The sequence below is a fragment of the Rahnella contaminans genome, from assembly GCF_011065485.1.
GTDB classification, from domain to species: domain Bacteria; phylum Pseudomonadota; class Gammaproteobacteria; order Enterobacterales; family Enterobacteriaceae; genus Rahnella; species Rahnella contaminans.
The window spans coordinates 416,857-474,527 of sequence record NZ_JAADJS010000003.1; the positions used below are offsets into that span (position 1 = coordinate 416,857).

Sequence of the window (57,671 nt, forward strand, 5' to 3'; positions counted from 1 at the left end):
GGCAACAAAGTCACGGCTGAATTTATGATCGACGGTGTCAATCAGGACGTTTTTGCCTTCACAGATCAGATAACTGTTATAGCTGCTGCCCTGATGAGTTTTATATTCGGTGCCGTGAAAATCGCGAACTTCCCAGTCACGTTGCCCAACCCAACTGATGTTATTTTTAACCTGAATAGCCATGATAGTTTCCTGAAAAAGTAATGGATGGTCTTCTTCAGAGAGCAATGACCGTGCCAGTGTTTATCATATTGATTTTAAATATTTAAATAATCTTATGAGTCATTTTGACAATACGCTATTATTGTCAAAATGACTTTAACTGTGTCGGAATGACATTATGAGCTTATCCATTCAGTCCCTGGCGGTTATTGCCATTGAGTTACAAAACGGTTTGTCCGGTGAGGATCGCTTTCAGCATCTGATTGCCAGCGTGCGCCAACTCCTCAAATGTGATGCGTCAGCGCTGTTGCGTTATGAAGAACAGCAGTTCAGGCCGCTGGCGATCGATGGTTTATCGCCGGATGTGCTCGGACGGCGTTTCGCGCTGGCCTCACATCCGCGTCTCGAGGCCATTGCCCGCGCGGGGAATGTGGTGCGTTTTCCGGCGGACAGCCATCTGCCTGATCCGTACGACGGGCTCATCCCCGGTCATGACGATCTGAAAGTTCACGCCTGCATCGGTTTACCGTTGTTTGCCGATCAGGCGCTGATTGGCGCGCTGACGTTTGACAGCCTGAATCCGCAACAATTTGATGCGTTCAGCGATGAGGAGTTGTGGCTCATCGGCGCGCTGGCGTCTTCCGCCCTCAATAATGCGCTGCTGGTGGATGCCCTTGAAAAGCAGGCGTTACCGGCGATGGCCGCGCCGAATGCGCGCAAACAAAACGTCCGCCGTCCGGAGGAGGAAATGATCGGGCTTTCCGACGCCATGCAGCAATTACGTCATGAAATCAGCGTGGTCGCCGGTTCGGATCTCAACGTGCTGATCACCGGTGAAACCGGCGTGGGTAAAGAGCTGGTGGCCAATGCCGTGCATCATCTTTCACCGCGAGCGGGAAAACCGCTGGTGTATCTCAACTGCGCGGCGCTGCCGGAAAGTGTGGCGGAAAGTGAACTGTTCGGTCATGTGAAAGGGGCGTTTACCGGCGCCATCCATAACCGCACGGGCAAATTTGAGATGGCGGATAACGGCACGCTGTTTCTCGATGAAATCGGCGAGTTATCGCTGGTGCTTCAGGCCAAGTTACTGCGCGTGATTCAGTACGGTGACCTGCAACGGGTCGGCGATGACAGCACCAAACGCGTGAATGTCAGGATCCTGGCCGCGACGAACTGCGACCTGAAAAAAGCGGTGGTGGACGGGACTTTCCGCGTCGATCTGTTCCACCGCCTGAGCGTGTTTCCGCTTTTCGTGCCGCCGCTGCGCGAACGAAAGGGTGACATCGTTCTGCTGGCCGGTTTTTTTGTCGAACACATCAAAAACAAGCTGGGGATTTCGCAGCTCAGGCTGCCTGCTGACACGCTTTCGATGCTGGTCAGCTATGGCTGGCCCGGCAATGTACGTGAGATGAAACACGCAATTGAACGTGCGGCAGTGCTGGCGCGGGCGTCGCAAATTCAGGGCGATGTCACGCTACATCGTGCGCTGTTTAACTTTTCAGAGGCCGGAAATCCGGAAGTCATGGCTGCGCCCGAAACCGAAGCCTCGGAGGTAACTTCACTCAATCTGCAACAGGCCACGCAGGATTTTCAGCGGCAACAAATTACCAAAATCTTGCAGGCACATCAGATGAACTGGTCTGCAACGGCGAGAGCGCTGGAAATGGACGGCGGAAATCTTCACCGGCTGGCGAAGCGGTTAGGAATGAAGGCGTAATATCAGAGGGGATTAAGGCGTGGGGCTGGCGAATAATGAGTCAAAATAGTTTGAGGCGCGAAAATAATAAATGCTACGGAAGCGAGAACTGTTGAAACGCGTCCGCTTCTGTAGCATTTTAGGTATAACTTCTTTTAAAAATTTCCCTGGTGTTGGCTAATGTTGCTACCTGACTCTACCGGTCAGGTTTTTTTTTGCTAATTAATTATTATGCGGTGATTATACGGGGGGAGACGCAACCCGATAGTTGTACTAAGGTGTAATCGTGCACTGTACTTTGTGACAGAAAGACCACGAAAATCAAAAGGGAAGCCGCGTCAGCCAGGGGGGAAGAGGAATGCATTCGCGTGTTAGAAATGATGAAAAAATTATCGATACGTTACGTGATTATCTCGAAAGGAAATTACTTCCTTACGGCAATCTGAAATACACCTATCTGGTGATCAATAAAAGAAATCCGGTCGACATCTTTGTCGTCACCAGCTATCCGGATGAATGGGCCGATATCTATAAATCGCATAATTACCAGCATATCGACCCGGTGGTTCTGACCGCGCTTAAACGTGTTTCGCCGTTCGCGTGGGATGAAAATCTTACCGTGCTTTCTGATTTAAAATCATCCAAAATTTTCTCGTTGTCGAAGAAATATAATATCGCGAACGGTTTCACTTTCGTGCTTCATGACCACATGAATAATCTGGGCATGCTGTCACTGATTATGGAAGCGGGCGCGGATAAAGGGCCGGAAAATAGGGTCGCGCAGGATATGGATAAGCTGCAATGCCTGCTGATCAAAACCCACGAGAAGATGCTGATGCTTAACCAGAGCGCGGCGCGTTCATCGCAGATTTCGCCATCGCTGGTGTCGGGCGGGAAACCGATTTTCTCACCGAGAGAAAACGAAGTGCTGCACTGGGCGAGCATGGGGAAAACCTACGATGAGATTTCGCAGATCATCAACATCACGACGCGAACCGTGAAATATCACATGGCTAACGTGGTGAAAAAGCTGGGGGTTATTAACGCCAAGCAGGCAATCCGGCTTGGCGTTGAACTGGAACTCATCAAACCTGTACTGGTGTCACAGGCAAAGACATAGGCCATTCACATAACGCTTCCAGCGAGGCTTCGGACTGATCGCTGATACGTCGGGCAAGGATGCCCTGGTTATGCAAATCAATCGGCAAACGGAGCAGGTAAATAGGCTCATTTTCGCTGACAAAACCTTCTTTGATCACTTCAATTTCCCAGCCGGAACGTTTCGCAATCGTCAGCATCGCCCGGCTGACAATGGTGTATATTCCGGTGTGTCCGTGATGGCGCGCATAATTAATCATCGAAAGAAACAGAACATGGCTGATCGGGAAACGGCTGCCGAGTAATTCTTTTGCGCGGTTCTTATCCACGAAAAATCGGCTCGATTCGATATAATCACCCTCGGGTAATTTCACGTCATCAAATAGCCGGTTAAAAGTATGGGTGATCATATTCGGCAGACGTAAATCAACGAAGCGCACGCTGCACACCAGCTGGTTGTCGTAAATGCCCAGCATGTAGCGCGTATCAGCATTATCAAATTCATCAAATTCCATGTCATTGCTGCACTGAACGGCCCAGTCAAGGCGGTCTTTAAACGTTTTTTTCCTCAGTTTGTAGAGATCATCCGAACGTTTGCCTGTCAGGTCGTTGTAACTCACATCGAAAATTTCCAGCATTTTTTTTCCTGATTTTGAATACGGTCGAAGGGTTATATTTGGCATCTGAATTGATTATTACAATATACAATCGGCAAATAAATCACCGTCTGTAGGGGGAATTTATTTATGAGGGGAGTTTGTGATGTAAAACAAAAAAAAGCCATGCCGCTAAGACATGGCCAGATGCCGATATTTATGCGCTTTCAGTGATAAACAGGTAACAGATTTACGCTGGAAAGAATATGTACAACCGCATTGAGCACACCAAATAGTAATACCAGCATAATCATTTTATTTCCGCCCCATACGCGATACAGCGGGCTGCCAAAGCGCTGACGCGATGCGCGAGCCATCAGTGCCGGAACGATGACTGCCCAGACGGTCGCCGCCAGACCTGCAAAACCGATCGCATAGATAAAGCCATCCGGATAAATCACGCCGCCAACGATGGGCGGGATGAACGTCACGAGTGCGGTTTTAAAGCGTCCGGTTCGGCTGTCATCAAACCCGAACAGATCCGCCAGATAGTCGAACAGGCCGAGCGTCACGCCGAGGAATGAACAGGCGACGGCAAAGTTGGAGAAGACCGTCAGCAGCAGATCTAGTCCTTCGCTGTTGAGGATCTGGCTCAGTGACTGTACCAGCACGTCGATGTTGCCGCCACGGGCCGCAATGCCGATGAACTCCGGGCGCGGTATGTTCCCCATCGTCCCCAGCATCCAGATGATGTAAAGCCCGAGCGCCATCAGCGTGCCCAGCAGCAGGCATTTTTTTATGATCTGCGGATTTTTGCCGTAATACTTCATCAGGCTCGGCACGTTGCCGTGATAACCAAATGATGCGAGGCAGAATGGCAGCGTCGCCAGCACGTAAGGCATATAACTTGGATTAATTTCGACGCTGTTGAGTAAATTCACCGGCTTGATGTGCCACAACAGGCTGCCGAACGTCAGGAAGAACGCGATGATTTTAGCGCCCAGCACAATTGCCGTCATGCGGCTGACCGCGCGGGTACTCAGCCAGACAATAAACGCCACGGCAAGCGCCGTTATCAGCCCGCCGAGACGCGGGGAGAAGTTCACCGACATTTCGCGCATCGTATGCTGGAGCACGGAACCGCTGGCTGAGATATAGGCATACGTCAGGATATACAGCACGAAGGCGATGGTCAGGCCGTTAATCCGGTTCCAGTTTTTGCCCAGCAGATCGCCGGTCACCGTGTTGAAACTCGATCCTACCGGATAATTCAGGTTGGCTTCGAGGATCATCAGGCCGGAATGCAGCATGCAGAACCAGGTAAAAATCAGTGCCGCAACAGACCAGAAAAACCAGGCACCGGACATCACTACCGGCAGGGAAAACATCCCGGCACCAATAATGGTTCCTCCGATAATCATTGCGCCACCCAGCACCGAGCGTTGTGGGGGGGTCACGGAAAGCGTCGCCATAGTGCGGTTCCTCGCGTGGCTTTTATCACGATTCGTTCAAGAATTGCTGTAAAAGAATTGATAGGGGAATTGACCAAAAATCGCAGTTTTATCCTGCCTTGTTAGCCTTACGCGCCGCAATATAGTGCATCTTGTGCCGGATGTACACTGTTGAACTAGTTTGCTGGTACAAAACAGCGCATTGGCGAAGATGCCGGGCAGGGCGTGAATTGAGATGTTTCTAAAATATGAAAATGTTGATTTTTTAGGTTAAAACGCTAACCCCTATATCTGGTGCAGATCACATTTTTCATTATTATTACTTATCAAAAAAGGGAGTAAAAACCTGTGCTTAAATACAGTGTTGACACACTGCTCATAACGAGTAAATTAGAAGTCAGCCCCGCAGAGAAATGAAGTGAAGATTTTATTTCCCGGTGCATTTAAAAAGTTGATAAACTTGTCAGTAATGAGATGCGATAAAGGCCACGAAGTATTTTTGTTTGGGTGATTCAATATCAGGCGATATTTGAATGTCTGTGAGATGATGCTTTAAGGCCACGCGGTAAATCTGTGCAATCGCATTATGTGGACGAAAACGCGATGATGTAACGCCTTGTAATTAAGAGTAATGTTCGCGATTTGGGTACGTAAGTCTGAAATCGAGAATATCGCGAAGAGAGTAAGGCCACGCATCAAAGAGTCTATATCGCGAGGGTGATGTACTCATTTATCCTGACATGAAAAACCAGGCTGAGTGAAATGAACAGGATAACGATGTTATTCCATAATATTATAGGAGGATAGCGTTAACCGGTTTCAAAAATATATCCTGTGAAACGATGTACATCTGTAGAAGTAAGTATCTGTAATTAAGTTGATGAATGTTAAATACTAATTTGATAGTACCTTAAAAGCCCCGGCAATAACTTGCTGGGGCTTTTTCATTCAGGGCACTGTAATATCTCGGATTATTCGTAACACTGGCCTGTCGCCTTATTTCACATTACCGAACTTACCGCTGATAGTGCCTTCCAGAACGGATTCCGCATCCAGATACACCAGAAAACACACCAGCGTTGTCTCTTTTGTGGCCGTTGCAGGCGTCAGTGCGCTGGTTTCGTCGCTGATTGCGTCACCTTTACCCAGCGTGTGACCGCCAATCGTAATTTCGCCGTCCATCACGTATAGCCACTGCGCAAATCCCGGATGCGTGGGGATTTCAATCGTCGTGTCAGTGTCCAGACGGATATCGTAAACGTAAATGGCCTGGCGGATTTCCAGCGGAGACTCAATGCCTTCCGGTGCGCCAATCAGCGTCCATGCGTTTTGTTTCGGGCCGTCCCGACGTTCCATAAACTGCACGCGGGCTTCAAGATTCGCTTTGCGCGGGCGGATAAAAATTTGCAACATCTCAGCCGAAACCAGAGGCGTGGATTCTTCATGCCAGAAACTTTCCCCGGCATTCATCATCATCAGTTTTTTCGGTGAAAGTGGAACGCGGTTGCCGGCAGAATCTTCGTGAACCATCGAACCGCGCCACATATAACTGAGGATTTCGTCGTTATTGTGCTCATGCATTTTCACCAGCGTCCCCTGTTCGAGATTCGCGTGGTCAATAACACTCAGCGGGCCGAAAGCATCGTCACCGCGCTCAGGCAGGATCTGCCCCGGACGCATACGCCGGATCCGGAAAGGGCCGTATTCGAAAGTCGTTTTGGGTTCAGCACGTAATACGTTAAACATGTTTTCTCCGGCAGCTTATTTTAGTCTCAGGCCAGTCTATCAAGGAGGCGAAGAGGGTGTGATCTTTTTGTTAAGAATGCGGATCTCCCTTACGCCGGGCTTACTTCTCAAAGAATATCCTCAGGAAAGCCGAAGGCGTGGCGCTCGCCCGTGCCGTTGAAAATATAGTTGGGCGAGGAAATCACGCTTTGCTTATTGCCTAAATAGAACGCTTTCTTCTCCGGCGTCGCTAAATCAAACCGGTAATATATTTCTGATTTTTAAGCATAACCGACGCGGGTAAAAACGACAGGCTTGCACGAAAAAAGGCCGCATTTCTGCGGCCTTAAAGGGGAAATATTTAAACGTTAGCTCAGTTCCAGTAAGGCATTCAGTTCGGCGATTTGCTGTTGCCACTGGCGTTGTAATTCCGGTTTCTGATGTCTGGGCTTTCGCGCCAGATCTTCTTCCAGTTTACTTTCCAGCTCCAGCAGCGTCGCCAGCCAGTGCTCCTCTTCGGTTTCGGGAACCGCAGATGTAGCCACCTGTGGTTTTTCCGCAGCCAGGGTATTCGCCACCGGAATATCGGCGAGGATCGCGCAGACCGGCGCGAGACTGTGCCATTCCTCCAGCCGTTGCTGATGAATAAGCCAGAAGCGGTTGCAGCTTTGCGCAATCAGCGTCCGGTCATGAGAAACCAGCAATACCGCGCCGCTGAAGTTTTTCAGCGTTTCTGCCAGCTCCTCTTTACCTTCCATGTCCAGATGGTTGGTCGGCTCATCGAGCAGCAACAGCGAGTAATTCGCCAGCATCAGACCGGTAAACAGCAACCGCGAACGCTCGCCGCCGCTCAGCGTGCTGACTTTTTGCTGATGGCGGAGATACGGAAAACCAGCACCGATCAGCGCCATTTTTCGCTGTTCTTCGGTCAGCGGCGCAAAATGTGCCAGCGCATCTGACAGCGAATCCTCATCCTGTAGTTGCCGCAGGCTCTGATCGTAATAGCCCGTACGCACTTTGGGATGAAACATCACGCCCTCAGCGGTGGTTTCCGGCTGACTGTAAGCCTGCCATAGATGGTGCAGCAGCGATGATTTTCCGCAGCCGTTGCGGCCTGCCAGCGCGATACGGTCGCCGCTTTTCACCCGCAGTTCGCCAAGTTCAAACAAGACCGGCGCATCCGCGACGGGCCGGATCTGTAAGGCAGAAAGCGCCAGTACGCGATCCGCCGGTAAGGCTTCTCCGCTCAGCCGCAACTGCCACTGATTGCCCGCGGTGACATCGGTTTGTTCTTCCCTCATCCGGTCGACCTGTTTTTCCATTTTTTTGGCCTTGCGCGCCAGACCTTCGTTGTCGTAAATACTGCCCCAGACGGCCAGCCGTTTGGCGCTTTTAGTGACACGGTCGATCTCCTTTTGCTCGGCTCTGCGTCGTAATGCGTCCGCCGCATCTTTTTCGGCCAGCGCCTGACGCGCCTGCGTACAGGGGAGACGGATAAATTGCAGCGTTTTGTCGCGCAGGATCCAGGTGCAGTTGGTTACGCTGTCCAGCAGGCTGAGGTCGTGGGAAACCAGCACAAAGCTGCCGCCCCAGTTTTGCAGGAACTGTTCAAGCCACAGCAACGTGGGCAGATCGAGATGGTTACTCGGTTCATCGAGCAGCAGTAAATCAGGTTGCCGGACCAGCGCACGTGCCAGCATAAGCCGCGTATGTTGCCCGCCGCTGAGCGTACCTGCGGCCAGACTCCAGGTTTTTTCCCAAAAGCCCAGCGTGGCGAGCAGCACTTCGGCCTGCCAGCTTTCCGGCTGATGAAGGCTGCCGGGTAAATGGTTTTGCACCGCATCAATCAGCGTCGCATCTTGCAATGCGGCCGGAAGATGTTGTTCTACCGTCGCCATAATGCACTGGGTCGCCAGCGTCAGCTGGCCGGATGTCGCCGCCAGTTCGCCGTTGAGGATTTTCAGGAGGGTACTTTTCCCGCAGCCGTTATGACCGATAAGCCCGATGCGGTCGCCTTTTTTCAGGCCGAAAGAAATTTCCGTCAGCAAAGGGCCGAAGGAATTATCGAAGGATAAGGATTGTGCAGATAATAATGTCATGGTGCTTACTCAAGTTTTACAGGCAAAAAAATGCCTCTCGTCAATAAAGCCGACGATAACCGGTAAGCCGGAGGGAAGTTCTCAGATTGTCAGTTAGCTTCGCTCAAGCAGGTTATCGCAGCACGATACCGGTAACGCCTGAGCAGTGACGATCGCTAAGGACGAGTGAAATTAAAAAAACTTCACGGGTCAGCATGGCAATCCTCCTTATGTATTCAGTTAGTGAATGAATGAACGGATTATATTGGGGATTTCCAAATTGTTCCAGTCCCGGAAACCCCGCAAAGCGTTACGGTGTCACCGTATCATTTTCCAGCTTCTGCCGTTTACGCAAGGCCGGGAACCAGGTCATCCATAATCCCACCACGATCAGCGTACCGACGCCGCCAATCGCCGCAGCGGGCACTGCACCGACCCAGGCAGCCAGTAAACCCGACTCAAACTCGCCAAGCTGATTGGAGGTATTGATGAAAATGGAATTCACGGCGCTGACGCGGCCGCGCATATCGTCCGGCGTGTCCAGCTGAACCAGCGCGCCCCGAATGACCATGCTGATCATGTCGAAACCGCCGAGTGCAAAGAGTGCGAGCATGGAAAGCCACAACGACGTTGAGAAGGCGAAAACTAACGTCGCGACGCCAAAACCGGCCACCGCCGTAAACATAGTCATCCCGACATTGCGTTTCAGTGCACGATGGCTCAGCCAGAATCCGACGATTAACCCGCCGACTGCAGGCGCGCCGCGCAGCAAGCCCAAACCCCACGGGCCGGTGTGCAGAATATCGTGAGCGAAAATCGGCAACAGGGCCGTCGCGCCGCCCAGCAGTACGGCAAACAAATCCAGCGAAATCACGCCCAGAACGTCCGGCCGGTTACGGATAAAACTGATGCCTGCAAACAGGGTTTTGAACGTGGCAGGAACACGGCGAGGAGGTGCCTGTTCATAGCGTAAACGACTGACCATCAGGATCGACAGCAGATACAGCACGGCGCAGACCGAATAAGCCACGCCCGCCCCGGCGACATACAAAAAACCGCCCAATGCCGGGCCAACCATCGCCGCCGCCTGGCCGGAAACGCTGTTTGCCGCCATCGCGCGTGCCAGTAAATGCGGCGGAACCAGGGCCGGAAGCATCGATTGCAACGACGGCGCTTCCATCGCTTTGGCGGTCGAAATAATGAAAATCAGCCCGAGCACAATCACTTCATTAACGTGATGCGTGAGCGATAACCCGGCCAGCGCGCCAATCGCCAGCCATTCGACGATTTGCCCGAGCAAGACGACGCGGCGGCGATCAAACTGGTCGGCGACGTGCCCGGCGACCAGCGCCAGTGCGACAGAGGGGAAAAACTGCACCAGCCCGATCAGCCCGAGATCAAACGCCCGGCCGGTGATGGAATAGATTTGCCAGCTCACCACAATGGAAAGCATCTGAAAACCAAAGCTGGACGCGGCGCGCGCTATCCAGAACGCCACAAATGAACGATGTTGTAACAGTGAATCTGAATCCGCTGAGGAAGCAGGAGGCATGATAAATCCCTGAAAAAAACGTTTATACGCCGCGTCTGAGCCTTATTTTGGAATAAGTTAGCCCGGCAATTATTGTGTGTACAAATTATTAACAACCAACCGACCGGCTAGTTTTACCATAAAAGAGAAACATCACAAAAGGTTCAGCAAATCTTCATATAACGGAGTCTGCCGTCATATTGTGAAGAAGGAATGGAGTTCGCGGGGAGGGGATTACGGTTGTGTTTTAGAATTAAAAACGGCCTCGGGTGAGGCCGTCAGCAAGCGCGGAACTGCAAATTTACCAGCGCAGTTTACGGCCGGAATATTCCACAAAGTGATGGCCGCCTTTGCCGCGGAATGCGTCGAACTGATCGGCAATCCCGGTGGCGCTTTCTTCTACGGTCAGCGTGGCATCTTCGCCGCCCATATCCGTTTTCACCCAACCCGGATGGACGGACAACAGCGTCAGTTCCTGTTTCTCAGTCGCTTCCTGCAACCCGCGGGTCAGCATATTCAGCGCGGCTTTACTGGCGGAATACAGCGGATAGGTGGCGACTTCATTCTCATTGAGGCTGGAAAGCTCAGAAGTCATCAGCGCCAGCACGCCGGTGCGGTGGTTGAGCAGCGGAAGGAATTCAGCCGCGGTGCGGACAGGGGAAATGGCATTAGTGAGAAGCAGCTGTAAAATTTCTTCATCGGATGCCTGATGAATGTCCTGATGGTCAGGGCCAAATACGCCCGCATTCACAAAAATCAGATCAAAACGGCTTTCGGAAAGTGCGTCTTTAACCGCTTCCCGCGCTTCGGATTTATTGATGTCCAGTTTGACCCATTCAACCGAAGACGGACTTTTGGCCGGAACGGCAGCCCGCGTTGTCGCCGTGACCTGCCAGCCACGTTTTGCCAGAACGTCCACCACACCTAAACCGATACCGCGTGAAGCGCCGATGATCAATGCTTTTTTAGAGTCAGTCATATTCATCCTTTTATTCAATGCGTAACGTTAATTTATAGTTTTCATTAAACCTGTAAAACCTCATAGCGTGAGTTTCAGTATGGGACAGCCCGCCGCTGGCAACAATGGGCTGGAGTCCGATTTTCCTGACGGGATTTTTTATCGTGAGCTTTCTCGCAAATTTGCGATGAAGCGCGGGATAATAATTTTGTAATCGATTACTTTTCCTAAAACACGTTTTGTAATCGATTACTTTTTGTGAGGCGAAAATGATGTCAGCATTAGAAAGCCATGAAAAAAGTCATATCCGGCACCGTTTTCTGGTGCCGCGTTTATCACTGATGATGTTTTTACAGTTCTTTATCTGGGGAAGCTGGTCGGTGACGCTGGGGCTGGTGATGGCGCATCACAACATGTCACTGCTGATCGGCGATGCTTTCTCGGCAGGGCCGATCGCGTCAATTTTATCGCCGTTTGTGCTCGGGATGCTTGTCGACCGTTTCTTCCCCTCACAAAAAGTGATGGCGGTAATGCATCTGGCGGGCGCGGTGATCTTGTGGTTTGTGCCGCAGGCGCTGATCGCAGAAAACGGTACGTTGCTCATCACGTTGTTGTTCGGTTACACGCTCTGCTACATGCCGACGCTGGCGCTGACCAACAACATCTCTTTCCACAGCCTGAAAAACATCGATAAAAGTTTCCCGGTGGTGCGCGTTTTCGGCACGATTGGCTGGATTGTGGCAGGGATTTTTATCGGCGTGACCGGCGTCTCGGCGAGCGTCAGTATCTTCTCGATCGCCGCGGTGTGCTCCGTGGTGCTCGCGGCTTACAGCCTGACGTTGCCACATACCCCCGCCCCCGCAAAAGGCCTCCCGTTTGCACTGCGCGATCTGTTTTGTGCTGATGCCTTTGCACTGCTGAAAACCCGTCATTTCTTTGTGTTCTCGCTCTGCGCCATGTTGATCTCTGTGCCGCTCGGGACGTACTACGCGTACACCGCGTCGTATCTGGCGGATACCGGTATAGCGGATGTCAGTACCGCAATGTCCTTCGGCCAGATGTCAGAAATCTTCTTCATGCTGGTGATCCCGCTGCTGTTCCGCCGTCTGGGCGTGAAATACATGCTGCTGATTGGCATGCTCGCCTGGTTTGTCCGTTATGCCTTCTTTGCGCTGGGCGTCAGCGAGGAAGGGCGTTTTCTGCTCTATATCGGGATTTTGCTGCACGGCGTCTGCTACGACTTCTTCTTTGTGGTCGGGTTTATTTACACCGACCGTGTGGCGGGGGAAAAAGTGAAAGGTCAGGCGCAGAGCATGATCGTCATGTTCACCTACGGCATCGGTATGTTGCTGGGGTCGCAGATTTCCGGTGCGCTTTATAACCGTCTGGTCGCCGGGCAAACCGTGCCGCAGGCGTGGGTGACGTTCTGGTGGATCCCGGCGATTTCCGCTGCGGTTATCGCATTAATTTTCCTCTTCTCGTTCAGATATGACGAGAAAGAGCGTGTTGAGTAACTCAGGAGGTGCAATGAAAACCATTAAAGGACCGGGCATTTTTTTGTCGCAGTTCATCGGGGCTGAAGCCCCGTTTAACACCTTAGAAGGCCTGGCGGAATGGGCCGCGGCGCTGGGCTATAAAGCGTTGCAGATCCCGTGCAACCATCCGCACATTTTTGATTTGCCGAAAGCGGCAACCAGTCAGGCGTATTGTGACGAAATTACCGCCACGCTGGCGCGGCACGGGCTGGTGATCAGCGAGCTTTCTACCCATCTCGAAGGACAACTGCTGGCCGTGCATCCGGCGTATGATCTGGCGTTTGATAATTTTGCACCGGAAGCGGTGCGCGGAAACCCTTCAGCGCGTCAGGCGTGGGCGACGCAGGCGTTAAAACAGGCGGCGGCAGCTTCTGAAAAACTCGGGCTGACGGCGCACGCGACGTTTTCAGGCTCGCTGGCCTGGCCGTATTTTTATCCGTGGCCGCCGCATAATGCGGTCTTGCTGGAAGAGGCGTTTACCACATTAGCGCAGCGCTGGCTGCCCGTTCTGGACTGTTTTGATCAGCACGGTGTGGATGTATGTTTTGAAATTCATCCGGGCGAAGATTTGCATGACGGCGTGACGTTCGGGCGTTTTCTGGCGCTCGTCAATCACCATCCCCGCTGCAATATTCTCTTCGACCCCAGCCATCTGCGGCTTCAGCATATGGATTATCTGGACTTCATCGACCGCTATCATGACCGTATCAAAGCCTTCCATGTGAAAGACGCGGAATTCGCCGCCAGCGGCCAGAGCGGTGTTTACGGCGGTTATCAGAACTGGGCTGACAGACCGGGGCGTTTTCGCTCGCCCGGCGATGGCGATATTGATTTCAAAAGCATTTTCAGCAAATTGTCGCAATACGATTATTCCGGCTGGGCAGTATTGGAATGGGAGTGCTGCCTGAAAAACGCTGAAACCGGCGCGCGTGAAGGCAGTGAGTTTATCCGTCGTCACATCATTCCGGTTTCAGAACGGGCGTTTGATGATTTTGCTGCTGGCCAGAATGACCGCCAGCAGGCACGCCGGATGCTCGGCCTGGGCGGAGATGTTTTTCATGATTAATGTCGGCATTATCGGCACCGGTTTTATCGGCCCTGCGCACCTCGAAGCGTTACGACGGCTGGGATTTGTCAATGTGGTCGCGTTGTGTGATACGCCTTTTGAGGCCGCGCAGAAAAAAGCCGGACAGCTGAATGTCCCGCATGCGTACAGTGATACCGACGCGTTGCTGGCACATCCCGGCCTGGACGTGGTGCATAACTGCACGCCGAACCATCTGCATGCGGAGATTAACCGCAAGATCCTTCGCGCCGGGAAACACGTCTTCAGCGAAAAACCTTTGTGCATGACGCCGGAGGAGGCGCAGGAGCTGGTGGCAATGGCAGAAAACGCGGGTGTCGTTCACGGCGTGAGTTTTGTCTACCGGCAATTCGCGATGGTTCAGCAGGCCGCGAGCATGGTGCGTCAGGGGCAACTCGGGAAGTTATTTTCGGCGCACGGCAGTTATTTGCAGGACTGGATGTTGCTGGAAACGGACTATAACTGGCGCGTTGATGCGGCTCAGGGCGGCGCTTCGCGGGCCATCGCGGATATCGGTTCGCACTGGTGTGATACGCTTCAGTTTGTCACCGGCAAACGCATCACCGAAGTGATGGCCGATCTCTCTATCGTCTGGCCCACGCGTAAAGCTACCGTGCAGGGCAATTCAACGTTTGCCGCCAAAGAGGCTGAGACGCATTATGAAGACCGGCCGGTCACAACCGAAGATATGGGATTTGTACTGCTGCGGTTTGATGACGGCAGTAAAGGCTGTTTCCATGTTTCGCAGGTCAGCGCAGGCCGTAAAAACCGGCTGAGTTTCGAAGTGAACGGCAGCGGGGCGTCAGTGGCCTGGGATCAGGAAATACCGCAGCAACTTTGGGTAGGGCAGCGCGCGCAGCCGAATCAGTTGTTAACGGACGATCCGGGTTTGATGAATGCCGATGTGGTTCACAGCGCGCAATTTCCCGGCGGGCACATTGAAGGCTGGCCGGATGCGTTCAGGAACATGATGTTGCAGTTTTATACTGCCGTCAGGGAAGGGCGTCCACCGGCCAAAGATCACAGCCCGTTTGCCACTTTTTATGAAGGCGCCCGCGTGATGTCCGTTGTCGATGCCATTTTGCAAAGTCACCGGCAGCAGCGCTGGGTAAGGGTTTAAGTCCTTTCTTCACGCCCGGCGCACAGATAACGCCGGGCTTCCATTCATGCCATCTCCGATCTGTGGTAGCCTCTGGCAAAAAAGAGCAGACCGCAGGATGTGTTGTCGTTATGTCGATTCAGAAAATTGCCAAACTGGCCGGTGTCTCGGTGGCAACGGTATCGCGTGTACTCAATAACAGCGATTCCGTCAAAAGCAAAAACCGCGAACGTGTACTGGAAGCGATCAGGGAAAGTAACTACCAGCCCAATTTAATGGCCCGCCAGTTGAGAACGTCCAGAAGCTCAATGATCCTGGTGATGGTCTCGAATATCGCCAATCCGTTTTGTGCTGATGTTGTGAAAGGCATTGAAGAAGAAGCCGAAAAGAACGGCTACCGTATTCTTTTGTGCAATTCCGGCTCCGACATCGAACGCTCTAAGTCCAGCCTCGGTCTGCTTTCCGGCAAAATGGTCGACGGCATTATCACCATGGATGCCTTTTCCAAACTCCCCGAACTGACGAGTATGATCGGTCAGACGCCGTGGGTGCAGTGCGCCGAATACGCGGATACGGGGGACGTTTCCTGCGTCGGGATCAGTGACACCGACGCCTCCGAGTTTGCCATCCGGCATCTGATTGCCCGCGGTTGTCGTCGTATTGCACTTATCAACCACGACCTGAGCTACAAATATGCCCGGCTGCGAGAACAGGGGTACAAAACGGTGATGCAGGAACAAGAGCTCGGTTATGAAGCCATTGAATATGCCAGCGAGCTGAGTTTTAGCGCGGGAAAAGCGGCGATGGAAAAATTGCTGCAAGCCGCAGAACAACCTGATGGTGTGTTTGCCGTCTCCGACACGCTGGCCGCAGGCGCGATGCGTGCTATCGGGGACACCGGGCTGAAGGTTCCGCAGGATATTGCGGTCATTGGCTTTGATGGCACCGAACTGGCCGAAATGGTTTCTCCGCAGCTCACGACCATCCAACAACCCTCGCGCGATATTGGCCGGCAGGCGGTTTCCTTACTGATTAAAAAAATCGATAACCCCGAATCTCCGGCAGAACGCCTGATGATGGACTGGCATTTTATTGTACGCGCGAGTGCCTGAGTGAAATTGCCCGCAGCGAGGCGGGCATTTCCATTATTTCTCTGTTGCTGACAGCGCTTTACTCAGGTTTTTGTAGGAAGTGGTTTATCGCAGGCCGGTTTCGCAGCGTGTACAGGCAAAGCGGCCAGAGAACACAACACTAACAATCCGCCTGAGAGGTGAGATTTTAAAAGCATACTTATTCCCTTTCTTTTTGTAATCGATTACAAAACATAGGTAGGATGATGATCAGGAGTGTGAGGGCGCTCACAAATCAGGATTCCCAAAGGGCCAGACTTTCACGTTGCCAGCCTTGTAATGAATGCGTACTGTTGTTCTTTCGAAATGGCTGACAAGAGTGAGTGAAAAAATGGCCGTTAAATGGATAATTCTATGTTTTGTAGGAATTTTGTTGCTGTCCTTTGGTTACAGTTATGCCAGGGCGTCGCACACTAAAACAGAGCCTGCCAGTCAGAACTGGGCGACGGCGCGTCGTGATTCTGCGGGTATTGCGCCGGATCCGGTCAGACTACGCAGTACTGCAATTATCCAGATATATGCCGCGCCGACCTATGGCTGGCGCGGGCTGGTGGCGGTACATCCGTGGATTATTTTTAAACGTGAAGGCGAAACGGCGTATACACGTTATGACGTCATTAGCTGGGGCAGCACGGACGTTGTTCGCCGCAATTATGCCCTCCCTGACGGTCACTGGTTTGGGTCAAAGCCCAAATTACTGGTCGATCATCGCGGGGCTCAGGCAGAAGCGATGATCCCCAATATTGTCGCGGCGATTAAACGTTATCCGTATCCGCATACCTATCACGCGTGGCCGGGGCCCAACAGCAACACATTTATGGCGCACATTGGCCGCGAAGTGCCGGATCTCCAACTTGATATGCCGTCTAACGCCATTGGCAAAGATTATCGCGGCATCACAAACCCGATCGGTTTGCCACCTTCCGGGCGTGGCGTGCAGGTTTCAGTGCTGGGGCTTTTGGGTGTCACGCTTGGCGTTGAAGAAGGTGTTGAAGTGAATGTGTTAGGGCTGAATCTGGGGATTGATTTCAAAAATCCGGCGCTGCGTTTGCCGTTTGTAGGGCGCGTTGGTTTTGATAATCCGCAAAATGCCGGGCTTTAGCGTTTATTCCCCGGATGTACTTCAGAATTAAAAATGGCCGGTATCTCTCCGGCCAGACAAAATGATCAGAACGATGAATGCTTGTAAGAACGGTATTCTGGCTTCCAAAATTCAGTATCAAGACGATTTTGCAGTGTCTCTTGCGATATTTCCGGCGCCACACCTTCCTGCTGCGCCACACGGGCGACTTCGGCGGCAATCACTTTCGACACGTGCTGAATATCGGCAATAGCCGGTAACAGCGAACCTTTACCGGTGGTTGCCAGCGGAGATAAGCTCGCCAGCGCCTGACTGGCGGCCAGTAACATTCCATCAGTAACGCGACGCGCTTTGGCGGCCAGGATCCCTAAACCTAAACCGGGAAAGATATACGCATTGTTACATTGCGGGATCGGGTAGGTGCGGTCCTGATAATGCACAGGGGCAAACGGGCTGCCGGTGGCCATCAGCGCGGCGCCTTCTGTCCACGCAATCACATCCTGCGGGCGGGCTTCAGCGCGCGATGTCGGATTCGACAGCGGCATGATGATCGGATGGTGACAATTGTGGTGCATTTCACGGATGATTTCTTCTGTGAATAGCCCCGGTTGCCCGGAAACGCCAATCAGTATTGTCGGTTTGGAGTTGTGCACAACATCCTGTAAAGAGATATTTTGTGCATCGACTTTCCAGTGGGCAATGTTGGCTTTGCGCGTGACCAGCTTGCGCTGGAAACCGAGCACGTTCGGCATGTCATCCGTCAGCAGGCCAAAGCGATCCACCATAAAGACCTGGCTGCGCGCTTCATCTTCCGTAGCGCCTTCGGCAATCATCTGCGCAACAATTTTTTCTGCGATACCGCAGCCGGCAGAACCCGCGCCAAGGAAAGTGACGCGCTGGTCGCGCAGTTGCGTTCCGGCGGCATGGCTGGCGGCAATCAGGCAGCCCAGCGTGACAGCGGCGGTGCCCTGAATATCATCATTGAAGCAGCAAAGCTCTTCGCGATAACGCTCCAGCAAGGGCATCGCGTTGGTTTGCGCGAAATCCTCGAACTGAAGTAATACGTCCGGCCAGCGTGTTTTTACCGCCTGAATGAACATATCCATGAATTCATTGTATTCACCGTCAGTAATGCGCGGGTGGCGCCAGCCCATATACAGCGGATCATCGAGGCGCTGCGCATTATTGGTGCCGACGTCGAGCATGATCGGCAACGTATTGGCCGGGTTGATCCCGCCGCAGGAGGTATATAACGACAGTTTACCGATAGGAATACCCATCCCGCCGATGCCCTGATCGCCCAGCCCCAGAATGCGTTCGCCGTCGGTGACGACGATCACCCGGATGTCATTCTTGGAGAAGTTTTGCAGCATTTCATCAATGTGGTCGCGGTCTGGGTAGGAGATAAACAACCCTCTCGCCCGGCGGTAGATATCAGAGAAATGCTCGCAGGCTTCGCCAACGGTCGGGGTGTAAATGATCGGTAGCATTTCTTCCAGATGAGAATTCACCAGGTTATAGAAGAGTGTTTCGTTGGTGTCCTGGATATTGCGCAGATAGACGTGTTTGGAGATATCACGTTTGAATTCAGAGAATTGAGTGTATGCACGGTCGGTCTGTTCGCTGATGGTTTCAACCTGATTTGGCAGCAATCCATTCAGATTAAGCGCGAGACGTTCTTCGCGGCTGAAGGCCGACCCTTTGTTCAGCAGCGGATTTTCGAGTAACAGCGAACCGGTGTAATGCGTGTAGAGTGGGCGTTTTTTTAACATCATTAAGCCTTAGAGTTTGTACTCAGTGATTTCCCCGGGCGTTATTTCTTCGCCTCAGGATCCCTCGCAGTAAAATCCTATAAACAATCGAATTGGAGTGAATGGGAAATAAAGACAATGGCGCACAGCAGCCGGAAATAGTATTTATTATTGTCTTTTTTTTATATCACGCGAGTGAGGAGGGTTCTGGTTACACAAATTACAAAAGCATTTAAATACTTACTTAGTGATGAAAGACGTCAGTGTGTTGTTGGATATTTCAGAATAATTCAACGTAAGTAATAAAATGACTCTGAACTTAAGTTAAATAATTGATATTAATGTAACGCATTGAATTTTATGCAATTTATAATTAAGTAATTATTGTTATTCTTATCCGATAAACAGATGTGAGCACTATCACAATTACCTCTAAGTGAAAATAATATAAAGGCTAGCGGTTTTATTTTTCTTCCTTCAATTAACAATAAAAAAGATAAAGGTCTGATTATGCCAACTTTACTCTTATCCTCTTTATTTCCTTTGGTTTTTGTTATGGTTTTAGGCTGGCTGAGCGGGAAGCTCGGTTATATGAAACGGGACGATGCAACGGTATTAGCCACCGTGGTGATTCGTTTTGCTTTGCCATTACATCTTTTTATCGGCGCATTACATACCGATCCTTCCAAAATACAGAATTTATCCTTTATGGCTGTGCTGGTGATTGGCCTGATGGGATCTTATCTTCTGACATTGTGCATCTCGCGGTTTCTGTTCCGGCACGACATAAAAACCAGCGCCATTCAGTCGCTGGTTTGTGCGTTTCCGGATATGGCGTATTTCGGCGCGCCGGTTCTGGCCGTGCTTATCGGGCCGGAAGGTTTTCTCGGCGTGCTGGTCGGCAACCTGATCACCAGCGTACTGATGATCCCGCTGACGATCGTTCTGATCCGCATGGGGGATAAAGACAGTGAACTGACCGGGCAGGGTAGTTTGGGCAAAATGATTCTGACCAATCTATTTAAAGCGGTGCGAAACCCGATTGTGTGGATCCCGGTTCTCGGGGTCATCATGAGTCTGGCGGGGATCAAAATCCCGGAACTGCTGTCATCTTCGGTTGAAATGATGGGGAAAACGGCAGGGGGGATTTCATTATTTGCGCTGGGGCTGTTGTTCTTCGGCGAACGTCCGACGCTAAATATCCATACGTTTACCAACATCGGGATGAAGAACTTAATTCAGCCCGCCATCATGGCCGCCGCCGGGATAGCATTTGGGCTGAGCCATACGCTGATGCAGCAGGTGGTGATTATCGGTGCCACGCCGTCGGCGATTGCCGCCGGAATGTTTGCGGTGCGCAGCGATACCTACGTGGAATCCGCGTCGTCTTCCATTCTCATCGGCACTGCACTCGGAATTGTGACCGAAGGGATCGTGATTTTTATGATGTCTTAGCGCGGGAAATGCAGTGACCTGAGCTGATAAAAAAGGCCCGCCATTTTCGGCGAGCCTTTTATTTTACTGCAATGCGATTACTTCACGCATTTAGCACATTGGTTTTGCTGAATCTGCTGGAAGAAGTCGTTGCCTTTGTCATCCACCAGGATGAACGCCGGGAAGTTTTCTACTTCAATTTTCCAGATGGCTTCCATCCCTAATTCAGGATATTCAACGCATTCCAGGCTCTTGATGCTTTGCTGAGCCAGAACCGCTGCCGGGCCGCCGATGCTGCCCAGATAGAAGCCGCCATGTTTGTGACACGCATCCGTAACTTGCTGACTGCGGTTGCCTTTTGCCAGCATGATCATGCTGCCGCCGTTTGATTGCAGAAGATCTACGTAGGAATCCATACGGCCTGCGGTGGTCGGGCCGAGGGAACCGGACGCATAACCTTCTGGCGTTTTCGCCGGGCCTGCATAGTAAATCGGGTGATCTTTAACGTACTGTGGCAAACCTTCTCCGTTATCCAGACGCTCTTTCAGTTTGGCGTGCGCAATGTCACGGCCCACGATAATCGTACCGCTCAGGGAAAGGCGGGTTGATACCGGATATTCAGATAGCTGCGCGAGGATTTCTTTCATCGGACGGTTCAGGTCAACTTTAACGGCTTCGCCTTCGCCTGCATGACGCAATGATTCAGGGATATATTTGCCCGGATTGCTTTCCAGTTTCTCAATCCAGATACCGTCTTTGTTGATTTTCGCGCGGATGTTACGGTCAGCGGAGCAGGAAACGCCCATGCCTACCGGGCAGGAAGCGCCGTGGCGTGGCAGACGGACGACGCGGATGTCGTGAGCAAAGTATTTGCCACCGAACTGTGCGCCGAGGCCCAGATTGTTCGCTTCAACCAGCAATTCCTGTTCGAGCTGTACGTCGCGGAACGCCTGACCGTGTTCGTTGCCTTCAGTTGGCAGGCCATCGTAGTAATGTGTTGACGCCAGTTTCACTGTTTTCAGCGTGGCTTCGGCAGAAGTACCGCCGATAACAAACGCGATATGGTACGGAGGGCAGGCCGCTGTACCCAGCGTGCGCATTTTCTCAACCAGATAACCTTTCAGTTTCGCCGGGGTGATCAGCGCTTTGGTTTCCTGATAAAGATAGGTTTTGTTCGCTGAACCCCCGCCCTTGGCGATGCACAGGAATTTGTACTCGTCGCCATCGACGCTGTAGAGATCGATTTGCGCTGGCAGGTTGGTGCCGGTGTTCACTTCTTTGTACATATCCAGCGCAGCATTCTGGGAATAGCGCAGGTTATCTTCAATGAACGTGTTGTACACGCCCTGGGAAAGGCTGGCTTCGTCATTGCCACCAGTCCAGACGCGCTGGCCTTTTTTGCCCATGATGATCGCGGTGCCGGTGTCCTGGCAGGTTGGCAGAATGCCTTTAGCGGCGATCTCTGAGTTTCTCAGGAACTGCAATGCCACGTATTTGTCGTTTTCGCTGGCTTCCGGATCATCCAGGATGGCGGCAACTTGTTGCTGATGTGCAGGACGCAGCATGAAAGAAGCATCGTGAAATGCGTGCTGAGCCAGCAGGGTAAGCGCTTCGGGCGCGACTTTTAAAACATCTTCACCGTCAAACTGGCTGACAGAAACGTGCTCTTTGGTCAGCAGATAGTATTCGGTTTCGTCTTTGGAAACGGGGAAGGGATTCTGATAGTAGAAAGGTTTATTCGACATTGTTTTCTCACTTAATCCGTTATGGCCGCCACGGGTACAACGATTTTCAGGAAGAGTACGGGAAAATCACGGCGACGTTTCTATTCGTTCCGTATGTTGCCAGCCAAATACACAGGCTGGCAACGTGGTTTAACTGTTTTATTTCAGTAAATGCTCTGTTAATGCTTTGTGGGTGATTTTATGCGCACCCTCAGAACATCATCACCATCCACGGGTAGCCGATAACCAGTAATGCGACCAGGAAGATTGCACCGAAGATGGTGCCCAGACGCCAGTAATCTTTGGTTGGCAGATAACCACTCCCGTAGTAAATCGGACTCGGGCCAGTGCCGTACGGTGTGATGATCCCCATAACACCCAGAGACGTCACCATCAGCAGACAGAACACCTGCATATTGATGCCCGGAATGGCAGCACCAATAGTCAGCATAGCCGGTAAAAGTGCGGTGGTGTGTGCGGTGGTGCTGGCAAAAAGATAGTGCAAGAGGTAGAACGCCAGCAGCAGGGCGATAGTCGCCGCGCCCGGAGAAATTCCGCCCATCAACGCTGCGCCCTCTTTACCCAGCCAGGCAATGAAACCAGTACGGGACAGGCCGTCGGCCAGTGCAACCAGCGTGGCGAACCAGGCAAAGGTGTTCCAGGCCGGTTTGTTGCTGGTGATATCGTTCCAGTTCAGCACGCCGGTCCACAACATCAGAACCACGACCAGCAGGGCAGCCATTGCCGGCTCAATGAAGCTGGCGGCAAAAATCCACATCGCCAGCGCACAGCATACGAAGACCAGCAGCAGAATTTCGTGGCGGGACATTCTGCCCAGTTTAGCCAGTTCAGAAGTCGCCCATTTTGGCACTTCGTCATTCACTTTGACTTCCGGCGGGTAGAACCAGTAGGCCAGCAGCGGCATAGTCAGCAGCAACAGCAAGCCGACTGGCAGGAACGCCATGAACCAGGTGCCCCAGGAAATGTTGATCCCGGTGACGCTGTTCACGATGCCCAGCGCCAGCAGGTTAGGTGCCAGTGCAGACAGGAACATCGAACTGGTGATACATGCCGCAGTGATCGCAACCCACATCAGATAAGAACCGATTTTACGCGCACTCGGGTCGTTAGGTTTTGAGCCGTACAGCGGGGGCAGGTTGGCAATGATCGGGTAGATCGTGCCGCCGCTGCGTGCGGTATTGGACGGTGTGAACGGCGCCAGCAGCAGGTCTGCGAAAGTGATGGCATAACCGAGCGTCAGGCTGCGGCGACCGAGATATTTCACCAGGATCAGCGCCAGACGGCGGCCAAACTGGGTCTTATCGTAGCCCGCGGCAAACATGAATGCCCCGAAGATTAACCAGACCGTGGAGTTACCAAAACCGCTGACTGCCCATTTAAAGGACTGTGCAGCCATTTTAAATTTCGGATCCGCCAGCTCTGCCGGGCTGAACAACAACCACTGGCTGAAGAGGGCGATAACCACGACGCCGGTCAGGCCGATAACGGCACCTGGCAACGGCTCGAAGATCAGGCCTACGATGACACCGACAAAAATGGCGAAGAAGTGCCATGCGTAGGGTTCAAGGCCATCAGGAGTAGGAACCAGCAGCAACAGAACCGCCACCAGCACGGGAAGTAACATAAAGATCCAGCGATTTTTCTTGCCGGATTCGGCTTTTTTCGCTGGCTCTTTCACCGCAGTTTTTGTTATTTCGCTCATAATATTTATCTTAGGTAGTTAGGAATATTGTGATGATGCTTAGGTAAAATGTCTTATGTGTTTTTTTAGTTATTTTGCTTTTTTTAGTTATTTAACGTTGCCCGTTTCTTATTGAAAACCTGCCCCGTTATTATTATTTGTGTTTGGTAGATGTCATTCCCCTTAAGAGGGAGGAAATGTTTATATAATGCGTTTTCCCTATTTATTACTGTTGATCTTGATCAATAAAATACGGTGGCAGTTTAATTTTTAGAATGAATAAATGCCCTGAAGAGACGCTATTAAATCAAACTGCCGGGAAGGGGGTGATGGGAGTATTTTTGCGGATGTAACCCTTGCATAAACAGAGGTATTCATAAATGAGAGTCATTCACATCTATGAGCCTGAAACTAGGGATGCCTCTGGCCTTGCGGGCAGGCGAAATCTCTGATTTCTTGCGGGAAAGCCGGCCCCGGATGTAATAGTTATCTGATTATATAAATACAAATAAGATCGTATTTTACACGAATGTGATTATTTATTTTTAGCGTTAACATATTTTTAATATAACAGGCATTAAGTTAATAGATAAATAGTTAATAAACTAATGTAAGAGGTTTTGAAACTAAAAATAAAACTATATTAAAAGCATCAGACCGGCATCGAAAAAAAACACAAATAATAATCACATATTTCGTCAAATAGCGGCCGGTAAAGAATTCAGAAAATTAATACTTAAAATTTGGAGTTATCATTATGAGCACCAACCAACCGCTATTGAGTCCGTTCACTCTGCCAAATGGTACCGTACTGAAAAACCGTTTCCTGATGGCACCCATGACCACCTGCACCGGTTTTTATGATGGTACCGTCACCAGCGAACTGGTGGAGTATTACCGTGCCCGCGCTGGCAGTATCGGCACCGTTATCGTGGAATGTTGTTTTGTTGATGATAAAGGCCTCGCATTTCCGGGCGCTATTGGTATCGACAATGACAGCAAAATTGCCGGGCTGGCGAAAATTGCCGAAGCAGTGAAATCTCAGGGTTCCAAAGCGCTGTTGCAGATTTATCACGGCGGCCGCATGAGCGAACCCAAACTGATTGGCGGACAGCAGCCGGTTGCGCCAAGCGCGCTGGCCGCTCCGCGTGACGGTGCAGCAACCCCGGCCGCGTTAACCGCCGAAGAAGTCGATGGCATGATTGCCAAATTTGGTGAAGCGACCCGCCGCGCGATTGAGGCCGGTTTCGACGGCGTGGAAATTCACGGCGCGAATACTTACCTTATCCAGCAGTTTTTCTCCCCGAACTCCAACCAGCGTAACGACAAATGGGGCGGCAGCCGCGAAAACCGCGCGCGCTTCCCGCTGGCGGTGCTGGATATCACCCATGAAATAGCGCAGAAATACGCCGATTCCTCTTTCATTATTGGCTACCGTTTCTCGCCGGAAGAACTCGAAGAACCGGGCATTCGCTTCACTGATACGATGTACCTGCTCGAACAGCTGGCGGCGCGTGGCCTGGATTATCTTCATTTCTCCCTCGGTTATTCGCTGCGTCCTTCCATCGTCGATACCACAGACCCGACGCCGCTTATCGACAAATATGTCGCGATGCGTTCTGAGGTGCTGGCGGCCATCCCGGTGATGGGCGTGGGCGGTATTGTGAATAAAGCCGACGCGGAGCTGGCGCTGGAACATGGCTACGACATGATTGCCATCGGTAAAGCCTGCATTGCTTATCCGGACTGGACCGACCGTATTGCGAATGATCAGAAACTCGAGCTGTTTATCGATAGCACACAGCGCGAAGCCCTGACCATTCCTGAACCGCTGTGGCGCTTCTCGCTGGTTGACGCGATGATCCGCGACATGAGCATGACGTCGAAAAAATTCAAAGCCGGTATTTTCCAGGAAAAAGTGCAAGACAATGCGCGTGAACTGGCGATTAACGTCAGTCTTGAAACCGACCGCATCTCTGACATCGTGCTGGAGGCCGGTGCGGATCTGGATGTGGAATTCACCACCAGCTTCGACATCATCCGTACACGTATTCTGGATGCAAACAGCCCGCATGTTGACGCCGTTACGGGGGCAACAGAACAGAGTGAAGCAGTGAAGAAAGCGGTATCCAAAGCCATAGCGAAATCCTGCAAAGCGCAATTGCTGGAAGAGGGCGGCAACCTCTCCGAACCGCAAAACTACGACGTGGTGGTGGTTGGCAGCGGCGGTGCCGGTCTGGCGGCAGCGATTCAGGCCTGTGATGAAGGCGCAAAAGTGCTGATCGTTGAGAAAATGTCTACCATCGGCGGCAACACCATCAAAGCCTCCGTGGGTATGAACGCCGCGGAAACCCGTTTCCAAAAACTTAAAGGCATTGAAGACAGCAAAGAGCTGTTCTATCAGGAAACCCTGAAAGGCGGACAGTTTAAAAACAACACCGTACTGCTGAAAGAATTCATCGAGCGCGCCCCGCAGGCCGTCGAATGGCTGGCTACACACAACATTGAACTCAGCGATATCACCATTACCGGCGGGATGAGCATCGACCGTACACACCGTCCGGCAGACCGAAGCGCAGTCGGCGGCTTCCTGATAAGCGGCCTGGTGAAAAACCTCAACAAACGCAATATCGACGTGATGCTGGATACGTCTGTGACCGAAATCCGTTACACCAACGGCGCGGTGCAGGGCGTAGAACTGCTCAACGATGAAAACGAAGTGCTGACGGTAAACGCCAGAAGCGTGATTGTTGCGACAGGTGGTTTCAGCGCCAACCGCGATATGGTCGTGAAATATCGTCCCGAGTTGGACGGTTTCGTGACCACTAACCACAAAGGCGCGACCGGTGGCGGTATTGCCATTCTGGAAAAAATCGGTGCAGGTACCGTTGATATGGGTGAAATTCAGATTCACCCCACCGTGGAACAGACAACGTCTTATCTGATTTCCGAAGCCATCCGTGGCGGCGGCGCGATTCTGGTCAGTCAGGCGGGACATCGCTTCTTCAATGAGATGGAAACACGCGACAAAGTTTCTGCAAAAATCATCGGTCTGCCAGAGAAATTTGCCTACGTGGTCTTCGACGAGCAGGTGCGTTTAAACAACAAAGCCGCGGATGAGTATATTGCGCGCGGTTTCGTTATCAGCGGAGCAACGCCACGTGAACTGGCCGCTAAGCTGGAAATGGGGTCAGACGCGTTCCTCGCTACGCTGGAAACTTACAACGTTGCGGTGGATAAACAAGACGATGCTGAATTTGGTCGTAAAACGGCGATGCGTCATCCGATCAATCAGGGGCCGTTTTACGCAATCCGTATCGCGCCGGGGGTTCACCACACCATGGGCGGCGTAACCATTAATACCGATACCTGCGTGCTGGATGCTCAGAAACAGGTGCTCAGCGGTGCATTTGCAGCCGGTGAAGTGGTCGGCGGGATCCACGGGGGCAACCGTATCGGCGGGAATGCCGTTGCAGATATCATTATCTTCGGTATTCTTGCTGGACAGAACGCAGCGAAATACGCGATGCAATAAAAAACCGTTTTCCTTCCGGTTGTACGGAGTCTGGCAACGCTAAGCCAGCGCCTGTAACCCGTAAGGTTAAGGTTTCAGTTCAACGTAAAGCCTGTCCCGCATCGCTGTGGGGCGGGCTTTTCACATTTCTTCTTTAAGGTCTTAAGGCCTGCTTTTGGGTAAATCTGATGACACCAGACGAACGTGTTTATGCTTACTCCGCCGTTTTAATGGGTTCGCCCATTCTTCTCAAGCTGTTTGAACATAATGAAACTCTGGCCTCCAACGTTTTCCGGCTCATCAAACTTCAGGAAAACAAACTGACGGTTAACCGCCAGCAATCTGAAGTGATGTCGGTTAACCATGCGGCTGGCAATCACGCCGTTGCCGTCAGCAAACCGGTGTTTGACCTGATCAGCCGGGCGAAAGCCGTGAGCGTACAGGAAAACAGCAGTTTTAATTTCACCATCGGCCCGCTGGTGAAGCGCTGGAAAATCGGTTTTAGCGGCAACACCGTGCCTGCTGCCACTGACTTACAGGCGCTGCTGAAGATAACGGATCCGCATGACGTGATCCTCGACGAAGGAACGCAGTCCGTTTTTCTGCATAAAACGGGGATGGAAATTGATCTTGGCGCGATTGCCAAAGGCTATATTGCTGACGTGGTTCGGGATTTTTTGCTTGAACAGCAGGTGACTCAGGCGCTCATCAATCTGGGTGGCAATGTGCAAACACTGGGCGCAGGGGCTGAAGGCGCCTGGGCGATTGGCCTGAAAAAGCCATTTTCTGATCCGGAGTCGCTGATTGGCGTGATAAACGTGACGAACAAATCGGTGGTGACATCGGGCATTTATGAACGGTATTTCGAGCTAGACGGCCAGCGTTACCATCATATTCTCGACCCGAAAACCGGTTATCCGCTGGATAATGAGCTTCTCAGCGTGACAATTATTTCCGATGATTCGATTGACGGTGATATCTACACCACGCTGCTTTACGGCATGGGCGTGAAAAAAAGCCTCAGGTACTTGCAAAATGTCCCGCACATTGAGGCTGTTTTTGTCACAAAAGACCAGCAGATTATCTGCTCGTCGCAGCGGCAGTTTACGTTCACGCCGCTGGACACGGAGTATCACATTACTGGCAGTATTGCTTAAGCAGCGAGTAATGATCGGCCTGTAAGCGATAGCGGTAAACTGGCCTGCCTGTCACGCCATAGTGAATGCTGGTGAAGAGGATGTTCATCTGTGCCAGCCATATCAGGTATTTACGACAAGACACCCGGGAAATATTCACTGAACTGGCGAGTTCGTCGGTGGAGAATTCTATCGTCGGATGCTCGTCAATCCACTGGCACAGCGTGCGCAGCGTTTGTGGCGTGAGGCCTTTCGGCAGCTTTTTGGATTCTACCGCCGCCGGGTTATTGCCATGAATTAACCGGTCAACGTCCGACTGCTCGTAATATTGCTGGTTATCCATCAGCGTTTTTTTCTGCTGCCAGCCCGTCAGTGCTTCCTCGAAACGGGAAAACTGGAACGGCTTGATCAGATAATCCACAACGCCGTAATTCAGCGATTTTTTGATGGTTTCAGCATCGGCGGCAGATGAAATCACGATCACGTCGATAGGGCGGCGGGCATCGCGCAGCTCAGGTAGTAAATCCAGGCCGTTGTCCTGCTGCATGTACACATCGAGTAAAATCAGGTCGATAGACAGTTCTGAATTCAAAACCAGATCTTTCGCCTGTTGTAACGTCGACGCCGTACCGCAGCACGCGAAGCCTTCAATCTGGCCCACGTAGCAGCGGTTCAATTCGGCTACCATGGCATCATCATCAACTATCAGCACATTGATCAAGAACTTGTCCTCTCACCATCCCAGGGAAGTTGTACAAAAAATTGGGTATACACATCGGGTTCGGATTCCACGTTAATGGTTCCGCCGAGGCTTTCAACTTGCTGTTTTGCAAGGAACAACCCCATACCCCGTTGATCACCCTTGGATGAAACACCTTTCTCAAATATCGCCTCGACGTTCGCCGGTGTAATCCCCGGTCCGTCGTCACTGACAACGCAGGCCAGCGAGCCATTCTGATAATGTAACAGCACGCTGACTTCGCCGTCCGGCTGGTCACCAAGCGCATCCAGCGCATTTTCGATCAGATTTCCCAGCACGGTGATCAGCGCCGCGACCTGATTTTCATTGTTGTTATCAGGCAACAGACTGTCGTCGCTGAGCGTCAGCAAATGCCGGGTATCCGAGGCACGGTTAATTTTACTCAGCAGGAATCCGGCGATGACCGGAGACTTGATTTTCAGCAGCAGTGATCCGATTTCAGCCTGATAATTATTGGCCGTTTTGAGAATGTAATCTTCCAGTTGCGCGTAACTTTTCATGTGCAGCAAACCCAGTATCACATGGAGTTTATTCATAAACTCATGCGAGCGTTCCCGCAGCGCATCGGCATAGTTTACCATGCCACTCAGGCGCTGCATCAACTGGCTGACTTCCGTCTTGTCCCTGAAGGTACAAATTGCGCCAATAATGCCGCCGTTATTGCGCACCGGCACGGTATTGCTCAGCAGCAAACGACCTTTGTAGTTAATCTCTTCGTCACGGCGCGGAACGCCGGTATTGAGCACGTCGCGCAGGTTGGCGATAAGCGGCAGGGAATCCGCATTCGGCTCCACGTCCGTGGCGGTTTCCTGAAATATCTGGCGGGCGGTCTGGTTGATGAGCGTCACATGTGCGTCCTGGTCAACGGCTATCACACCTTCTTTGATGGATTGCAGCATCGCCTGGCGCTGTTCGAACAGCGTCGAAATCTCATAAGGCTCCAGCCCGAACAGAATGCGTTTCAGCATTTTGACCAGGAACCAGGTGCCCAGTGCGCCAACCATCATGCCAAACAGCACGGTCCAGAGAATACTCCAGCGGCTTTTATTAATTTGCTCGGTGACTTTTACCAGCGAAATTCCGATGGCGACAACGCCGATTTGCTTGTGATGATCGTCATACACCGGCGTAAAGACGCGCAACGCTTTATCCAGCGTCCCTTTATTTATAGAGACATTTTCGTTGCCGAGCAGCGCGGGATTGATGTCATCCCCGATAAAATGATGACTGATCACATCTGTATTCGGGTGTGAGAAACGGATGCCGTCCATATTTGTGACAACGACAAACAGCAGGTCGTTACGCTTTTGTACGGCGCTGGCAATCGGCTGGATTATCCCGCTGTCCGGAGAAAGTGAAAGGGCGTGTTTCACTTCGGGGGAATCCGCCAGCGTTCTCGCCACAGCCAGCGCTTTATCTTTGACGCCATCACGCGTGGTATCGCTGACCTGGACAAAATAGAGCAGATGAACAACCAGCAGCACGGAAGCAATCACTGCACTGATCATCAGAATCACGGAAGTGCTGAGTTTCATGGGGTGCTTGCGCACTGATTGACGTTGCTGCGAGTCGCTCATGGGAGCCCCAAAGAGAAAAGAGCAGAATGCTCATGAATGATAATTAATAGTTCGCCTTAAACGTCCTGCGCCGATGTACTGACCCTGGCATGAACGATGAACTAACCCTGTTCAGCCATAATGATAAGTCTATTCGCTTGATCTTACCGCTATTTAATACTTTCTAAAGTGCGTTTTGCGGCGTGTCTTCCAATGCTGCAAAGAAAAAAGGCCTGAATCTCTTCAGGCCTTACAGACACGAACGTAAACGTCTTATTGGAAGTAGATATCGCCGTTTTCGGCTTTAGTGATCTTACCGTCAGTGTCGGTGATCAGCGCGTAGCTGCCGCCGATATATGTCCAGTGGGTGCCTGCATCCGGCGCAGGAAGATGACGTTCCTGCCAGCCGATGATTTCATAGGGCTTGGTGCGGTACAACGCCGGAACCTGATCGCCAATCGAGTAAAGTTTGGAATCATCGTAGAACGATTTGATTTCATGAGAGTTTGACGCAGCGAACGCTGTATTGGCCAGTGGCAACAAGGAAGAAACAACCAGAGCCGATAACATAAAAATTTTAGAATGACGCATAGATTATCCCGTTTAAAACCATCAACGTAATGCCTGCCTCGGTGATATGCCGCCAATCCATTGTGTGAGCAGTAAAGCCGAAACCTGTGCTTTTTTGTAGGACAGAATAATAACGAGAAAATCACCAAAGGACGGGGCGTTTTATTGTGTCTAAATGCAAATGAAGCGGGGTGCGGGTGCTTTTTTTTGGCTTCATTCTGAGTACGGTTTCTCAAAAACGCGGAAAATTCTTATTTTTGAGCCTGTACAGCCCGTTACGCAGCGGGTTTCAGCGGGAGAGCTATGATTGAGTTATCTGTACCTCGCTACAGATAACCACTGCATTTAATCCTTGTGTCCGAATGTGTGCTTGCCCGTGCTAATGCGGGCTTTTTTTATTTGCCAGATCGGCATAATATCCCGCCCCGCAAATCAATTTCTTTCCAAAAGCATGATAAAACGCGCTACGTTGGAGCTTCTTGATTCATGCATCTGCAATATCCACAATAAGATTGTTCTGGTTATGTTATCTTGAATGCATTCTTTTTTCTCATGCCGAGTTCATTCCATGCCGGATATCAGAATTGTTTGCGAACATTGTGGCTCAGACCGTTTTATTGCCGCGGTGAATTCTCCGTTGGCAGAAGTCGTACATTCCATCCAGTGCGCTGATTGTGCTCATCCTGTGAGAGTCGATGAAGTGGTCATCTTCAGAGACGGCACCTACATCAGCGGGACATTCGACACGTCATCAGGTACCCAGAACCGGTTGAATGATTTTGATATCTGACGCTCAATTCTTTAAGACCTGCTCTTTCATTCTTTCCGGCAGCATTCTTCAACTTTACTAATCTATTACAGGTACACCTGTTGGCTGTCGTGTCGATTTCCGGCATACACCGCTATGGATTAGTCAAAGGAGAAGGACATGCAAACCCACCCAAATTCGACGTGCCGTAAAATCGCAACGGCGCTGTACGAATTGTTAAACCCCATTCCGCTGGGATTTTTTGTCGCCGCCTGGATCTTCGATATTCTCTACATGAAAACGTTCATCAATATGTGGACCGATGCGGCCAACTGGCTGATTGTGCTGGGGCTTTTGATCGCGGTCATTCCGCGGCTGATCAATCTTATTCAGGTCTGGAGCGGCCCGAAATCCTTCGCTGACAGCGCAGTTAAGCTGCATTTTTGGCTGAATCTGGTGGCGGTCATACTGGCGATTTTCAATGCATTTATTCACAGCCGTGATGCTTATGCGGTGGTTCCTGCGGGCGTTATTCTTTCCACGGGAGTGGTGGTACTTATGCTTCTGGCGAATGTTCAGCTGGCATTACGTCTTCCTGTTGCGGGAGGGGCGATACGATGAAAATTTATCAACGCCTTTTATCCGCCTGCGTACTGGCTGCGTTGCTCAGCAGTTGTGATGACAGTTCGCAAATTGATCCCAAAAAACAGACCGGAGCAAATCCTGAACTGCCTGAGGCACAGAACTTTTTAATGCCGCCTATGAAAGTGCCGGAAGGTATTCCCTGGAAAAACGGTGAAATGCCCAAAGTCGCTGAGGGGCTGAAAATCGAGAAAATCGCCGAAGGGCTGAAACACCCCCGTCAGGTTTACGTTCTGCCCAACAATGATGTGCTGGTGGCGGAATCTAACGGTCCGGCGAAAAAACTCATCTTCCGTCCGAAAGAGCTGATTATGGGCATGGTGCAAAAGTCGTCGGGTAAAGGAGGCGAGGGCGGTAACCGTATTACCTTGCTGCGCAATACCGGCGGCAAGTGGGAAAAACATACGTTTATTGAGCATGTGAATTCACCGTTCGGCATTCAGCTGACGGGAGACACGCTCTGGATTGCCAGTGCTGACAGCCTGATCAAATATCCCTATCAGACCGGTGAAACACACATCACCGCGCCGGGGGAAGTGGTCACTGAATTGCCGGGCGGCCCGATCAATCATCACTGGACTAAATCTCTGCTGGCAAGCCCGGACGGCAGCAAACTTTACGTCGGCGTCGGTTCGAACAGTAATATCACCGAGAATGGCATCGGCGCTGAAGACCGCCGAGCGGCGATACTGGAAGTGGATGCCGCGACCGGTGCCAGCCGGATTTATGCCAGCGGATTGCGCAATCCGACCGGTCTGCAATGGGAACCTCAGAGTGGAAAACTCTGGGCGGTGGTGAATGAGCGCGATGAAATTGGATCTGATCTGGTGCCTGATTACATGACATCGGTACAGGAACACGGTTTCTACGGCTGGCCTTACAGCTATTACGGTCAGCACGTAGATAAACGGGTAAAACCGCCGCGCCCGGATCTGGTAGAGAAAGCGATCAAGCCTGATTACGCGATAAGCTCACATGTCGCGCCGCTCGGATTGCTGTTCTATACCGGTGAAAATATGCCGCAATATCGCGACGGTGCGTTTGTCAGCGAGCATGGCAGCTGGAACCGTAAACCGCTCAACGGTTATCAGGTGATGTGGGTAAAATTCGAAAACGGTAAACCGGTGGGACTGCCACAACCGGTGGTAACGGGTTTCCTGACGGACGATCAGAAACAGGTTCGCGGTCTGCCTGTCGGGCTTGCCATGGATAAGCAGGGTGGCGTGCTGATTGCAGATGATGCGGGCAACGTGGTCTGGAGGGTGAGTCAGGCTCGGTAAAAATGCAGTCACGGAATGCGGTCAGGATGCCTGCATTCCGTGATTAAAAGAGTGCCTTTCAGCATAGCATTCCCAGAGTTAGTGAGATGCTGTTTTGACAAGTACTTCATAAACTCAGCTGGTTAGCCGATGTATTTACGATAATGTCCAGACCCTCCCCAATACTGATGATATCCCGGCGATAATAATATTGAATAGTTCCTGAGGCATACAGACTTTTACTTGGTGTGAGAAGTACCATGCATGGAAATACTTCCGGCATTTCAGCCTGTAGGTCAGTTTCAATTTCATCTGGAGAGAGAATAGCAGGGTCGGACTCCTTATCCAGAGAAAGGTATTCGTTTATAAACCACGTTCTGTACTCGTATTCATTCTTTAGAAGTTTCATCAGGTGTGCCTTTTGTAAATAGTATGATCCTCTTTAAAAAGAGACCTTTATGTAATGTTGAGATTAAAGAAATTAGATAATATTACGCAGAAGTTCCGAATGCGTGGCGATCATTTTACCAGTGACCATACACTGGCCGGGACTTTATCGAAATTTCTCCCTACAGTCAGTTCGGCTAACCGGTGGTCAACGGCAGAATAAAAAGCCTCATCCTGCGAAGCTCCGGTTTCATTATACTTGTGATACTCAATGATTTTTTCCAGTGTATCAATACGTTGGCATTGCCTGAGCTTTAACAACCAATCGAGTTTATTCATTTTAAGCACCTCACTTTAATAAAGTGTCAGTTTAAGAGAAGCGTATATTAAACCTTTAATACTTTTCCTGCTATTGGTGTTAATGAGTAAAAAAAACACCACGATCCAATTTTGTACTATCGGTTCATTTATAGTCGAATAAACGATTGATGGGCGGGGGGTACCTATGGATAATGCGTCCAACAGTTAAGTAAGAGTGTTGAAAAAAACTGTTAATACGTAGAGAGCAAACTTGCTGGCTTCTGTTAACAATAGTTGGATTCATTTATATCTGTCTTCTTGCTGTAATTTAAGAAAGTCTAACCGTTATTTAGGAAACGCCGGGGAATACCATATTGCATGGTAGTGCCAAACTATTTGGTCACTGGCAAAATTAATCACAAAGGAATATATCATGAAAAAGAATCTTATTGTTGCTGCTCTCGCGTCTTTATCCGTACTGTCTGCAGCGTCTGCTTTTGCTGCTGATGGTCAGGTTAATTTTAAAGGTGAAATCATTGATTCCGCTTGCACAGTAGCCAATACCCCGGCAGCTCCGCTGGATGTGACTTTGGGCCAGGTTCCTAAGTCATCTTTTGCAGCGACCGGTGATACTGCAGCGCCAACCAAGTTCACTTTGAAGCTGACTAACTGCCCTGCAACCGTCACTAAAGCTTCTGTGAAGTTTGATGGTACTGCTGCAAACGGTGACAACAGCGTGTTGGCTCTGACCCAGGAAACTGGCGTTGCTACAGGTGTTGGCGTTCAGATTACTGATTCCAGCGATAAAGTTCTGCCACTGTATACCGCATCAGCGTCTTACCCGCTGGTAGAAACTGCTGAAAACAGCCTGGACTTCGTAGCACGTTACATTTCCACTGCCAGCACTGTAACTGCGGGTCCTGCTAACGCAGTAGCAAGCTTCACCGTGAACTACAACTAAGATTTGCCACGTTATTTAACGTGTTAAACCATAAACCGGTGCAGTAAATGCACCGGTTTAAATGACTCACTATTTTGTGGAATTAAAAAATGAAATTAATACCAAGCCTGTTGACGGCCGCTTTGCTTTTTTCCGCAGGTGTTGCCCATGCTGGTGTTCTCGTGGGCGGAACCCGTCTTATTTATAACGGAGCGAAGAAGGAGTCTTCACTGAGCGTCAGCAACCCGGACAAAGTCCCATATTTAATCCAGTCATGGATTGAAACTACGGGTAGTGGTGCTGAGAAAGCCCCCTTCATGATCACGCCTCCATTATTTCGTCTGGATGGCGGGCAGGATAATGTACTGCGCCTGGTACGTACGGGAGGGAATTTGCCAGAAAATCAGGAAACGCTGTATTGGCTCAATATCAAATCAATTCCCTCTACGGTTAAGCAGCAGGATAGAAATACCTTACAGGTGGCTGTGAAAACGAGAATAAAACTAATTTATCGCCCGCAAGGTATTAAAGGTGTACCGGAAGATATGGCGCAGAGTTTGAAATGGCAGGTGACGGGAAAACAGCTAAAAGTGACTAACTCTACGCCGTTTTATATGAATTTCCTGCAGGTAAAACTGGGCAATACGGAGGTTGATGATGCGACTTATGTCGCACCAATGAGCAGTGCGAATTTTGCACTTCCGGCAGGGGCGTCTGGCAATAATGTTCAGTGGAAAATAATCAGTGATTACGGCGGCATCGGGCCGGAGCACTCTGTTTCACTATGATAACTCTTTATATGCTTTGACATCAGGATAATTCACAGGATTTTACATTTAGGTATTGGATTGAAAATGAGTCTTCAAAATTATAAAGCAGTGAAAATAAATAGACTGGTTTTGTTAGTTTCTCTAGCTCTGGGAACATTATCGTTTAATACCTTTGCTGGTGACTATTTTAATCCTGAATTATTGCAAATAGATAATCCGCAACAAGGCGCGACCGATCTCTCTATATATGAAAGTCAGGGAGGTCAGGCTCCGGGTACTTATCACATTGATATTTTCATTAATAATGATCAGGCCGATACCCGTGATGTGGTGTTCAAACTTGTCGCTGGTGAAAATGGCAAAGAAACCTTGCAGCCTTGTCTGAGTGCGAAAGCGCTGGCGGCGATGGGCGTGAAGACGGAACTGTTTCCTGATCTGGGTGACGGAGAATGTGCGTCGCTGAGTGCCATTCCTATGGCACATGCTGAATACCGTTTCGGCCAGCAGCAGTTGTTGTTAAGTATTCCGCAGGCGGCGCGGGGGTTCGTTGCCCCTGAAATGTGGGACAACGGTATTACCGCCATGATGCTTAATTACAGCATCACAGGAGCGAATAATTATGCGCGTACCACTAATGCACAGGATAACGACAGTCAGTATGTGAACCTGCGCCCTGGGATAAACATCGGGCCATGGCGGCTGCGTAACTATTCGACTTACAGCCGCAGTTCCGACAATCAGTCGCAGTGGGATACCGTCTATACCTACGCTCAACGCAGTATTATTTCTCTTAAAAGTCAGATGTTAGTGGGGGATTCAAGTTCACCGGCAGATGTGTTTGACAGCGTGCCTTTTCGTGGCGCGCAGTTAGCCTCTGATGATGACATGATCCCGGACAGCCAGAAAGGCTATGCACCGGTAGTGCGCGGGATTGCGAGAAGCAATGCGCAGGTCATTATCCGTCAGAACGGTTATGTGATTTATCAGAGTTTCGTTGCACCGGGGGCTTTCGAAATTACCGATATGTATCCGACCGGCGGCAGCGGTGACTTATTTGTCACCATCAAAGAAGCCGACGGCAGTGAACAGACGATGGTGGTCCCCTTCGCTTCATTACCCGTTTTGCAGCGGGAAGGCCGTTTAAAGTACTCGGTCACGGGCGGTAAGTACCGTTCCTATGACAGCAGCGTTGATAAGACTCCGTTTATGCAGGGAACGGCGATTTACGGTCTGCCGCACGGTTTTACCATGTATGGCGGCAGCCAGGCTGCCAGTCATTACCAGTCTGCGGCGCTGGGTATGGGTAAAAACCTGGGTGACTATGGCGCGATTTCCGTTGATATCACTCAGGCGCTGTCAACCGTTAAGGATCAGGATAAACGCAGCGGTCAGTCCATGCGTGCGCGTTACAGCAAGGATATTTTGCAAACGGGCACCAACGTGACCATCGCCGGGTATCGTTACTCTACCTCGGGCTATTACAGCATGCAGGATGTCATGGATTCATACCGCAGCGGTCAGGATAACCCGTTGACAGAGCGGCAGAAAAACCGCACCGAACTGTCCATGAACCAGAACCTGTGGGAAAACGCCGGTACGGTGTCTGTCAGCCTGATCAACGAAGATTACTGGAACAGTGGCCGTAACATGCGCTCTGTGACGTTGGGATACAACAATTCATGGCAGGGCATCAGCTATGGTCTGAACTATAGCTATAACGAAAACTCCACGGCGCAAAACGGCAACAATAACGCCTACAGTGGCGGGAGCAGTGGACGGATTTACGACCGTGACCAGGTGTTCGCGTTCAACATCAGTATTCCGCTGTCACGCTGGATGAGCAATACCTACAGCAGTTACAGCCTGAGCTCCAGCCAGAAGGGCAACACGACGCAAAACGTCGGCCTGAACGGTACTGCGCTTGAGGACAACAATCTGAGCTGGAGTGCGCAGGAAAGTTACGGCAGCAAAGGGACGGGCAACGGCGGCAACCTGAACGCGGATTATCGCGGTACCTATGGCGAAGTGAACGGCGGCTATTCCTATGATAAAGACAGCCAGCGCCTGAATTACGGCCTGCAAGGCGGCATCCTGGTTCATGAGAATGGTATGACGTTAGGCCAGCCACTGGGTGAAACCATCGCGCTGATTAAAGCACCGGGAGCAGGCAACGTGGGTGTCAGTAACCAGACAGGTGTGAAAACCGACTGGCGTGGTTATGCCATCGTGCCTTACACATCACCTTACCGTAAAAACTCGGTTCAGCTGAATACTGAAACGCTGCCGGACGATGTCGATTTAACCCTGACGAGTCAGACGGTGATACCGACGCGTGGTGCAGTCGTTCGGGCGAACTTTAACGCCAGTGTGGGTCAGCGCGTGTTAATGACCTTAATACGTCAGGGCGGCGCACCGGTACCGTTTGGCGCGATGGTCACCGCGTCGTCTCAAAAAGATGCACCGTCATTTATTGTTGGTGACGATGGGCAGGTATATCTCACAGGGTTAGATAATAGCGGAACGTTAATTGTCAAATGGGGAAGTGATAATACTCAGCAGTGTCAAGTAGATTACAGTTTACCAACGCAGGTCAGTTTAGACTCCCGTATTCAGACATTGAATATTAAGTGTAAATAAAAAAATTGCATGATGAAAATATGAAACAAAAACTTTATTTAATACTCACCCTTATATTTATGTTTGGATTCTCACTCCAAGCAAATGCAGGTTGTGATACGTCGGCTAAAAGTAATTCTCAAGTTAGTTTTGGAACAATTACTGTACAAAAAGATTTACCCATTGGGGCTGTAATCGCTTCCGTTAGAAACGTGGTTCAAAACCATGGTCAGATAATGTATTGTTCGTCGTCTGGTTCAATTTCATTTAAAATGCTCTATGGTGGCGGGATAAAAACATCAATTTCTCATGTATACGCCACAAATATACCTGGAGTTGGCATTAGCTCATATTATTATGATAAAAGCATATATTATGACTCACCATCTCGTGATCTTAGTATGCCACAAAAAACAGTTTTTTATTTGAATGAGTCGATAGTTGAATTAGTAAAAACAGGACCAATAAGTTCTGGTGAATTAGATAGCGGAACCGTAGGTGTTAGTTACGGAAATGATGCACCAACAAATTATGCAATCTCAACATCGCTCATTAATACTCGAATAAATGCGGTCCAATGTAGCATATCTAACCCAAGCATTAATGTACATTTAGATGATGTGCTGGGAGCTGATTTAAATAACGTTGGCACAACTGTGAAAGATAAAAACTTTGATATCGGATTACAGTGTGATGCTAGTGCAAAAATAAATATTAAATTAACTGGCGTTCAAAATACGGAGACGTCTACGTTGGGAGTGTTACAGCTTAGTAATGCAGGGCGAGACGATGTAGCGAAAGGTGTCGGTATTCAGATGCTTTATGACAATACTCCAATCGAACTGAATAAGAACATGCCATTGAAAACATCCTCCGGGGGTCAAGAAACATTTACATTTACTGCACGTTATTACCAGACGAACAGTACAGTGACCACTGGTTCTGCCAATGCGACGGCAACACTTGAAATCACATATCAGTAACTTATTTTAAATAAACCTCGATAATAAAGGAAATATATATGAAATCATTATTTAAAGCTTCAGCCATCGCGTTGATGATCGCCGCTTCCGGTATGTCTGTTGCGCATGCTGAGCCTGTCAATATCAACGTAACCGGCAATGTCGTCGCATCACCTTGTGTGGTGAACAACAGCAAAACCAGCTATGACGTCGACCTGGGGCAAACGATACAGGCCGCAGATCTGGCCACTGCCGGTGCAGCAACAACGCCCGTTGCGTTTGACCTGACCATGGCTTCCTGTCCTTCAGGCACCAAGAAGGTTATCGTGACCTTTACCGGCACCGCGGACACCGATCAGACGACCATGTTTAAAAATACCGGTACCGCGACCCCGCTGGCGGTGGAACTCTCCAGCGGCGGCACCGTTCTCAGCAACAACGGTACGCTGACTAAAGATGTCGCAGCGGATAAAACGGTGACCTATAACCTGAGCGCACGCGCTGTAACCGCGACCGGTAGCGTGATGCCAGGCACCATCGTGTCAGTGATTCAGGCGAACTTCACTTATAACTAAGACCGCAATGTGGGAGGCCTGAATGCGTCATTGGATGAAACATACACTGTTAATCGTTATAGCCGGAATATGGAGCTTAGACGTTCAGGCCATGGATCTGAATATAGGTGGCACCGTGGTTGCCAGCGCCTGCCAGGTGGATAATACGTCGGTCAGTCAGGTGGTCGATTTTGGGCAACTGCGCAGCACGGATTTAAAAGAGGCTGGCTCGGCAACCGAGTGGGCCCCTTTTACCGTGAAACTGATTAATTGCCCGTCCACTACCCACAGTGCGAAGGTCACCTTAACAGGGACGCCTTATTCTGACGGTCCCGATCTGTACGGGAACAGCGAAACAGCAAAAAATATTGCCGCACAAATCGCGCTGGATAACGATAAAACGGTGGTGATAGCAAATGGCAGCAGCGTGACCGTGATGGTCGATGCGAAACATTCTGTCGTTTACAATTTTGTTGCCAGGCTATACAGCGTTAATGGTAATACTTCCAGCGGGACATTCAGCAGCATTGTGCAGATGGGTTTTACCTACAATTAATGTTTCACAATGGATGCTATAGAACGAAAAACTATAGCATCCCTTTTATCTGGTCAGCCTTATCCGCAAAGATATCAGAAGGGACTTTTAGCGAAAACATCATGCTGGCGAGCTCAGTTCTGATAAATTCAAAAGAGCACATGTTAAAATTTTTCAGGGAGATGATTAATTTTTATCAGCAAACCTCTTTTTACAATAATGTAGCCACCTTTATTAAGCTGAGCTAACATTTTCATAATCACGCTTCTTGACAAATTCGTTCTCTCTTTAATATATCTTTCCGCGGTTGTAGCCGCGCGTACTTCAAAATCTTCCTCAATTAAGCCACGGAGATAGTTACAAACAAGGGTGTAAGTCGGCACGGACGTGTTTTGCTGCAAATATTGCTGATACCGCGTAGCCATATACATCAGAAAGCGTGTGGTACTTTCCCACAGATTATTTTCGCCCACCGTATGCAGCACAGCATCGACAGGTGCAAGAATGTACCTGATAGGGCCAATCGCACGCACTGTCAGTGAACTGTCATCATGCCAGAAATCGCTTAGCCCCATGATCCCCGGCGCATTAAAGTCAGTAAACGTCAGCTCATCACTCCCGCGGTTAAGGCCACACTGTCCTTCAGCAAGCAGAAAACACATTCTCTGACCGTTGATATTGAGATTAAACCGGTCGCCATTGCGTGCCTTAAGCAAAGGAAAATCGGGTTGCAGAGCATCGATAATTGCCTGAATGTGTTCAACAGGCTTTTCAGCATTTTTATGATTTTCCAAAGGAATTTCCTCATTTCTCTCAACGCAGATGATGAGTATAGTTTAATTCGCGTTGCCGAAGGTCATGGCAACATAATTATTGTTGTTTTCCAAATCCTTATCAGTGTTCACCGGTTCCTGAAGCACACATGTCACACAATGACAGTCTTCCGTCCATCATCAGGGATGACGCTATAAAAAGTGTATTCTGCACCTAAAATACAAATTTAATTTCAGGATCCAATTTTGGATGTAAGGTATATAACTGGCACGGGAATTTATTGAAGGAGGAAAGTCGTTAGAGCATAATGCCTGTGAATTAAACGGGGTTTGTTTATTTTTAAGAAAACATAAGATACTACTCTGTGATTATTTATTTTAAATCCAATTATATCCCATAAGCCATGGGGGCCAGATATTTGTCATTTTTCTAAACGTGATACTTATGATAAAGGCAGGCGATATATAAATGGGGCGTCTCATCATAACTCGGGGTAGAATATATGTATGATTATACTAAAACATTGTACCATAATTCACATCCTCAAGAAGTTGAAGATATTTTCAATTTCATCAAGGAGATTTGTCCCGTAAAAAAAGGGCGAGCGGGGCAACGTTTTACATTGCAGCAAAATAATATAAAAATGTGCCTGATATTATATCAGGGCACATGTATTATTCGCAGAATTAAAGATTCCCTGGTGTTATCGACGATCAAAGCACCGAACATGGTAGGGTTGTATGATTTGTATCATGAGAAATCTGAGATACAGGTTATTGCAAACAGTGATATTGAATTCAGGTTGGTAAGCATCGAAGAATTATTGAAATACACCGATCAACATCATCAGTGGAAGAACTTTTGTTATTTTTTATTGCTCTCCGCTACCCGGTTTTGTGATTATCAAAAAGAAAATGCCGGGATAAGCAACTATGAGTTGATTTGCAATATGCTTACTTCGCTGGAGAATGAAAGCTTTGAGATAAGGGCCACCACCACAGCATTAGAATATATTCAGGAGCGAAGCAAGCTTTCACGAAGCGGCATAATGAAAACCCTCTCCACGCTGAGGGAAGGAGGCTATATTACGATTAAAAATGGCCTGCTTATTAATATATTGTATTTGCCCAAGAAATTCTAGGTAAAGGAATAGTTATTTTAACTAAGGGACAGGATGAAATTATACATTTTGACACAAAATCAGTACATGTTTATGGGCTTAAAACACCTGCTCTGTTTTTACCTAGATAGAGAGTGCATACAGCTTGATCCTAAAGATGAAACGAATATCGATATTTACAGATCAAGTTCGGCATCTGATATTTTCTTTGTTATACCTGATGGTGAATATCTGGATCTATTATCTTTGATCCATCTGCATCATAGTCATTCACCTGTACTTATCGCAAATAACGATATTGCCTGGAAAGTGAGCGCGGTATTTGATTTTTCACCCTTACCGCAAAAATTTATGTTAGGTGACATACTCCATGGGCTCTGTTTTTTAAAGATAAAAAAGAAATTAATCCAATTTCCGCGCATGACAGAAAGAGAGAAAAAGGTGCTGTTATTAGTGAAAAAAGGGTATGCCATCCCGAGGATCAGTAGCTTAATGAACATAAAAAGAAAAACGGCCTTACATCACCAGCTGAATGCCTTGAAAAAAGTGGGTATAAAGAAAACACACCACATTTTTAAGCTCCCGAAGAACTATATCCGTTATCTTTGTGGCCCCGTAGATACTACCGCATAAGTCGGCAGTTTGAATGTTTCATGAAAATGGTCCGGTTTTACCCTCAGTAGCAACGGTGGACATGTCACGCAGACATTCATCACTTTCGCGCCAGTGCCGGGCCTTTTCATGCTTTCGATGGAAATGGGGGTTTCCACAGGCTGCCAAACCGAGCAAAAGGGAGTGGAACGGGATTGAGTGCGCGACCTGATATTGCATTTAACATAATCATGATTATGCGCACCAAATCTGTAAGTCCCATTTTATCCAAAATCTCATCAAAATCTTTCGATCTCTTGCCCATTACGTACATGCCGGGCTTGAAAATTACATCATCTTTGATTATTTTGGCAGTGCCTTCTGAAGGTCGTAAGCGTTTACGTTAACCAACGCGCATCTCCCGCTTAACTGTGGGCAATCTGATGTGCAGGTAACGATAAATGTCTAAATTTTTTCTCCCGCTTTTTTCATTTCGACGTCCGCAAGTTCTGGGATTCATCCTCTATTTTCTCGCTGGTTTTGCAGACGGCCTGATGGTGCCATTTTTTCCGCTTTGGGCGCAACACACGGCGGCAATTCCGGTCGGGCTGATCGGCTTACTGTTTGGCTGTTATGCGGGTGGCGAACTGATTGCCGCGCCGTTTATTGGCGGCATTGCTGACCGCGTTGGCCGCAGGCCGGTGCTTATACTCTCGGCTACCGGCGTTGGTCTGGGGTTTATTGCGCTCTATTTTACGCATGGCGTCATTGAAGCCGCATTAGTTCTGGTGGTCATCGGGATTTTTGAATCTGTCTTACACCCAACGATATACACACTGATCGCTGATGTAACACCGGCTGCTGAGCATCGTCACCAATTCAGTATCGCGCGTGTTTGCTCATATGCTGGGGGGATTTCGGGTCCGCTGCTGGGTGCTGTCATCGTGCAAAGCAGTCTGGGTGACGTGTTTATGGCCAGCGGAATTGCTCTGTTGTGTGGCGCCGTTCTGCTGATTCTTTGCCTGCCAGAAACCCGGAAACATGGCGATGAACCGGATGACGAGGAAGAAGATGAAGGTTTTGCCGCTTTGTTGCCCGCTTTTCGCGACCGGCGGCTCGCCATTTTGTTGTTCTGGGCTCTGCTGCTGGGTGTTTCAGGCAGCTGGGTTGAAGCCATTTTACCGCTCTATGCCCATAATCAGCTGGGAATGAGTGACACGGATGTCGGCCTGTTGTTCACCTTTGGCGCGGTGCTCAATACTTTCGGGCAGATCACCCTGACTAAATTGTTTTCCCGACGCTCACCTCTGTTCATCGTACTCAGTGCGGGGCTGACGTTGATCCTGGCTTTCGGTGTACTTTTAACATCTCCGAATATTCTGGCTCTGGTTGTAGCCGTTTGTTTCTATTCTCTGTCACAGATGATGGTCGGCCCGCTGATGCCTGCCGCCGTCAGTCAGCTGGCACCGGTCAGATTGCGCGCGACGTATATGGCGGCGCTGTCGGTGGTCAGTGATTTACGTGATTCGGTGGGGCCAGCAACGGGAACTGCGCTGTTCGCGGTGGCTTATACCCTGCCGTGGATGCTAGGTATTCCGGTTGTGGTAGTGGCCGCGCTGGGATTAGGTATCTCATTGTCAAAACGAAGTAAATCTTCAGTTCAGAACTCTGAAAACGTGTAAACATCCTAAACTGAAGGTGACAGGAACACCCTGTCACCTTCATTCAATTGTCGCTTACGCCGACAGTTGTTTGATCAGCACTTCTGCCGTTTCCGTTGAGGACATCGGGTTTTGTCCGGTGATCAGCAGGCCGTCGCGGACGACATACGAACTCCAGTCAGCGCCTTTGGAATAGTTCCCGCCCTTCGCAATCAGCTCGTCTTCCACCAGGAAAGGCACCACGTCCGTCAGGCCGACCGCCTCTTCTTCCGTATTGGTAAAACCAGTGACTTTTTTGCCTTCCACCAGCGGCTTGCCGGCAGGTGTTTTTACATGACGCAATACGCCGGGAGCATGACAGACAAGCGCAACGTGTTTGTCCGCCGACAGGAATGCTTCGATGAGTGCAATTGAGTTTTTATCTTCGGCAAGATCCCACAAAGGACCGTGACCGCCCGGATAGAAAACGGCGTCGTAATCTGCCTGCGAAACGCTGTCGAGGCGAACCGTTGCAGCCAGTTGCGCCACGGCATCCGCATCGGCTTCGAAACGATGAGTCTGTTCGGTCTGGAAATCAGGCTCATTGCTTTTCGGATCTAACGGCGGATTCCCCCCCTTCGGCGAAGCCAGCGTGATTTCAGCGCCAGCATCCTTGAACGCATAGTATGGCGCTGCCAGCTCTTCGAGCCAGAAACCTGTTTTACGTCCGGTATCGCCCAGCTGGTCGTGTGAGGTTAAAACCATAAGAATCTTCATTGTAAATCTCCAGTGTAGTAGGTAAAAACGATCAAGTAGACCAGTCGTCTATTTATCGGGTAAATAAAAAACGGTGAACCGTTTGTGATACACCCCCGTCAGGGGGCGGTATGAATAATTTGCTGCGTCATGCTCATAGCCGAATCGAACGGGCCGGTATTGCGGACAATCTTAACCATAATGCTGGCACCGACCCAGAGCTGATAAAGGCTCTCTGCGACACGAGCGGGCTCATCATCAATGCTCAGGGAGCCTTCTGCGACGCCGGATTCTAACGCCAGCGTCAGGCGCGATATTATCCCCGACGTTCCCGCCTGTAAGGTTAAGCGCATGCTGTCGGACAAATCCGCCACTTCTGCGCCAAGTTTCACGGCAAGGCATTTCCCCTGGCAGTCAAAAAATGACTGTGACTCCTGCCATTGCTGCCAGTAATTCATCAGGCGCTGCGACATCTTCAGGCCCGGCTGGCTCAGCGTGCTGTCAAGCTGCGCCAGATAATCGTCAAAATAGCGCTCAAGCATCGCCGCGCCAAAGGCCTCTTTCGAACCGAAATAATGGTAGAAAGACCCTTTAGGCACGCCCGCGTCCTTGAGGATTTCATTGAGTCCGACCGCCGAAAACCCCTTACCGGCCATAATTCGCTGGCCAGTCTCGAGAATGTGTTCGCGGACATCATTGTTATGGTGCTGAGTTGCTGTCGTCATGGGGCTAAACTATCAGCGATTAGACCAGTCGTCTACAAGTAAATTAGATAAATTGTCTTTTGCCCAAAAAAAAGAGGCCGATCGTCAGATCCGCCTCTTTCATTTTTACGCTGTTGTTCCGCTATTTAATGAGAATAGCGTTATGCCTTATCACGCATTGGTCGCGGGTTTCGTTTGTGAATTTTCCAGCATTTTGCGCACCGGAATGATCAGAACGAACAGCACTGCGGCACAGATCAGCAGCGAAATAGAACAACGCGCGAACAAGTCTGGCAGAACGTCCAGCTGATCGGCTTTTACGTGGCCGCCAATCAGCCCAGCCGCCAGATTACCCAGCGCACTGGCACAGAACCACAGCCCCATCATCTGGCCGCGCATTCTTTCCGGCGCCAGCAGCGTCATGGTCGCCAGCCCAATCGGGCTCAGGCAGAGTTCGCCCAGCGTCAGCATCAGAATACTGCCCACCAGCCACAGCGGGGATACCCCTGCTCCGCCGTTGCTCAGCACATTCTGCGCCGCCATCATCATGATCCCAAAGCCCGCTGCGGCGCACAAAATACCGATGATGAACTTAGTGATGCTGCTCGGACGCACATTATTCTGTGCCAGTTTCGGCCATGCCCAGCTAAATACCGGGGCCAGCAAAATGATGAACAGCGCATTGACGGACTGGAACCACACGGCAGGGATTTCAAAATCGCCGATCATGCGGTTGGTGTAGTCATTAGCAAACAGGTTGAACGAGGTCGGTTTCTGCTCAAACGCAGACCAGAAGAATGCCGCTGAAACCAGCAAAATGAAGCAAACCAGCAGTCTGGCGCGTTCTTTGCGATTCAGACCGGCGAACACGAACAGATAGATGAAATAGAGTACGACCGAGGCCGCAATGACGTACACCAGCATACTGGCGAGTGCGACAGGATTAATGACGATAATGCCCTGTGCGATCAGCGTAACGACAACCGCCACACCGGCCGCCAGCGCCAGCAACCAGGCGCCGACGCCTTTCTTCTTCGCGACCGGGCTGTTCCAGGTGGAATCCAGACCGACTTCGCTGTCATAGCGTTTCATCGCAGGAACGGCGTAAACGCGGAAGATAATCAATGCTACCAGCATCCCGATACCACCGATACCAAAGCCCCAGTGCCAGCCGTGGGTTTTGATCAGCCAGCCGGAAATCAGCGGTGCGATAAATGAACCCATGTTAATGCCCATATAAAACAGTGAGAAACCGCCGTCGCGGCGCGCATCCCCTTTTTTATACAGCGTGCCCACCATGACGGAGATACACGTCTTAAACAGGCCGGAACCGAGGACGATAAACATCAGGCCGATAAAGAACAGGTTGTCGCCAAACCACGCAGACAACGCAATCGCCAGGTGGCCGAGCGCAATCAGAATTGAACCGTACCAGACCGCTTTTTGCTGCCCGAGCCAGTTATCCGCCAGCCAGCCGCCCGGTAATGCGGCGAGATACATACAACCCGCGAAAATACCGACGATTGCCGATGCATTTTCGCGCGCCAGCCCCATGCCGCCGTCGTAAACGGTCGCGGCCATGAACAGAATCAGTAAAGGGCGGATCCCGTAAAACGAAAACCGTTCCCACATTTCGGTAAAGAACAATGAACCCAGCGGATACGGATGGCCGAAGAACGTCCGGCTCTCGTTTTTGTTAACAGAGGAATGCATAAATTCTCCAGAGAAAGTCTTTAGTCGTGCTTGTGAATACCGAAATGTCCGGCGGCATCTGGACGGCCGCTCTACGACAATCAGCTATTATTATGAGTAGCAAAATACCAGTCAGGTCTGGCGCCAACCGTGGGACTTTAAGATGAAAAGTCGACAGTTGTCTACTTTTACAGATTTTAAATCGGCAAAAAGAGAGGGGTTATTGGCATGAATAGGGCGAGGGAATTTAACGCTTAAGGAAAACAACCCTATGATTTATAGATAAATCTTATTGCACAAAATGCCGGTGTTGTACTTTTAAAAAAGAACAGACGCCATGACCGCGCGTCTGTTCTGATCTGCCGGTTTCAGTGAAGTGAGCCGGAAATCTGCGTTGTCCGTTTCCCTTTACGGGAACGCCAGAGCGTAAAACTGCTCCAGATTTGCGCGATCCGGTAATGCCGTCATGGCCCCTCTGGCCGTCGTTGCCAGCGCCCCGCAAGCCAGCGCCTGACGGAGTGTCTGCTCCCAGTCGCTTTCTGAATTCAGCGGCCAGTGTTGCGCCAGTCCGGCCAGTAAACCGGCGACAAACGCATCGCCCGCACCGGTTGTATCCAGGGTTTTCACTTCAGGTGCCGGATATTGCATCAACGACGCATCTTTTTTGCGGTATACCGACACGCCATTTTTGCCCTGTGTGACCAGCAAAAGTTCAGGATTATGACGGTCGCACAAACGCAGAATTCCCTCGGAAAGTAGCGCTTCACCCGTCAGATATTCCAGCTCGTCTTCGGAAATCTTGATGATATCGGCCATCGACAGCGCCTGGTTCAGGCAATCGCGTAGCTGATTTTCATCCGGCCATAAGTCGTGGCGAATATTTGGATCAAAACAAACGACGCCGCCGGCGGCTTTCATCTGCGCCATCGCCAGCACGGCGGAAGAGCGGCTGGGTTCTGCGGATAAAGCAATGGAACACAGATGCAGAAACTGCCCGGCTTTGAAGGCCGGAATATCCGTCGGTTGGAGGAATAAGTCCGCACCCGGACGCACCATAAAGGTAAAAGACCGTTCTCCATCGGCATCGTTTTCAACCACCACGGTTGACGTGCGATGGCTGACGTCAGGCAGCATGTGCTCTGTGTCCACACCTTCAGCGCTCAGCGTTTTCTTCAGGAATTTCCCAAACGGGTCATCCCCTACCCGCCCGATAAATGCGCTTTCTCCGCCCAGACGACTGATCCCCACGGCGACGTTAGCGGGCGCGCCTCCCGGACATTTCAGTAAGCGGCCATCCTCTTCCGGAATTAAATCCACCACCGCATCGCCCAGTACCCAAATTCGACTTTTCATTTTCATTCCCTGTATTCAATCCCTGTCTGGCTACAGGGTTAGGTAAAATAGAAGAACCGGTTTAGCTAATCAAGTACAAATGAATTATCCGAGTTTAGTGATAATTTGCAAAGAGGATCACAAATACGGGAACTGACGGTAAAACATCATTGATTAAATCGGGTGCGGGTGATTATTGTGCACAGGAAAACCAGTTTAGCAATTTAGCAAAAATGGTTTTTCTCATAATAATTACACTTACCCTGAGGGATAAAAATGATGATGAAACCTCGCTATCTTGCTGTTGCTATTGGATTAATTCTTTCTGGCGCCGCGCAGGGAGCGGATACGTCGGTGAGTGCCATTGAGGCCCGCCTGAATGCTCTGGAGAAAAGACTGCAACTTGCCGAGAATCGCGCCGCCAAAGCAGAAGCCCGCGCCACTGAAGCAGAAAAACAGGTAAAAACGCTGGAAACACGCACCGCCAGCAATGAACAACAAACCCGTCAGGTGGCCAGGAATGCGGAAATAAATCAGCAAAAAACGGCTCAGGTGGCTGAACGTACAGAATCGTTAGCCAGCATTAACAACAAAACCAGCAGTGCGCCTGAAGGCTTCAAATTCTCAGGCTATGCCCGTTCCGGCGTGATCATGAATGATTCCGGCACATCAACCGAAAGTGGCCCGTACGTGACTCCGGCCGGGCAAACCGGCGGTGCGGTGGGTCGTCTGGGCAACGAAAACAACACCTACGTTGAATTAAATCTGGAACATAACCAGACCCTGGCCAGCGGCGCGACCTCCCGCTACAAAGTCATGCTGGCGGACGGCCAGCGCAGTTATAACGACTGGACCGGTGCAACCAGCGATCTGAACATCCGCCAGGCGTTTGTTGAATTAGGCTCTTTGCCGACGTTCAGTGGCCCGTGGAAAGATTCGACGCTGTGGGCGGGTAAACGATTTGACCGGGATAATTTCGACATTCACTTCCTCGATTCCGACATCATTTTCCTTGCCGGGACCGGTGGCGGTATCTATGACGTTAAATGGGGAGAAAACCTGAAAAGTAACTTCTCACTTTACGGACGTAACTTTGACGATCTCGAAAATAAGAATAAAGACGATACGCGGATTGAGAACTACATTGTCACGGCGAACAACTACGCCGGACCTTTCCAGTGGATGCTCAGCGGCCTGCGCGCCAAAAATAATCAGGATCGCGAAAATACCGGCACTCAGGGCATCACGAATGCCGCCGATACCGGCTTCCACACCCTGCTGGCGTACCACGGGGACAGCTTCTACGGGCTGCGCGACGGGACATCCACGACCGCACTGCTTTACGGTCATGGCCTGGGCGCAGAGGTTAAAGCGCTGGGTTCGGACGGTCATCTGACCGATGACGCCAATACGCTGCGTCTGGCAACTTACGGGATCACGCCGTTAAGCAAAAACTGGAGCATCGCCCCTGCCGTTCTGGCGCAGCAGAGTAAAGACCGCTATATCTCCGGCGATGATTACAAATGGGTGACGTTCAACACCCGCCTGATTCAGCAGATCACCGAAAACTTTGAACTGGCGTATGAAGGCAGCTATCAGTACATGGATCTCGATCCGCAGGGTTACAACGATTACAACAAGGTGAAAGGCGGATTCTACAAACTGACCTTTGCGCCAACCTTCAAAGTGGGTGATATCAGCGACATGCTGAGTCGCCCGGAAATTCGCTTCTTCGCCAGCTATATGGACTGGAGCAAAGATCTCGACCGTTATTCTTCCGGCGATTCGTTCGGCACGGATGGTTTTACCGCAGGCGGACAGTGGAATTTTGGTATCCAGATGGAAACCTGGTTCTAAAAAACAGGGTGTGATTCACCAGGACGCGCCCGGTTAAACCGGGCGATGTCGATAATAAAAACGGTAAGGGACAAAATGAATATCAATGCAATTGCCACGCAGTTGCTGCCATTACTTGGCGGCAAAGACAATATCGCCAGCGCGGCGCACTGCGCGACACGCCTGCGTCTGGTGCTGGCCGATGACAGCCTGATCAATAAAAGTGGCATAGAAAAAGTTGAAGGCGTGAAAGGCTGTTTCAGCAATGCGGGCCAGATACAGATTATTTTTGGTACCGGTCTGGTGAATAAGGTTTACGCCGAGTTCATCAAAGTGGCGGGCATCAGCGAGTCCAGCAAGTCTGAAGCGGCGGATATTGCGGCGCAAAAACTGAATCCGTTCCAGCGTATTGCCCGTGTGTTATCCAACATTTTTGTGCCGATTATTCCGGCGATTGTGGCTTCCGGTCTCCTGATGGGCCTGCTCGGCATGGTGAAAACCTACGGCTGGGCAAATCCTGAGAGCGCGATTTTTATCATGCTCGACATGTTCAGCTCGGCGGCATTTATCATTCTGCCGATCCTGATTGGCTTTACGGCGGCGCGTGAATTTGGCGGTAATCCGTTCCTGGGGGCCACGCTGGGCGGAATTCTGACCCACCCTGCGCTGACCAATGCCTGGGGCGTTGCCAGCGGTTTCCACACCATGAATTTCTTTGGTATTGAAATTGCGATGATCGGCTATCAGGGCACGGTATTTCCGGTGTTGCTGGCGGTCTGGTTCATGAGTTTCATTGAAAAACGCCTGCGAAAAATCATCCCTGATGCACTGGATTTAATCCTCACGCCGTTCCTGACGGTGATCATTTCGGGATTCATCGCGTTCCTGATTATCGGCCCCGCGGGTCGTGCGCTGGGTGACGGAATTTCGTTTGTGCTCAGTACGCTGATCGCGCATGCAGGCTGGTTCGCCGGGCTGGTATTTGGCGGATTATATTCCGTGATTGTGATCACCGGGATTCATCACAGCTTCCATGCGATTGAAGCCGGGCTGCTGGGGAATCCGAACATTGGCGTTAACTTCCTGCTGCCGATCTGGTCAATGGCGAACGTGGCGCAAGGCGGTGCCTGTCTGGCGGTTTATTTCAAAACGAAGGATGCCAAAATCAAAGCCATCGCCGTGCCTTCAGCCTTCTCGGCCATGCTGGGCATTACCGAAGCGGCAATTTTTGGTATTAACCTGCGATTCATGAAACCGTTCCTTGCCGCGCTGGCGGGGGGGGCGCTGGGCGGAGCCTGGGTGGTGGCGATGCACGTGAATATGACGGCCGTCGGCCTGACCGGTATTCCGGGGCTGGCGATCGTACAGGCCAGTTCGATCCTCAGCTATCTGATTGGCCTGGTGATTGCTTTTGGGAGCGCATTCCTGCTGTCATTGTTGCTGAAATACAAAACGGAGAGTGAATGATGACGGAAACGAGCTTGCTCAAACAAGCCCTGCGCAGCGTGGTTGCAGGGCAGGTCAAAGCAGCGTCGGACCCTTACCGGCCCGTCTGGCATCTTGCGCCACCGGTAGGATTACTCAACGACCCGAACGGATTTATTCAGCATAAAGGCCGTTATCATGTTTTCTATCAGTGGAATCCGCTGGCCTGTGCGCATGGCGCGAAATTCTGGGGGCACTGGAGTTCGGCGGATTTACTGAACTGGCGGCACGAACCGCTGGCGCTGGCACCGTCGGAAGCCTACGAAACCCACGGCTGTTATTCCGGTTCAGCGGTCAGCGATCACGGTCACCTGACGCTCATTTATACCGGCAACGTGAAATACCCTGATGGCAGCCGCACGGCGTTCCAGTGTCTGGCGCGTGAAAACGCAAAAGGTGAATTTGATAAAACCGGCCCGGTGCTGGATTTACCGGAAGGCTATACCGGTCATGTGCGTGACCCGAAAGTCTGGCGAAAAGGCGGCCACTGGTTCATGGTGCTGGGCGCGCAAGATCTCAGCCTTCAGGGCAAAGTCTTATTGCTCCGCTCTGACGACCTGCTCAGCTGGGAATTTCTGGGCGAAATTGCCGGATCTAATCTGAACGGATTAGGGGATTTCGGTTACATGTGGGAGTGTCCGGATTTATTCAGACTGGACGGTCAGGACGTGCTGATTTGCTGTCCGCAAGGTCTGCCTGCGCAAGCAGACCGTTATCTGAATACCTTCCAGTCGGGCTATTTTGTCGGGCATCTGGATACCGAAAAAGCGAAGTTTCCGCATGGCGAATTCACGGAGCTGGATCTGGGATTTGAGTTTTATGCGCCGCAAACGACGCAAACCGATGAGGGGCGCCGGTTGCTTATTGGCTGGATGGGTATCCCGGACGGCGATGAGTTTTATCAACCCACGGTGGAAAACGGCTGGCTGCATACCCTGACCTGCCCGCGCGAACTGACGCTTGTGGCCGGTAAAATTTTTCAGCGCCCTGCCCGTGAATTGCAGGCTCTTCGCGGCGACATGCAGCAGTGGCAAGGGCTGGCGGACGACGCACCGGTTTGGGATGTTACCCGTGCTGAAGTGGACATTGAAACCGTACAGGCTTTCAGCGCTGATTTTGGCGGAGACCTGCTGCTGAGATGGGACGGTGATTGTCTGCATCTGACGCGTAAAAACCGGCGCACCGGATTGCCGGAAGAACGTGTCTGGCACGGCTCGTTACGCAAACTGACGGTAATGTGCGACAGCTCGGGCATCGAGATTTTCATCAACGACGGGGAAGCGGTGATGACCTCACGCTATTTCCCGGTATTACCGGCCAGATTAAACTTCAGCGGCCATTACCCGATTGCGCTGCGCCACTGGCTGTTAGCCGATTGCGTGTTAGAATAAAAACCTTTCCGGACAACAGAATATGGCGCAGTGAAAAAGACCAAACGCATCACTATCAGTGGCATAGCAGAGCTGGCTGGCGTATCGAAATCGACTGCCAGCCAGGTTCTTAACGGACACAGCAAGAAGTTTCGCATCTCCGATACGACGCGCGATCGCGTGCTTGCGGTGGCCGCCGAGCAGCATTATCAGCCCAGTATCCACGCCCGTTCACTTAACGTCACCCGCAGCTTCACGCTGGGTCTGGTTGTCCCGGAAATGACCAACTACGGTTTTGCGGCCTGTTCCAACGAGCTTGAAACGCTCTGCCGCGAGAACGGCATGCAACTGCTGATTGCCTGCACGGATGAGAACACCAGTCAGGAAACCATGGTGGTGAACAACCTTATCCAGCGTCAGGTAGACGGGCTGATCGTGGCGTCCAGTATGCTCAGTGATGCGGAATACGTGAAAATCAGCCAGCAGTTACCTGTGGTTCTGTTTGACCGTCATTTGCAGGAAACGCAACTGCCACTGGTCGTGTGCGAAGCCATCGAATCCTCGGCCGAACTGGTCGCGCGGGTGGCAAAAAAGCATCCGGATGAGTTTTATTTTCTCGGCGGCCAGCCACGCATCTCTCCAACGCGCGACCGTCTGGCCGGTTATCAGCTGGGGCTTGAGCGTGCGGGTGTCAGCCTGAATCCTGAATGGATAATGTACGGAAATTATCATCCCAGCTCAGGTTATGAAATGTTTGCCAATCTTTGTGCCCGGCTCGGGCGTCCGCCTAAAGCGTTGTATGTCGCGTCCTGCGGGCTGATGGAAGGAGTATTGCGTTATATGAGCCAGCACAAACTGCTCGGGAGCGATATTCATCTGTGCAGTTTTGACGATCACTATCTTTATGACTCACTCACGGTGAAAATTGATACCGTCGCGCAGGATTGCAAGGCGCTGGCAATTCATTGTTTTGACATGATTATCAGCCTGATCAATGAACAACCGACTGAGCAGATTCAAAGCTATTTAGCGCCAAAACTTCACTGGCGGCATCCAGATTCTGCGGAAACCACAAACTGAATATCATCCTGCGCGCATGAATCTGTTGACCCGAGGAATGCGCCTGAATCCATCACTTCACATCAAGCTGGAAAATGCGTAAAAACGCCCTTTTCCCTTCTTCAGTAAACGTGACTTCGCGATAGCCCGGCGTTCTGTTCAGCCACCCTTTTCGCTCAAAAGCGGCCAGTAAAGCGGCGCCGGAATCGCCCCCGAGATGGAAACGTCGCTCGCTCCAGTCGAGACACGCGCAGCTGCTTTTGCGCCGGGGGTTCGGGTTCAGAATGGCGCCTAAATCTTCAAAATGCTGCTTTCCGGCGGGCGTCAGCGCATTACCGTCAGGTTCCAGCCAGCCTTCGTTACTCATGAATTCGTAAATCCCGACCGCGATTTTTCCTGCCAGATGGTCATAACAGGTTCGCGCGACGCGCAAATGTACCGGCGTTTTGGGCTGCGGCGATTTCATGGATTTCATGGAAATCCCCATCAGGGTTTCCAGAAGATGGGCGACATCGCTGCCAGCCAGCCGGTAATAACGGTGTCTTCCCTGCGAAAGGCAGGTAATTAATTCGCTGTTGAGGAGTTTGGTCAGGTGCGCGCTGGCGGTGGACGCCGCAATATTGGCGACCGAACTCAGCTCTGTCGCGGTCCACGCGCGGCCATCCATCAGCGCGCAAAGCATGCTGACCCGCGAAGGGTCAGCAATGGCCGAAGCAACCGCGGATAACGATAGTTCAAGCTGCAATCCGTCATCATCCGTTTTACGAACGTTGGGTAAACTCATTCAGTCGGTACGTCCCATTCTGCTGTTACCTGTGTGGCCAGTGTATTGTTATCGGTAAGCAAAATCAGCCGGTTATCGTGATCGCTGTACTGCACCAATATGTTAATCCCGTTCTGCGCGATGACTGCGGCAATGGCACCCAGTTCTCCGGGGCGTTTCTGTTTCAGCTTTCTGATGACCGGCTTTGTGACCTGCCGGACGTCCAGCCCGGCGGCCGCCAGCACCGTGCGGGCCAGCTCGCCCTCTTCAACCAGAAAATGCGCATGGCTTTCATCGCCTGCCGTAAACACACCGCCGCCTTCAAGCCCTACACCATTTTTGCCGAGGACAGAACCGAGGCGCGCCAGCTCACCGGGCGCATTGCGGAGAATAACGTGAATATCATACATGCGAATAACCTCCTTTTTCAGATGAATAGTCCCTGAGAACCTCAACAACGCGGATCCGGTAAAAAGAGAAAATAGTGTTCCGTCCCTCGGATTGTGCAGCCTGATGTTTAAGATTCTTTTTCCACGCCAGCACCGACGCTTCATTTTCCCACCATGACAGCGACAAAATTTTTCCCGGTGTACTCAGGCTCTGAAAACGTTCAATAGAAATAAAACCCGCAACGTCGTCCAGCAAAGGTTTTAGCTCTGCGGCCAGCTCAAAGTAGCGGTCCCGTTGTTCAGGAAAGGCGTCAGCCTCGAAAAGTACAGCGATCATAAAATGCTCCGGTATGAATGTCTTCGGAGCTCACTATAAGATGCAAAAATGGGTGACACTTCGGTGGCGGACGAAATGTTGATGTTCGTATCCACCCCACTTTTCAGAATAAAAGCTGACGGGTAAAGTACATGTCCTGTTTGCCTCTGTGACGGAAAACGATCCGCTGTAATTTACCGCTACCTGAAACTCCACTGCACGCTGACCACAAACACGGAAGGAATGATGATCCCGGTTTCTACGCCGAAATAGCTGGTGAAGTTGTACTGGATGGCATGGTAGATGTACGGTGAAAATCCGATGCCGGTGACTTTTTTGAAATCCTCATAGGAACCGTCATCGCCGCAGTGTTTGAAAGCGTCGAAAAAGAACTCGCCGGTATAACCGTAGACGCCTTTAAACACCCAGTTGGAATCTCCCTGGATCCAGTCCCGGCGCAGCCCGAGCGCAATACAGCGGTCGCCGAAGCTGTTGTTCATGGTACCGACCAGTGCGCTGTATTTGGAGTCTTCAGAGAATTTACGTTCTACCGACATGAATTTATTATCGAAAAACTCGTTGTATTGCCCGTAGTTACCGGTCAGGTGGTAAACAAAAGAACCGGTATTGAAGGAATATAAATTAATTTCATCGGCATGGAGACCCACGGCGACAAGGAGTAAGAAGAAACACAGAACCCGGCTTGAATTTTTTATCATTTAGATAATCTCTTTGATTATAAAGACATAATTTTATCTAA

General features: G+C 50.7%; 49 protein-coding genes (1 of these 49 running past the window's edge). 25 read left to right on the plus strand and 24 right to left on the minus strand.

What is annotated here, in order from left to right; genetic code table 11:
* Positions 1 to 183: the beginning of an anaerobic nitric oxide reductase flavorubredoxin gene (gene norV, locus GW579_RS16625; protein WP_165060318.1), read on the minus strand. The gene continues 1,251 nt to the left of window position 1, outside the view; only the first 183 of its 1,434 coding nucleotides appear in the window; the start codon lies at positions 181 to 183; its stop codon lies off the left edge, out of view.
* Positions 184 to 340: 157 nt separating this feature from the next.
* Here norV and norR point away from each other — a divergent pair, with 157 nt between their 5' ends.
* Both norR and GW579_RS16635 read left to right on the plus strand, forming a co-directional pair.
* A complete protein-coding gene (gene norR / locus GW579_RS16630) occupies positions 341 to 1,879 on the plus strand; it encodes a nitric oxide reductase transcriptional regulator NorR (RefSeq protein ID WP_165060321.1) in 1,539 nt (512 codons plus the stop codon).
* A 337-nt stretch (positions 1,880 to 2,216) separates the two neighbouring features.
* Positions 2,217 to 2,978: a helix-turn-helix transcriptional regulator gene (locus GW579_RS16635; RefSeq protein ID WP_152323863.1), complete on the plus strand. Its 762-nt coding sequence runs from the start codon at positions 2,217 to 2,219 to the stop codon at positions 2,976 to 2,978.
* Here the strand turns inward: GW579_RS16635 and eagI are convergent.
* From eagI to GW579_RS16665, 6 genes are all read right to left on the minus strand, one after another.
* A complete protein-coding gene (eagI, locus tag GW579_RS16640) occupies positions 2,944 to 3,594 on the minus strand; it encodes an acyl-homoserine-lactone synthase EagI (protein WP_152323864.1) in 651 nt (216 codons plus the stop codon). The genes GW579_RS16635 and eagI overlap by 35 nt on opposite strands.
* Positions 3,595 to 3,779: 185 nt before the next feature.
* Positions 3,780 to 5,024: a tryptophan permease gene (gene mtr, locus GW579_RS16645; protein ID WP_165060324.1), complete on the minus strand. Its 1,245-nt coding sequence runs from the start codon at positions 5,022 to 5,024 to the stop codon at positions 3,780 to 3,782.
* 975 nt (positions 5,025 to 5,999) lie between these two features.
* The gene (locus tag GW579_RS16650; RefSeq protein ID WP_152323866.1) at positions 6,000 to 6,749 is read right to left on the minus strand and encodes a pirin family protein; all 750 of its coding nucleotides are present in this window, start codon (positions 6,747 to 6,749) and stop codon (positions 6,000 to 6,002) included.
* Positions 6,750 to 7,096: 347 nt separating this feature from the next.
* Positions 7,097 to 8,827, minus strand: a complete 1,731-nt coding sequence (locus GW579_RS16655; RefSeq protein ID WP_165060326.1) for an ABC-F family ATP-binding cassette domain-containing protein — start codon at positions 8,825 to 8,827, stop codon at positions 7,097 to 7,099.
* 289 nt (positions 8,828 to 9,116) lie between these two features.
* Positions 9,117 to 10,358, minus strand: a complete 1,242-nt coding sequence (locus GW579_RS16660; protein ID WP_165060328.1) for an MFS transporter — start codon at positions 10,356 to 10,358, stop codon at positions 9,117 to 9,119.
* A 280-nt stretch (positions 10,359 to 10,638) separates the two neighbouring features.
* Entirely contained in the window at positions 10,639 to 11,316 is a 678-nt protein-coding gene (locus tag GW579_RS16665) for an SDR family oxidoreductase (RefSeq protein ID WP_165060330.1), read from the minus strand.
* A 248-nt stretch (positions 11,317 to 11,564) separates the two neighbouring features.
* Here GW579_RS16665 and GW579_RS16670 point away from each other — a divergent pair, with 248 nt between their 5' ends.
* From GW579_RS16670 to GW579_RS16690, 5 genes are all read left to right on the plus strand, one after another.
* Positions 11,565 to 12,809: an MFS transporter gene (locus GW579_RS16670; protein ID WP_165060332.1), complete on the plus strand. Its 1,245-nt coding sequence runs from the start codon at positions 11,565 to 11,567 to the stop codon at positions 12,807 to 12,809.
* Between the two features lie 13 nt (positions 12,810 to 12,822).
* Positions 12,823 to 13,896 (plus strand): sugar phosphate isomerase/epimerase family protein, encoded by a 1,074-nt coding sequence (locus GW579_RS16675; protein ID WP_165060334.1) that lies wholly within the window; start codon positions 12,823 to 12,825, stop codon positions 13,894 to 13,896.
* Positions 13,889 to 15,034 (plus strand): Gfo/Idh/MocA family protein, encoded by a 1,146-nt coding sequence (locus GW579_RS16680; protein WP_165060336.1) that lies wholly within the window; start codon positions 13,889 to 13,891, stop codon positions 15,032 to 15,034. The genes GW579_RS16675 and GW579_RS16680 overlap by 8 nt, the downstream gene beginning before the upstream one ends.
* A 110-nt stretch (positions 15,035 to 15,144) precedes the next feature.
* Positions 15,145 to 16,125, plus strand: coding sequence for a LacI family DNA-binding transcriptional regulator (locus GW579_RS16685; protein ID WP_165060338.1), 981 nt, complete (start codon positions 15,145 to 15,147; stop codon positions 16,123 to 16,125).
* A gap of 349 nt (positions 16,126 to 16,474) precedes the next feature.
* Complete coding sequence (locus GW579_RS16690; protein WP_165060340.1) at positions 16,475 to 17,245, plus strand: DUF3750 domain-containing protein; 771 nt, start codon at positions 16,475 to 16,477, stop codon at positions 17,243 to 17,245.
* A gap of 65 nt (positions 17,246 to 17,310) precedes the next feature.
* Here the strand turns inward: GW579_RS16690 and GW579_RS16695 are convergent, their stop codons facing one another.
* Positions 17,311 to 18,996 carry an NAD-dependent malic enzyme gene (locus GW579_RS16695; protein WP_371819785.1) on the minus strand — a complete coding sequence of 562 codons (1,686 nt, stop codon included), beginning with the start codon at positions 18,994 to 18,996 and terminating at the stop codon, positions 17,311 to 17,313.
* A gap of 489 nt (positions 18,997 to 19,485) precedes the next feature.
* Here GW579_RS16695 and GW579_RS16700 point away from each other — a divergent pair, with 489 nt between their 5' ends.
* Positions 19,486 to 20,430: an AEC family transporter gene (locus tag GW579_RS16700; protein ID WP_152323874.1), complete on the plus strand. Its 945-nt coding sequence runs from the start codon at positions 19,486 to 19,488 to the stop codon at positions 20,428 to 20,430.
* A 77-nt stretch (positions 20,431 to 20,507) separates the two neighbouring features.
* On the opposite strand, the gene fumA is transcribed toward GW579_RS16700, so the two are convergent.
* Complete coding sequence (fumA, locus tag GW579_RS16705) at positions 20,508 to 22,154, minus strand: class I fumarate hydratase FumA (RefSeq protein WP_152323875.1); 1,647 nt, start codon at positions 22,152 to 22,154, stop codon at positions 20,508 to 20,510.
* Between the two features lie 190 nt (positions 22,155 to 22,344).
* Complete coding sequence (locus GW579_RS16710) at positions 22,345 to 23,856, minus strand: anion permease (RefSeq protein WP_165060344.1); 1,512 nt, start codon at positions 23,854 to 23,856, stop codon at positions 22,345 to 22,347.
* Positions 23,857 to 24,592: 736 nt separating this feature from the next.
* Here GW579_RS16710 and GW579_RS16715 point away from each other — a divergent pair.
* On the plus strand, positions 24,593 to 27,370 hold the full coding sequence (locus GW579_RS16715) for a flavocytochrome c (protein WP_165060346.1): 2,778 nt from the start codon (positions 24,593 to 24,595) through the stop codon (positions 27,368 to 27,370).
* 167 nt (positions 27,371 to 27,537) lie between these two features.
* The gene (locus GW579_RS16720) at positions 27,538 to 28,506 is read left to right on the plus strand and encodes an FAD:protein FMN transferase (protein ID WP_165060349.1); all 969 of its coding nucleotides are present in this window, start codon (positions 27,538 to 27,540) and stop codon (positions 28,504 to 28,506) included.
* Here the strand turns inward: GW579_RS16720 and dcuR are convergent.
* From dcuR to GW579_RS16735, 3 genes are all read right to left on the minus strand, one after another.
* Positions 28,487 to 29,206: a two-component system response regulator DcuR gene (gene dcuR, locus GW579_RS16725; protein WP_165060351.1), complete on the minus strand. Its 720-nt coding sequence runs from the start codon at positions 29,204 to 29,206 to the stop codon at positions 28,487 to 28,489. The two genes, GW579_RS16720 and dcuR, sit on opposite strands and share 20 nt — an antisense overlap.
* Positions 29,203 to 30,822 (minus strand): sensor histidine kinase, encoded by a 1,620-nt coding sequence (locus GW579_RS16730; RefSeq protein ID WP_165060354.1) that lies wholly within the window; start codon positions 30,820 to 30,822, stop codon positions 29,203 to 29,205. Before GW579_RS16730 ends, dcuR begins: the two co-directional genes overlap by 4 nt.
* A gap of 252 nt (positions 30,823 to 31,074) precedes the next feature.
* Positions 31,075 to 31,392: an RcnB family protein gene (locus GW579_RS16735; protein ID WP_152323881.1), complete on the minus strand. Its 318-nt coding sequence runs from the start codon at positions 31,390 to 31,392 to the stop codon at positions 31,075 to 31,077.
* Between the two features lie 907 nt (positions 31,393 to 32,299).
* On the opposite strand from GW579_RS16735, the gene GW579_RS16740 reads away from it, so the two are divergent.
* Complete coding sequence (locus tag GW579_RS16740) at positions 32,300 to 32,740, plus strand: DUF2231 domain-containing protein (RefSeq protein ID WP_165060357.1); 441 nt, start codon at positions 32,300 to 32,302, stop codon at positions 32,738 to 32,740.
* Positions 32,737 to 34,041 carry a PQQ-dependent sugar dehydrogenase gene (locus GW579_RS16745; RefSeq protein ID WP_165060360.1) on the plus strand — a complete coding sequence of 435 codons (1,305 nt, stop codon included), beginning with the start codon at positions 32,737 to 32,739 and terminating at the stop codon, positions 34,039 to 34,041. Before GW579_RS16740 ends, GW579_RS16745 begins: the two co-directional genes overlap by 4 nt.
* Positions 34,042 to 34,147: 106 nt before the next feature.
* Here GW579_RS16745 and GW579_RS16750 read toward each other — a convergent pair whose 3' ends face one another.
* Together GW579_RS16750 and GW579_RS16755 are read right to left on the minus strand one after the other, a co-directional pair.
* Positions 34,148 to 34,429, minus strand: a complete 282-nt coding sequence (locus GW579_RS16750) for a hypothetical protein (RefSeq protein ID WP_152323885.1) — start codon at positions 34,427 to 34,429, stop codon at positions 34,148 to 34,150.
* A 110-nt stretch (positions 34,430 to 34,539) separates the two neighbouring features.
* Complete coding sequence (locus tag GW579_RS16755; RefSeq protein ID WP_165060363.1) at positions 34,540 to 34,746, minus strand: Hha/YmoA family nucleoid-associated regulatory protein; 207 nt, start codon at positions 34,744 to 34,746, stop codon at positions 34,540 to 34,542.
* A 394-nt stretch (positions 34,747 to 35,140) separates the two neighbouring features.
* Between GW579_RS16755 and GW579_RS16760 the strand changes: the two genes are divergently transcribed.
* The 6 genes from GW579_RS16760 (at position 35,141) to GW579_RS16785 (ending at position 41,105) form a co-directional block, all read left to right on the plus strand.
* Positions 35,141 to 35,668 (plus strand): fimbrial protein, encoded by a 528-nt coding sequence (locus tag GW579_RS16760; protein ID WP_152323887.1) that lies wholly within the window; start codon positions 35,141 to 35,143, stop codon positions 35,666 to 35,668.
* 89 nt (positions 35,669 to 35,757) lie between these two features.
* Positions 35,758 to 36,435, plus strand: a complete 678-nt coding sequence (locus GW579_RS16765; protein ID WP_165060365.1) for a fimbrial biogenesis chaperone — start codon at positions 35,758 to 35,760, stop codon at positions 36,433 to 36,435.
* Between the two features lie 66 nt (positions 36,436 to 36,501).
* Positions 36,502 to 39,054 (plus strand): fimbria/pilus outer membrane usher protein, encoded by a 2,553-nt coding sequence (locus tag GW579_RS16770; protein ID WP_165060368.1) that lies wholly within the window; start codon positions 36,502 to 36,504, stop codon positions 39,052 to 39,054.
* Positions 39,055 to 39,074: 20 nt separating this feature from the next.
* Positions 39,075 to 40,016: a fimbrial protein gene (locus tag GW579_RS16775; protein WP_165060370.1), complete on the plus strand. Its 942-nt coding sequence runs from the start codon at positions 39,075 to 39,077 to the stop codon at positions 40,014 to 40,016.
* A 38-nt stretch (positions 40,017 to 40,054) separates the two neighbouring features.
* Positions 40,055 to 40,570: a fimbrial protein gene (locus tag GW579_RS16780; RefSeq protein WP_165060373.1), complete on the plus strand. Its 516-nt coding sequence runs from the start codon at positions 40,055 to 40,057 to the stop codon at positions 40,568 to 40,570.
* Between the two features lie 91 nt (positions 40,571 to 40,661).
* The gene (locus GW579_RS16785; protein WP_152323892.1) at positions 40,662 to 41,105 is read left to right on the plus strand and encodes a fimbrial protein; all 444 of its coding nucleotides are present in this window, start codon (positions 40,662 to 40,664) and stop codon (positions 41,103 to 41,105) included.
* Between the two features lie 143 nt (positions 41,106 to 41,248).
* Here GW579_RS16785 and GW579_RS16790 read toward each other — a convergent pair whose 3' ends face one another.
* Positions 41,249 to 41,878 (minus strand): helix-turn-helix domain-containing protein, encoded by a 630-nt coding sequence (locus GW579_RS16790; protein WP_165060377.1) that lies wholly within the window; start codon positions 41,876 to 41,878, stop codon positions 41,249 to 41,251.
* A 482-nt stretch (positions 41,879 to 42,360) separates the two neighbouring features.
* Here GW579_RS16790 and GW579_RS16795 point away from each other — a divergent pair, with 482 nt between their 5' ends.
* The 3 genes from GW579_RS16795 (at position 42,361) to GW579_RS16805 (ending at position 45,251) form a co-directional block, all read left to right on the plus strand.
* Positions 42,361 to 42,999 (plus strand): helix-turn-helix domain-containing protein, encoded by a 639-nt coding sequence (locus tag GW579_RS16795; protein ID WP_152323894.1) that lies wholly within the window; start codon positions 42,361 to 42,363, stop codon positions 42,997 to 42,999.
* Between the two features lie 33 nt (positions 43,000 to 43,032).
* The gene (locus GW579_RS16800; protein WP_165060381.1) at positions 43,033 to 43,611 is read left to right on the plus strand and encodes a helix-turn-helix transcriptional regulator; all 579 of its coding nucleotides are present in this window, start codon (positions 43,033 to 43,035) and stop codon (positions 43,609 to 43,611) included.
* 419 nt (positions 43,612 to 44,030) lie between these two features.
* Positions 44,031 to 45,251, plus strand: a complete 1,221-nt coding sequence (locus tag GW579_RS16805; RefSeq protein ID WP_165060384.1) for an MFS transporter — start codon at positions 44,031 to 44,033, stop codon at positions 45,249 to 45,251.
* 54 nt (positions 45,252 to 45,305) lie between these two features.
* On the opposite strand, the gene GW579_RS16810 is transcribed toward GW579_RS16805, so the two are convergent.
* From GW579_RS16810 to GW579_RS16825, 4 genes are all read right to left on the minus strand, one after another.
* Positions 45,306 to 45,986, minus strand: a complete 681-nt coding sequence (locus GW579_RS16810) for a type 1 glutamine amidotransferase domain-containing protein (RefSeq protein WP_165060386.1) — start codon at positions 45,984 to 45,986, stop codon at positions 45,306 to 45,308.
* Between the two features lie 98 nt (positions 45,987 to 46,084).
* Positions 46,085 to 46,690: a TetR/AcrR family transcriptional regulator gene (locus tag GW579_RS16815; RefSeq protein WP_152323900.1), complete on the minus strand. Its 606-nt coding sequence runs from the start codon at positions 46,688 to 46,690 to the stop codon at positions 46,085 to 46,087.
* A 150-nt stretch (positions 46,691 to 46,840) separates the two neighbouring features.
* Positions 46,841 to 48,382: a peptide MFS transporter gene (locus GW579_RS16820; protein ID WP_152323901.1), complete on the minus strand. Its 1,542-nt coding sequence runs from the start codon at positions 48,380 to 48,382 to the stop codon at positions 46,841 to 46,843.
* A gap of 387 nt (positions 48,383 to 48,769) precedes the next feature.
* A complete protein-coding gene (locus GW579_RS16825; protein ID WP_165060390.1) occupies positions 48,770 to 49,714 on the minus strand; it encodes an aminoimidazole riboside kinase in 945 nt (314 codons plus the stop codon).
* A 255-nt stretch (positions 49,715 to 49,969) separates the two neighbouring features.
* Between GW579_RS16825 and GW579_RS16830 the strand changes: the two genes are divergently transcribed.
* The 4 genes from GW579_RS16830 (at position 49,970) to GW579_RS16845 (ending at position 55,464) form a co-directional block, all read left to right on the plus strand.
* Complete coding sequence (locus tag GW579_RS16830) at positions 49,970 to 51,550, plus strand: carbohydrate porin (RefSeq protein WP_165060393.1); 1,581 nt, start codon at positions 49,970 to 49,972, stop codon at positions 51,548 to 51,550.
* 75 nt (positions 51,551 to 51,625) lie between these two features.
* Positions 51,626 to 52,996 carry a sucrose-specific PTS transporter subunit IIBC gene (locus GW579_RS16835; RefSeq protein ID WP_152323904.1) on the plus strand — a complete coding sequence of 457 codons (1,371 nt, stop codon included), beginning with the start codon at positions 51,626 to 51,628 and terminating at the stop codon, positions 52,994 to 52,996.
* Complete coding sequence (locus GW579_RS16840) at positions 52,996 to 54,405, plus strand: sucrose-6-phosphate hydrolase (protein WP_165060587.1); 1,410 nt, start codon at positions 52,996 to 52,998, stop codon at positions 54,403 to 54,405. Before GW579_RS16835 ends, GW579_RS16840 begins: the two co-directional genes overlap by 1 nt.
* A 30-nt stretch (positions 54,406 to 54,435) precedes the next feature.
* Positions 54,436 to 55,464, plus strand: coding sequence for a LacI family DNA-binding transcriptional regulator (locus GW579_RS16845; protein ID WP_152323905.1), 1,029 nt, complete (start codon positions 54,436 to 54,438; stop codon positions 55,462 to 55,464).
* Positions 55,465 to 55,516: 52 nt separating this feature from the next.
* On the opposite strand, the gene GW579_RS16850 is transcribed toward GW579_RS16845, so the two are convergent.
* From GW579_RS16850 to GW579_RS16865, 4 genes are all read right to left on the minus strand, one after another.
* Positions 55,517 to 56,227 carry an ArsR/SmtB family transcription factor gene (locus GW579_RS16850; RefSeq protein WP_165060396.1) on the minus strand — a complete coding sequence of 237 codons (711 nt, stop codon included), beginning with the start codon at positions 56,225 to 56,227 and terminating at the stop codon, positions 55,517 to 55,519.
* Entirely contained in the window at positions 56,224 to 56,616 is a 393-nt protein-coding gene (locus GW579_RS16855) for an amino acid-binding protein (protein ID WP_165060399.1), read from the minus strand. Before GW579_RS16855 ends, GW579_RS16850 begins: the two co-directional genes overlap by 4 nt.
* Positions 56,609 to 56,932 carry an antibiotic biosynthesis monooxygenase family protein gene (locus GW579_RS16860; RefSeq protein ID WP_152323908.1) on the minus strand — a complete coding sequence of 108 codons (324 nt, stop codon included), beginning with the start codon at positions 56,930 to 56,932 and terminating at the stop codon, positions 56,609 to 56,611. The genes GW579_RS16855 and GW579_RS16860 overlap by 8 nt, the downstream gene beginning before the upstream one ends.
* 179 nt (positions 56,933 to 57,111) lie before the next feature.
* Positions 57,112 to 57,630, minus strand: coding sequence for a hypothetical protein (locus tag GW579_RS16865; RefSeq protein WP_229893226.1), 519 nt, complete (start codon positions 57,628 to 57,630; stop codon positions 57,112 to 57,114).
* Positions 57,631 to 57,671 lie beyond the last annotated feature (41 nt).

Coding starts and splice junctions, on each gene's coding strand:
- GW579_RS16775 (WP_165060370.1), top strand. CDS start 39,075: ATGAAACAAAAACTTTATTTAATACTCACCCTTATATTTATGTTTGGA.
- GW579_RS16765 (WP_165060365.1), top strand. CDS start 35,758: ATGAAATTAATACCAAGCCTGTTGACGGCCGCTTTGCTTTTTTCCGCA.
- GW579_RS16700 (WP_152323874.1), top strand. CDS start 19,486: ATGCCAACTTTACTCTTATCCTCTTTATTTCCTTTGGTTTTTGTTATG.
- GW579_RS16730 (WP_165060354.1), bottom strand. CDS start 30,822: ATGAGCGACTCGCAGCAACGTCAATCAGTGCGCAAGCACCCCATGAAA.
- GW579_RS16665 (WP_165060330.1), bottom strand. CDS start 11,316: ATGACTGACTCTAAAAAAGCATTGATCATCGGCGCTTCACGCGGTATC.
- GW579_RS16650 (WP_152323866.1), bottom strand. CDS start 6,749: ATGTTTAACGTATTACGTGCTGAACCCAAAACGACTTTCGAATACGGC.
- GW579_RS16800 (WP_165060381.1), top strand. CDS start 43,033: ATGAAATTATACATTTTGACACAAAATCAGTACATGTTTATGGGCTTA.
- GW579_RS16675 (WP_165060334.1), top strand. CDS start 12,823: ATGAAAACCATTAAAGGACCGGGCATTTTTTTGTCGCAGTTCATCGGG.
- eagI (WP_152323864.1), bottom strand. CDS start 3,594: ATGCTGGAAATTTTCGATGTGAGTTACAACGACCTGACAGGCAAACGT.
- GW579_RS16670 (WP_165060332.1), top strand. CDS start 11,565: ATGATGTCAGCATTAGAAAGCCATGAAAAAAGTCATATCCGGCACCGT.
- GW579_RS16750 (WP_152323885.1), bottom strand. CDS start 34,429: ATGAAACTTCTAAAGAATGAATACGAGTACAGAACGTGGTTTATAAAC.
- GW579_RS16740 (WP_165060357.1), top strand. CDS start 32,300: ATGCAAACCCACCCAAATTCGACGTGCCGTAAAATCGCAACGGCGCTG.
- GW579_RS16690 (WP_165060340.1), top strand. CDS start 16,475: ATGGCCGTTAAATGGATAATTCTATGTTTTGTAGGAATTTTGTTGCTG.
- GW579_RS16820 (WP_152323901.1), bottom strand. CDS start 48,382: ATGCATTCCTCTGTTAACAAAAACGAGAGCCGGACGTTCTTCGGCCAT.
- GW579_RS16860 (WP_152323908.1), bottom strand. CDS start 56,932: ATGATCGCTGTACTTTTCGAGGCTGACGCCTTTCCTGAACAACGGGAC.
- GW579_RS16810 (WP_165060386.1), bottom strand. CDS start 45,986: ATGAAGATTCTTATGGTTTTAACCTCACACGACCAGCTGGGCGATACC.
- GW579_RS16710 (WP_165060344.1), bottom strand. CDS start 23,856: ATGAGCGAAATAACAAAAACTGCGGTGAAAGAGCCAGCGAAAAAAGCC.
- GW579_RS16795 (WP_152323894.1), top strand. CDS start 42,361: ATGTATGATTATACTAAAACATTGTACCATAATTCACATCCTCAAGAA.
- GW579_RS16660 (WP_165060328.1), bottom strand. CDS start 10,358: ATGCCTCCTGCTTCCTCAGCGGATTCAGATTCACTGTTACAACATCGT.
- GW579_RS16830 (WP_165060393.1), top strand. CDS start 49,970: ATGATGATGAAACCTCGCTATCTTGCTGTTGCTATTGGATTAATTCTT.
- GW579_RS16760 (WP_152323887.1), top strand. CDS start 35,141: ATGAAAAAGAATCTTATTGTTGCTGCTCTCGCGTCTTTATCCGTACTG.
- fumA (WP_152323875.1), bottom strand. CDS start 22,154: ATGTCGAATAAACCTTTCTACTATCAGAATCCCTTCCCCGTTTCCAAA.
- GW579_RS16825 (WP_165060390.1), bottom strand. CDS start 49,714: ATGAAAAGTCGAATTTGGGTACTGGGCGATGCGGTGGTGGATTTAATT.
- GW579_RS16815 (WP_152323900.1), bottom strand. CDS start 46,690: ATGACGACAGCAACTCAGCACCATAACAATGATGTCCGCGAACACATT.
- GW579_RS16745 (WP_165060360.1), top strand. CDS start 32,737: ATGAAAATTTATCAACGCCTTTTATCCGCCTGCGTACTGGCTGCGTTG.
- GW579_RS16695 (WP_371819785.1), bottom strand. CDS start 18,996: ATGTTAAAAAAACGCCCACTCTACACGCATTACACCGGTTCGCTGTTA.
- GW579_RS16840 (WP_165060587.1), top strand. CDS start 52,996: ATGACGGAAACGAGCTTGCTCAAACAAGCCCTGCGCAGCGTGGTTGCA.
- GW579_RS16715 (WP_165060346.1), top strand. CDS start 24,593: ATGAGCACCAACCAACCGCTATTGAGTCCGTTCACTCTGCCAAATGGT.
- GW579_RS16655 (WP_165060326.1), bottom strand. CDS start 8,827: ATGACATTATTATCTGCACAATCCTTATCCTTCGATAATTCCTTCGGC.
- GW579_RS16770 (WP_165060368.1), top strand. CDS start 36,502: ATGAGTCTTCAAAATTATAAAGCAGTGAAAATAAATAGACTGGTTTTG.
- GW579_RS16720 (WP_165060349.1), top strand. CDS start 27,538: ATGACACCAGACGAACGTGTTTATGCTTACTCCGCCGTTTTAATGGGT.
- mtr (WP_165060324.1), bottom strand. CDS start 5,024: ATGGCGACGCTTTCCGTGACCCCCCCACAACGCTCGGTGCTGGGTGGC.
- GW579_RS16685 (WP_165060338.1), top strand. CDS start 15,145: ATGTCGATTCAGAAAATTGCCAAACTGGCCGGTGTCTCGGTGGCAACG.
- GW579_RS16735 (WP_152323881.1), bottom strand. CDS start 31,392: ATGCGTCATTCTAAAATTTTTATGTTATCGGCTCTGGTTGTTTCTTCC.
- GW579_RS16680 (WP_165060336.1), top strand. CDS start 13,889: ATGATTAATGTCGGCATTATCGGCACCGGTTTTATCGGCCCTGCGCAC.
- norR (WP_165060321.1), top strand. CDS start 341: ATGAGCTTATCCATTCAGTCCCTGGCGGTTATTGCCATTGAGTTACAA.
- GW579_RS16635 (WP_152323863.1), top strand. CDS start 2,217: ATGCATTCGCGTGTTAGAAATGATGAAAAAATTATCGATACGTTACGT.
- GW579_RS16855 (WP_165060399.1), bottom strand. CDS start 56,616: ATGTATGATATTCACGTTATTCTCCGCAATGCGCCCGGTGAGCTGGCG.
- GW579_RS16780 (WP_165060373.1), top strand. CDS start 40,055: ATGAAATCATTATTTAAAGCTTCAGCCATCGCGTTGATGATCGCCGCT.
- GW579_RS16805 (WP_165060384.1), top strand. CDS start 44,031: ATGTCTAAATTTTTTCTCCCGCTTTTTTCATTTCGACGTCCGCAAGTT.
- GW579_RS16835 (WP_152323904.1), top strand. CDS start 51,626: ATGAATATCAATGCAATTGCCACGCAGTTGCTGCCATTACTTGGCGGC.
- GW579_RS16755 (WP_165060363.1), bottom strand. CDS start 34,746: ATGAATAAACTCGATTGGTTGTTAAAGCTCAGGCAATGCCAACGTATT.
- GW579_RS16865 (WP_229893226.1), bottom strand. CDS start 57,630: ATGATAAAAAATTCAAGCCGGGTTCTGTGTTTCTTCTTACTCCTTGTC.
- GW579_RS16850 (WP_165060396.1), bottom strand. CDS start 56,227: ATGAGTTTACCCAACGTTCGTAAAACGGATGATGACGGATTGCAGCTT.
- GW579_RS16785 (WP_152323892.1), top strand. CDS start 40,662: ATGGATCTGAATATAGGTGGCACCGTGGTTGCCAGCGCCTGCCAGGTG.